This window comes from Paenibacillus curdlanolyticus YK9 (genome assembly GCF_000179615.1).
GTDB lineage: Bacteria > Bacillota > Bacilli > Paenibacillales > Paenibacillaceae > Paenibacillus_T > Paenibacillus_T curdlanolyticus.
This window is the reverse complement of sequence record NZ_AEDD01000007.1, coordinates 230,687-288,357: the sequence shown is the minus strand read 5'-3', so window position 1 is coordinate 288,357 and position 57,671 is coordinate 230,687. Positions and strand designations below refer to the sequence as shown.

Genomic DNA, 57,671 nt, shown 5'->3' with positions numbered 1-57,671 from the left:
GGCGCCGTAGAGAAAGCTTCGCTCCAACGGCAGTTGAGCGATTATAAGCAGGAATCCAAGAAAACGGTCGATACGCTGATTCTGTGCAGCGCGGCAGTTCTTCTCTTTGCCATTTTGATCGGCATGGTCTTATCAAGGCTTATCGTTCGTCCGATGCGGACGATGGTTCGCACGGCAGGCGAGCTTGCTGCGGGCGATCTGACGATTGCATCCGTGGACGTGCGGAATCGGGATGAAATCCGTGATTTGGCTGCGGCGATTAATGGCATGAAGGATAACTGGCATGGCATGATTAGCGAGCTGGGCCAGCATGCCGGGAAAGTAACGGAGTCGTCGGACAAGCTGCGCCAGCAGTCAGACTATATTATGCAGTCGTCGGATCAGATTTCGTCCATTATGGGCGAGATTGCGGTCGGTACTGAGAAACAGGTGCAGGGCGTTGATCGCGGCGTTTCGGCGGTGGGCGCGATGTCGGCTGGCGCGGGCGCCATTGCGGAATTGGCTGTGCGAGCAGATCAGCAATCCGCTTATGCGCTAGAGGCAACCCGTTCGGGCGAAGAAATTGTGCAATCGACCGTTTCGCAGATGCATGCGATCGAGGAGCAGATGAGCAGCCTCGGATCGTTCATCGAGCGTCTGGGCGCCCGCTCGGAGCAGATTAGCGAGACGGCGGTTCTCATTGCGAATATTGCGAAGCAGACGCAAATGCTGGCGCTCAATGCATCGATTGAAGCCTCGCGGGCAGGCGATGCGGGCAAAGGCTTCGCAGTCGTCGCGGATGAAGTGCGCAAGCTGTCTGTGCAGACGGGAAGCGCGGCTTCCGTCGTGACGGAGCTGGTGGAAGGCGTTCGGACGGAAACCTCTTCGGTAATGAAAGCGGCCAATGTCGGCATCCAAGAGGTAACGGCCGGCATGCATCGCGTGAACCAGACCGGGGAAGTATTCGGCGGCATTCGTCAGGCCATGGAGGACGTCGCGAGCCAGATTAGCAAAGTCGCAGAGCGTGCGAGTGCGCTTGTCGCGCAGTCGGACACGGCTGTCCATGCGATCCAGACGATCGAGCATGTCGCGCAGCAGGCGGCAGACGGCTCTCGCGAGGTGTATGCCCATACAGAGGAGCAGAATGCGGGCGTTCAGGAGATGATCGTCGCGATGGACGGGCTGGCGGCGCTGGCAGGGGAGCTTCAGGCGATGATCGGGAAATTTAAAGTTTAGTAGTGTCGTAGAGCTATAATAAAACGCACGCCAAGCAGCCTTTTCCTCAATGGAAAGGCTGTTTTTTTATTTTTGCGACAGTTGTCACAGATGAGCGCCTTCGGTTGTCTTTTTAGATATACCAAACAAACAACCAGGAGGAACCATTCTATGAACAAGTTGCTTGTTATTAATGCACATCCCGAGGTCGACTCAACATCTTCGTTTAGCCTTCACGTCCTTCATCACTTCATGCGGATGTATAAAGAACAGCATTCCCATGATGAAGCCATCGAGCAAATTAATTTATATCATGATGTTGTGCCAATGATAGACCAAACCGTTCTAAGCGCATGGGGAAAATTAAGAAATGGCGAAGAGCTGACAAGTAGTGAGCAAGAAATAGTAGAGCGTTCGAACGAAGTGTTGAACCAATTTAAAAGTGCAAATAAGTACGTCATTGTTTATCCGCTGCATAACTTTAATATTCCATCTAAGCTGAAGGATTATATGGACAATATCATGATTGCAAGGGAGACCTTCAAATACACCGAAACGGGATCAGTGGGCCTTCTTAAAGACGGACGGAGCATGCTCGTGATTCAAAGCAGCGGTGCGATTTATACCAATAATGATTGGTATACCGAGGTTGAGTACTCCCATCACTACTTGAAGGCGATGTTCCATTTCCTTGGAATTGAAGATTATGAAATACTGCGGGTTCAGGGGACTTCTATTTTGGACAGAGATGACGTATTGCAGCTAGCATACAAAGAGGCTGAAGAAGCGGCATCCATATTAGCAGCGAAATAATCAACGAGTTAAATTAAAGACACTTATATTGAGGTGAGATTAAATATAAAGGCCGTGTAACTTTCACAACGTGAAAGGTGCACGGCCTTTATTCATGAGGAGCTGATTATATTCGAATAAAATATTTCTCCAAGTGGTTTACTCGGGTATTGACAGTAAGCCGATATGAATGCTAAGATTAGCCCCAATAAACGGAAACGAAAGTCGCTGTACATAGTGGACGATGATGAATAATCGAGCCGAATCGGCTGCATATAAGGGGTGTTGGGAATGGGAGCGGTGCTTGAAATTCAGGAAGTGAACAAAACGTTTCGCGGAGATAATGGCTCCGGCGTACATGTGCTGGATCGGCTGAGCTTGAATGTCCACGAAGGAGACTTTACGACGATTATCGGGCCAAGCGGCTGCGGCAAGAGCACGCTGCTCAAAATTATCGCAGGCTTGGATACCGATTTCGAAGGCCAGGTTCTGCTGGAGGGCGAGCGGGTTGTTCGCCCCTCACAGGAGAAAGGGTTCATTTTTCAAGAGCATCGTCTCTTCCCATGGCTGACCGTTGAAGGCAATATCGCAGCCGACCTGTCGCTGAAGGACCCGGCAATTCGGCAGCGAGTAGATGAGCTGATTCGCTTAGTGAAGCTCACCGGGTTCGAGAAGGCGTACCCGAGACAGCTGTCCGGCGGAATGTCGCAGCGGGTCGCCATTGCAAGAGCGCTGCTGCGCAAGCCGAAGGTGCTGCTGCTCGACGAGCCGTTCGGCGCATTGGATGCGTTCACGCGCAGTCATATGCAGGAGGCGCTGCTCGATATTTGGGAGACGAATAAGACGTCGATGGTGCTCGTTACGCATGACATTGATGAAGCGGTGTTCCTGTCCACGAGAGTCGTCGTATTGGATGCAAAGCCGGGACGGATTAAAGATATTGTGCCGATCGATTTGCCGTATCCGCGCAAGCGCACGAGCCGGGCGTTTACGGAGCTGCGTACGCATGTGCTCAGCAAGCTGGAGCATACCGAGCAGGAGCAGGAAGCTTACAGCATTTAGACTAGCAATCGAATTTATTGTAGGAAGAGGTTGAGAGAGATGTCGACAACCGTACAGGCGGACGCGCGCAAGCAAGGGGTCGTTTTGAATAAGCCAGCGTCAGTGAAGAAGGGACGATCAGTCAAATGGAAGCTTGCCTATCGGGCGGCGCTGATCCCTGCCATTATTCTAGTGCTGTGGCAAACGTTGAGCACCTATGGCGTAATCTCGCAGCAGCTGTTCTCATCGCCGCTGCTTATATTGAAGCAATACATATCATTAATTGCAGACGGGGATCTGGGGCGCCATCTGCGCATCAGCGTCGTGCGAGCGTCGCTAGGCTTCGTCATCGGCGGGGGAAGCGGCCTGCTGCTCGGCTTGTTCGTCGGGATGTCGCGCCGGGTCGAGGAGTACGTGAATCCGACGGTTCAGATGATTCGTACCGTTCCGCTGCTCGCCATAACGCCGCTCTTCATTATGTGGTTCGGCTTTGGGGAGCTGTCCAAGGTGCTGCTTATCTCGCTCGGCGCTTTCTTCCCGCTCTACGTGAACACGTTCCTGGGCGTTCGCAACGTGGACGCGAAGCTGTTCGAGGTGTCGCGCGTGCTGCAATTCAGCCGATATCGGCAGATCGTGAAGCTGATCATTCCCGCAGCGCTGCCGAACATTTTGCTCGGCGTGCGGCTGTCGCTCAGCATCTCATGGCTCGTGCTCGTCGTAGCGGAGCTGGTGGGAGCGGAATCCGGCGTCGGGTACATGATTCAGGATGCCCGCTCGTTCATGCAGACGGATGTCGTGTTCGTCGGTATTACGATTTTTGCAGCGGTCGGCAAGCTCTCGGACTCCTTGGTCCGCTTGCTGGAGCATCGGCTGCTTCGTTGGCAGGATAGCTTTAAAGGCTGATAGGGAAAAGAATAGTGGCGGACAAAGGCTCTGGAGGGAGCTTTTGTCCGCTTTTTGTTGGTGAAATTTGTACTTCTGTGTAGTACGATGTAGTAAATTAGGTTAAATTTACTACTCGGGCGAGGGGATATTTTGCAAACTACAATCAAGAAACTCGATGTTTTGAATCAACTCATCTACGATAATTTGGAAAAGATACTCAAAAAACTGAACAAACGGATGCATATTAAGCTCTATGCGCTCGTTAATGATAAAAAGCAAGCTCCTACAGTCATTCGAATAAAGAAAACGGTAGCCAACGGTGATAAAGCGCTGTCGACCTCTCAGGACGAGCTGCAATCGCTGGAGAATGTATTTGCCGAGCTCAAAGTAGACCCTGCGCAGGCGGGGGATGCTTACGAGCAGATCAAAAGTTATCTTAATGAAGAGTGGTATAAGCAACATGACTCTGCCGATGCCAGCAATAATGCAGAGGCGGCAACATCCCCGTCTGAAAACGAGGATGGACATGCTGGAAGCACAGGAAGTCAAATGAATGATACAAGACTACTCTACATAAACCGAGTTCCTTTTCAATTTGGCAGGAACACCCATTCCGTTATATACATGCTGGAAATTCGTAATGTGGAGCAGGAGACGCGGCAGCAATTTTTTTTGAAACCAGAACTTTCTTTCTTGAGAATGTTGCTGGACTATTATTTTAATGATTTTTACGCGTATACCAAAAATCATATAAAGATCAATGATGATGACTCCATCACAAGCAAATATAACGAAGACGAAATCCAGTTTAATCGCAGGCTGGCGAGGCTGTTCTTTGGGAAAATGCAGAGCTATCTCCAGTCAAACAAAAAGTTTGAGGAGTTCGGATCGGGATTTGATCATGAGCTGCGGAATGAATATTACGTCAATAGTTTATTGGAAAAAGTCGATGATATTTCGAGCCTGAGCTATGAGAATGCGAGCCCCTTCGGCTCTATTCTCTTTATGAATAAGGATGTAATTACGCAGCAATCCCAGCAATCCATCATTCGGTTTACAGTAACGTTCACCAAAGATGATCGGATCGGATTAGATGATGCCAAACGGATAAGAAAGCTATTAGAGTTAACGAACGTCGATAAGGACTTGTATCTTATTGCGGATGAAAACGAGATCTATGGCCTTGGCGAAGTGAATTGGAATCTTCAAAAAGGTATACTGGCATTCCGGCTTGATTTTACGGGATTGTCCAAATATAATCTCGTCCTCGTGCGAACAGAGCCTGAGTTTGCGAGTGGGGGCAAGTTGTTTGTGGAGGACCAGAAGAAGGTTTACCGCTCGGACTTGAGTTTAATCGAAACGAAGCTTGTAGCCATATCTTTTAAAAATCCTAAGTTAGGTGAAGAAGGATACAGTTCGGAGAAATTCACAGCTCTCTTGCGCAATACGTTCTTAGAAGAGTATGGGGACTACGGTCAAGCAAAGCAAAAGATAGAGAGGCTTGATCTTATAGTACGAAAAGCCCGAGAGCAAAAGCATGGTACTATGGTGGTTATTACGAATAGGACGACGGCTGAGGAAGAAATGGCCTCTCTGCGTAAGCAGTCGACACCCATAGAGCCGGGACTGATCAATCCGGAATACATTAAATTTTTGACTGCGATCGATGGCGCGATTTATTTGGACACGGACGGTAATTGCCATGCAATTGGGGTAATATTGGACGGAATATCTAAAGACGGGGTAGGGGACGCCAGCCGCGGCGCGAGGTACAATTCTGCGCATCGCTATCTGCATAAATTGAAGGATGCTCGACAACAAAAGAAAAGCGATGAACAAGCGGAATGTGTTGAACAGAAGAAATGCGTTATCGTGATTATTTCCGAGGATGGCATGGTAGACCTAATCCCAGAATCGGAACATGAGGATATGCTATTAGCGATGGCAGAAGAGGTTATCGACTTGATCCAAGCGTCATCTCCTGATAGGGAGAAGCTGAAGGAGAAGGAGGATACCCTCCTGCAATCGAAAATTGTAGACAGTGATTGGTTGTTTAAGATTGCAGATGTAATGTATGCCAACGACAACGAGGAAAGGGCAATAGAATTTTATAAATATGGAATAGAGCGAGCGGAGAAAAGCTATGTTAACCCTCGTCATTATAATTACTTTGGAAACTGTTACTATACAATTGGGAAATATCAAGATGCGATTGATGTGTACCTTGAAGCTATTGAGGATTCTTTTGATTATGAAGATCATCATATATATCAGAGGAATATAGGTTATAGTTACTTATCGTTGGCGTTACAGTTGAAGGAAGAAGCTGAAGCTTTTGAAAATGAATTGCATGATGCAATTGAATGGTTGAACTATAGTATTGAGCGGGAGAAAACTCGTTCAAAAAAACCATCAGCAAGAGTTTATAGTAGTAGGGGAAGATGTTATTTAGAATTAAGTGATATCGAAAAGAAAACAGAAGGCAAAGTTCAGCTATTGAAAAACTCTTATGATGATTATAGCCAAGCTATTACGCTGAACTCCCATAATAAGACCTACTATTGGAATAGATATTGTGCAAATAATCGATTAAGAAAATTAAAGGGAACGCAGATAAACATAGAAAAGGAATGTATAGAGGATCTAATTCATGCGGAACACATTCAACATGACGATGCCTATATCAACGCCTTGTCCCCTTTGCTAAAAAAGCGTCTCGATCTTGTTGCAGAAGCGGCAGAATTCTACCGGAACCTGATTGGAGACAAAGAAGGTTCCCCAGAGCTACAAGAATTGCTAGCCAAGCACTCAGCCCAGGCCGAAACAAGCAAACAAGCCGAGGCGGCAGCCGGCAAAGCGCCTGATGCGGACGATAGCAAGGCATAGAGAAAAGAGAAAGGAAGTGCATGATAAATGGCAACTGGCGAGTTATATGGCATTATTATTATCGTCGCGGCACTCGTGCTGTTTCGGACGATGCGCAACTTTTACCGGCCGATGAGCGGGACGGGCGTGCGGCTGCTTATGCCGATTTTGTTCATGCTGCCGGGTGTATATGTGATTATGAATCCCAAGGCGCATGCACCGGCATCGGAGTGGTTGATGGCAGTAGTAGTTGGCGTGTTGCTATCTATTCCGCTTATTTTGACGACCGATTACGAGGTGCGCAGCGATAACCAGATTTATGCGAAGCGCAATAGAGGCCTTATCATTTCATTCTTAGCCGTATTCGTGATCCGTTTTGCACTGCGCAATTATATTGACGGGCTTGAGCCGGAGACGATGAGCGCGTTGTTCGTCTTGGTCGCCTTCTCGTATGTCGTGCCTTGGCGCGTTGCATCCTATCTCAAATTCCGCCGAGTTAGACAAGGGATGTCGTCATTTGGTATAAAAGCATAAGGGAGTAGAGCTTCCCGAGGGGGAGGCTCTTTTTATATGGCTTCGTTGACATCAGGCGGAAGGAGGTCGCGCATCATGAAGGTTTGGCGAGTGTTAATCGCTTATGCCCTGTTAGCAATCATTCTCTATTACTATCGCCATGATCTATCCGCATGGATGGAGAACGGAGAAGCGCCGCTATGGCTGCTGTTTCTTGTGGCGACTGCGTTGGCGTTCGTGCCAATCCTTCCTTACAAAATCGTAATCGGAGCGCTAGGCATTATGTATGGTCCGTGGATGGGGGCGTTGTTGAGCTGGCTTGCGGCTAATTTGGCTTCGGTGCTGCTTTTCATGCTCGTCCAGCGGTATTTTTATCGGCAAGGGCGCGCGTATTTGAAGCGGTATCGGCAGACGGAGCGCTTCTCTACTCTCCTAGAGCGGCGGCCGTTTCTAATCATCTTGGTGGCAAGGCTAATCCCGGTCTTCCCGAGCGTGCTCGTCAATATTGTGCCGGCCGTGCTGTCGATCCGGTTGTCGACATTCGCGATTGCGTCTGCGCTGGGCAAAATCCCGGCTATGCTGACCTTCGCCTTCCTGGGGCATGAGCTGATGTCCGATCCGCAAAGCGCCGTCGTGCTTCTGAGCATTTACGCAGGTTTTCTGCTCGCGATGCTCGCGGCATACTGGCTGTGGCAGAGGCGCGCATAATATTCCATCAGTGGAAAACCCTAATCCCATGACGGGAAAGGGGTTTTTCTTTATGTTCAAAAGCAGCGGGCTTGCCAAAATGAGCCTCTTGCTGGCGCTTGCGCTCGCCATGCTGACGATTGGAGGCTGCGGCGGCGGTCATCGGGCGAATCGCGAAACAGGGACCGGCATGAAGCAGCGAACGGCCAGCCTAATGGTGGCGGGCCGGACGAATGTATACCGCGTGCCGGTCTATGAGGAAGCAGGCGGTCGGGTATGGATACCCATAGCGGAAGCAGTCCGCCCGATGGGGCTGAAGCTGCATGAGGCCAACGGCATTACAGCAATTGGCGATACGGATGTCGCGTATGTCGTTCGAACGGACAGCAGCCAAGCGTTGGCTGGCGACAATCCGATCGTGCTCCCGCAAGCGCCGCGGCAACTGGGAAACAAGCTTTATTTGACCAGACAATCGCTTGCGAGGCTGTTCGGGACGAACGTCGATTGGGACCGCAAGTTGTATCGGTTGAATGTCGAGGCGCTCGATGACCGGGAGATGCTTAATGATGCCAAGGGGAGAGTGACGGCCAAAGGCATGGTCGATGCGAAGTCGGAAACGATGGAGCCATTGGCAGCTCCGCCAGATGTGGATGAGCATGCTATGGTGGAGTACGCGAAGGGCTTTCTCGGCACGCCTTATCAATTCGGTGCGGATGCGTACGAGCAGTCGCGCAGATTCGATTGCTCGTCCTTTACCCGGCATGTATTCGATCACTTCGGCATCGACCTTCCGCGCTCCTCGCGCGCGCAATCCCAGTTGGGTTCGACGGTAGAGGAGAACGATCTGCGGCCGGGCGACCTTATGTTCTTCTATACGCCGAATCGGTACGAGAGCAATAAGATCGTCGGACATGTCGGCTTATACGCGGGCAACGGCAAGTTTATTCAGACGTACGGCGATCCGGGTGTCGTCGTTAGCGATTTTAATGCGTACTGGCAGGGACGGTTTTTGTTTGGGAAGCGCGTTTCGCAATAACGAGGAGTAAAAACATCGTATGAGTGGATAGAGAGCTGCGAATTCTAGCAGCTCTCTTGTTTTTTTATTACTATATGGTATAAAATAGGAGGTCGGTAATAGGAAAATAGTCTCAGATGACAACGGAAGCGAGGATTTTGGAAAATGAATCGAATAAGGTTTAATTGGAAGCGCAGCTTCATCACTTTAACGTTAATGGCAATGATTGCTGCAATAGCGGGTGTCGCGCCTACCGCGGAAGCGGCAGTAGCCAGATACTCGTTCAAGGCGAAGGACACGACGGGCAAAGAGCATGTCGTTGCATTCGCGTCGGACAAAGAAAGCAAGGAGATCGTGACAGAGCCTTCCGCATTCGGGAACGAGGGCGACGCGATTTACAGCGGCAGCTACTATTTGGTCGCAGACGGCAAGAAGCAGAAGACGGCCGTGAACAGCGGCAAGCCGATGGACGTGAATCCGAGCCAGAACCTGATCTATAAAGTAGCGAGCGCGGCGAAAGGAACGCCGGACGTTATCGTGATCGGCCAACGGGATTCCAGCAATTATTATACGTTTGAGGCTTATGCGGTTACGGCAAGCTCGGCGATCAAGAAGCTTGGCTTCGTGGAGAAAGGGAAAGCCAAAGCGTTCTATGCCTTATCGACCTCGTACAAAATGAAAAACTTCACTTCGATCTACTTCCAGACGGTCGCGTATAACAATGCGGATGCGGCAGGCTGGTACTTTACGACATATAAGTGGGATGCGAATGCGTATCTGCTCAAGGAAACAGAGACGCAGTTCTATGGCTACGATTCGCCGTACGGCGGCGCGACGAAGAAGGGCGACTATGATACGGGCTCAAGCCTGATTAAGCGCTACGTTAACGAGCCGAAGTTTGCGGTATCCAGCAGCATGCCGAAGGCACCTGTGGTGAAAGCTTATCAATTCGTGCTGGACGGCAATACGAAGGCTAATTTAGCGGCAGGCAAAATTCCCGGCTTCAACCTCACGATGGGCATGTCCAAAGCGCAGGTTCAGAAGCTGCTGGGCAAGCAGACGGACTCTTATTACAGCGCAGGCGCTGATTTTACGATATTCGAGAAGGCATCCAGCTCCGGCTTTAGCTTCTCGGCAGCAATAGCAACTGAGGGCCCTTTATTCGCAGCGGAGATTGGCGGCGCGCAGCTGCCGGCGAACCTGACGTGGGCGACGTTAGAGAAATATCTAGGCAAGCCGATAAGCCAGGGAGAGAGCGAGGTTGATTTTGACGAGTATTATTATTACTACCGCTTCGGCAAAATCGACGTCTACATCGACGGGAAATCGAAAACGAGCAAGCCTTACTTGATCACCCTCGTCCAAAAGTAAGGGATGCAAGCACCTGAAGTGGCGATTCGCCCCCAAATAAGGTAATCTAGGAGCATTGGAGGGGTGCGCGAATGGCAGGTTCAAAGCATTATGTAGTATGGGTGGGCAGGAAGCCGGGCGTCTATGCGACGTGGGCGGAGTGCCAGAAGCAGACGCATAAGTTCGACGGTGCGAAGTTCAAGTCGTTCGAGTCCAAAGCAGCGGCGGATGCAGCGTACAAGGCAGGCTGGGAAACGAACTGGGGGCAGGGCAAAGCGGCGGCTGGCACGTCAGGCGGCAGCTCGGCAGCCTATCGTTCAACGGCGCGCTCGGCAGCTTCGAAGGCTGCCGCGCCGGAAAGTCTGGAGATCGATTATGACAGCATTTCGGTCGATGTCGGGACAAGCGGCAACCCAGGACCGACCGAGTATAAAGGCGTCGATACGCAGACGGGCGAGGTTGTGTTCGCTTGCGGCCCGATTCGCAAAGGGACGAACAATCTCGGCGAGTTTCTCGCGATCGTGCATGCGCTAAGATACTTGCAGCAGCTCGGCAGCAACAAGACGGTATACAGCGATTCCGTCAACGCGATGAAATGGGTCAATCAGAAGGCGGTTGCCTCCACGCTGGCGAGGGACGCCTCGACGGCCGAGATTTGGCGCCTTGTGGACGATGCGGTGCTGTGGCTGAAGACGAACCGTTACGAGAACAAGGTACTGAAGTGGCAAACCAAGCTATGGGGCGAGATTAAAGCCGATTACGGGCGAAAATAACGCCGTGCGAGAGTAGGGAAGGAGGGACTGCGATGGCGCTTTCTGAGCGGAGCGAACGGGAGCTGCTGGACATTGTGCGAGCTGGCGACGGCGGCAGCGGCGACGGGATGCTGAACAAGCGTACAAGCGATGGCGCGAGAGAAGCCGTCCTGTTCTATACCGCGATGTGCGGCACCTGCCAGGTGGCGGAGCGAATGCTCGAGGTCGTGCAGGCGACGGGCGTGCCCGTTCCGATCCATAAGCTGAATATCAGCTTCGCTCCCGTGCTGCGGGAACGCTGGCAGATCACGAGCGTCCCGTGCCTTGTGCTGCTGGAGGACGGCGAGCCCGTCCTGTTCGAGTACGTGATGCGGTCAGTCGACCATCTCTACCATTTGTTGAAATCATCGTAACAAAAGAGGCGTTTCCCAAGCTGCGTCATGCAGACAGGGGAAGCGCCTTTATTGTTGCTGCGAGCAAAATGGGCGGTTGCCGCTCACTTGCGCGCCGCGCGAACGACCCATTGGATAAGCTCGGCCACGAGGCCGACGGCATAGCCGCCGATAACGGCGAACAAGAACATGAGCAGGCTGGTGAGGTCCTCCCAGCCGGTCATTGCGCGGGAAGCCTGCGCCATAAGGGCAAGCCCGACGGCGTTCCCGAGCATGGCGAACAGCCAGAAGAGCCGAGCGCCGAACCAGCCCAGCAGGCCGGGGATTACGGTAAGGGCAAGCGCTAGCAGCGTGAACCGAAGCGCGTGCGTGAGCGTAAGCTTTTGCTCCAACAGTTCAAAGCGAATGAGGTTTAGCAATACGGCCATCACGATAGCGGAGATATAGGTCGCAACAAACCAATGGCGGCTGCGTGCCGCAGGAATCCAGCGCATGGCGACGCTCCTTTCAATTAATGAGAATGAATTCGAAGGGCAACTAATCGGATTGCAGCAGCGTCTAATGAGAGAGCGAAACCAATTTACAACTTGATAGGAAAGAGGTAGAGGAATGAATCAAGCAAGCGGGCTTGTCGGCAAGGCAAGTCGAAGGATTGCGATGGCAATGGCCCTTATTCTCGTCATGATTATGCTCGGTGAAGGTCTAGGAGGACAAGCGGCGCATGCGCAGGCGAAACAGCTGCAAACGCAAAGCAGCATATCGATCTATCTGGACGGGCGGCAGCTCGTCACGGATTCGCCTCCCTATATTATACCGCAGGTCAATGTCACGATGGTACCGATTCGCGTGATTAGCGAAGGGCTGGGGGCAAGCATCGAGTGGGCGCAGCAGACGAAGACGGCGACGATCCGGCAGGACTACACAACAATCGTGATGACGGCAAATCAGACGTTCGCTCAGGTGAACGAGGCGCGAGTCGACCTGGGCGCATCCGTACAGGTGAAGCAGGGACGGGTCATGGTGCCGCTTCGCTTCGTCAGCGAACAGCTCGGGCTGACCGTCGGCTACAATCAGGCGACGAGGACGATTACGCTGGTTTCGCCGACTGCCCCCGTCGATCCGTCGACGGGCCAGCAGGACGGCATGCTGCATGGAGCTTGGATTTCGACGGTGTTTAATCTGGATTGGCCAAGCACGGGCGCTTACGGCAATGCGGACAAACAGAAGCAGGAGTATGGGAAGCTGCTGGATCAGCTGCAAGGCATGGGCATCAACACGGTGTTCGTTCAGGTCCGCCCATCGGCCGATGCGCTTTATCCGTCGCAGCTGGTGCCGTGGTCCAAGGTGCTTACAGGCGTTCAAGGCAAGGACCCCGGTTATGATCCGCTTGCATATCTGGTTGATGAGACGCATCGAAGAGGGATGGCGTTCCACGCATGGTTTAACCCCTTCCGGGCAAGCACTGATGCTTCGACTGCCAGCCTCGCTGCCAGCCACGTAGCGAAGCAGCATCCCGAATGGATCGTGAATTCCGGCGGGAAGCTGTACATCAACCCGGGCATCCCGGCGGCGCGCCAGCATATTATCGATGCGATCATGGAGGTTGTCGATCAATACGAGGTGGATGGCGTTCATCTGGACGATTACTTCTACCCTTCGAGCGGAACGTTCGACGATTCTGCAGCATTTCAGGCTTATAACAGCAAAGGAATCGCGACGCTAGCTGACTGGCGACGAGATAATATTAACGAATTTGTACGTCAGCTGGGCGAGACGCTTCATGCCTCCAAGAAGGGCATTGCATATGGCATCAGCCCGTTCGGCGTATGGCGGAACCAGTCGGTTGATCCTACGGGCTCAGACACGAAAGCTTCTGTTACGGCCTACGACTCCATGTATGCAGACGTTCGAACGTGGATTAAGCAAGGCTGGATCGATTATGTCGTGCCCCAAATTTATTGGAGCCTGTCGTTCCAAGCCGCGCGTTACGACAAGCTGGTGGATTGGTGGTCGCAAGAGGTGAGCGGTACGCAGGTCAAGCTTTATATCGGCCATTCGCCATACAAGCTGGGGACGGCGGAAGCGGGCTGGCAGTCCGCGCAGGAAATCATTAATCAGCTTTCGTACAACAAGCAGCATCCCGAGGTGAGCGGCGACATTTTCTTCAGCGCGAAGGATTTGCTCCGCAATCCGCTCGGCCTTATCCCTGCGCTGCAGGCGTATTACGGCATCGAGTAGCTTCAGGAGGGGAGAGTGCATGGCAAGCAGGGGCGACGAAGCCTTCACGACCGATAGGGGCGTGAAGGCTTTTTGTCTATCCCGGAGCTCATCGATTGAACAAGGTCTCTTGCCTAAAAACCAAACAAACTTATTTTAAGTTTAAAAATAACTAGACAAATTGATTGTACGTCTATTATTATTTGGAGGTGGTTCAACGCCATCATTTTTGGGAAAAGGAGAGATCATTCATGTTTCGTAATCCGATCGTTCGGACCGTTATGATGTCGCGCGTGCTTCAGCAGCTCGGCGTCTGGGTGCGTAACTTTGCAATCTTGCTGTATGTAACGGAGCAGACGAACAACAATCCAACCTATGTATCGCTTATTTCGATCGCGGAATTCGCGCCAATCTTTTTGTTTGCATTCATTGGGGGAGCATTCGCGGACCGGTGGCGTCCAAGGCGGACGATGGTAGGGAGTGACATACTGTCGGCTGTGTCGGCCGGCATCGTATTAGCGGTTGTTGCCATGGGCTCTTGGCAAGCGCTGTTCGCCGCCACTTTCGTATCCGCGATGTTATCGCAATTCTCGCAGCCATCTGCGATGAAGCTGTTCAAACGCCATATTCCGGAGGATCAGCTGCAAGGCGTCATGGCGATGTTTCAGACGCTGATGGCTGTCTTTATGGTCGTGGGGCCAATCATCGGCGCCTTCGTCTATGGGCAGTTCGGCATTGAGGTCTCAATCGGAGTAATGGGCGTGCTGATGCTGGGTTCGGCGGTATTGCTGCTCGCGCTGCCTGCTGATCCTGTACCGGAGCACGGGGATGCGCCTAAAGGCGATCTGCGCCAGCAGTTGAAGGAGGGCTTCCAGTATGTAAGCAGGAATCGGCTGCTTCGAACGCTCGGGGTCACGTTTACGGTTTCCGGTTTGGCCGCAGGGTTAATCCAGCCGCTTGCGCTGTTCGTTACCATCGATAATCTGGGCAAGGATGCGGACTTTTTGCAATGGCTGCTGATGGTCAACGGGGCTGCGATGTTCATCGGCGGGGGATTGGTCATGGCAATGGCCAAAAAAATACCGCCGCAGCTGCTGCTCGCTTCGGGTTTGTTCGTCAGTGCATTCGGAACGGTGGCGATTGGCGCATCGACGAGCTTGCCGCTTACGATCGGGCTGCAGGTCGTGACAGGCATTTTTTATCCGTGCATCCACATTGGCATTCAAACATTGATTCTAAAAAATACGGAAGGTGCGTATATTGGACGAGTGGGCGGTGTTCTGACCCCGATGTTTATGGGTATGATGGTCATTGGCATGTCGGTTGGCGGACCGCTTATGCATGCCCTCTCGCTGCTGTCCGTATACGAAATTAGCGGTGTCCTGTTCTTGGCGGGCGCTTTGCTCATGATCATGCCGAGGGTTGGCCGACGGCAGCAATTAGGTATTGACAAGTAAGAGCGGTTGTTATTTGCGTTCTGGAACAAACTGTGCTATTATAAGCATACAATTCGGGAACTCACTCGCATGATGGAAAGGGTTATCATTTCGTGCAATGTAACCCTTTCCATCATGTGATTTTTTATTTCGTTTTGAGTAATGAAGATCATGTGAAATTAATTTTGTTGGAGGTAAGATCCATGCAACAAGGTACAGTAAAATGGTTCAACGCAGAAAAAGGTTTCGGTTTCATCGAAGTTGAAGGCGGCAGCGACGTATTCGTTCACTTCAGCGCGATTCAAGGCGAAGGATTCAAAACGTTGGACGAAGGCCAACGCGTTGAGTTCAACGTGGTACAAGGCAACCGTGGACCACAAGCTGAGAACGTTGTAAAGCTGTAAGCTAGTCGGAACTGCCCTTGACGCAAGTTAAGGGCAGTTTTTCTCTCTGTAAACTTAGGAGAAAGGGGCTCGTTCCATGTACTCGAGAAAAAAACCTGTTGAGGAAATTCCAGAGGAAGAAACAGCAGTCTGGCTTTGCACGAACGATGACTGCAACGGATGGATGAGAGATAACTTTGCATTCGAGGCCGTACCAACGTGCTCGCAGTGCTCGTCTCCTATGGTTAACGGAACGAAGAGTCTTCCAGTTCTCGTGAACACGAGCAAACGTTTCGAGAAAATGTAACCCTGCCCTTTTGAAGGCCTGAGCATGGGGATCTTGGGCTGATCAACCTTTTGCTTGAACGCATGGCCTTAGTTAGCCATGAAAAAGCCGACCGCGTGAGGTCGGCTTTTTGTTTTGTCTGAAAATCGGCTAATTCTTCGTTTTATACACGAGCAGAATCGTGCTCCGCTGGGTGGACGAGCCTCCGCGCGTCGGTTTCATAATCGAGCCGTAACAGATGCTGACGAATTGATCTTCATCTAGCCCTGCAAGAAATTCATTCGCTGTTTTCTCCGCGTACACCGTGTCGGTATCCACGAACTCTTTGACTTGTATCATCTTTGACCCTCCATAATCTAATGGTTAACGTTCATTATAAACGAAATCGACGTAGTTTACGCAAATTGTTTTACATAATCTTTAAGAGATGAACATGTCCCGTTTACATGAGGGTGTTATCCTTGCACCGGATAAGGAACAGTGTATGGACTGACCACAACGGGAGGGTAATCACTCATGCTTAAGATGTCGAAGCAAAAAATCGCCATGTCGCTCGCGCTGACGACGGCATTGCTCCAAACGGTACCGTCGCTCGGCGGCGCGCAGACGTTCGCTGCAGCAGGCGTATTGGCGGGAACGCCCTACCAGGCGAACGGCACGTATGATCGCACGGTGCCTCACATTATCATAAATCAGGTGTACGGGGCTGGCTTGAAAGCAGCAACCGATGCGTATTCGACCCATGGTTTCATAGAGCTGTACAATTCTACGAACGCGGATGTTAACTTGGCGGGGTGGTCGCTGCAATATGCGGACCGCGGCACGAATGCAACGACGGGGCCGACGAATGGCTGGGAGACGCTGGCGCTGACAGGGACGATTAAAGCCCATTCCAGCTATTTGATCACAGGCAAGGAAACAGGAACAGCGGCGGCAAACGCGAAGCTTGATTTGACCGGACGCGGGGACCAGACCTGGGATCGCTATATCAATAACAAAGGGATGAAAGTGGCGCTGGTCAGCGATACGGCTGCTCTAGCCGCTGTTAATCCGTTCGATACCGATGGTGCGGGCGCGAAGGTTTCCGGCTATGTCGATATGGTCGGAACGGGCAGCAACGATGCTGGCAGCACGATCGATGGTTATGAAACGGCGTATCCGAGCGGCTCAGTCGAGGGCACATCCAAGAAAAATGCCATCCGCCGCATCGACCGCGCCGATACGGACAACAACAAATCGGATTTCCAGCAGGTTGATTACAGTGCAGCGGATGCAGTGGTTATAGCGGAAAAAGGTCCGCGCAGCAGCGCGTCCGGCGCGTGGGGCGTAGCTGTCAATCCGCTCAGTGTGACGACGCAGGCATTAGCGGCAGCTACGGTGGGTACGCCATACTCGGCAACGGTCGGGGCCACTGGCGGGACGAAGCCTTATGCATTCTCGGCAACAGGGCTGCCGCAGGGGCTTGGCATTGACGCGGGTACAGGCGTGATCTCGGGAACGCCGCTGGCGGCAGGAACGGCGCAAGTCACGCTATCGGTTACAGATGCGGCCTATTCTCCGCAAGTGACGACAAGTACGCTGGCGCTGAATGTGAACCCTGCCGGGTTCCCGAATCAACTGAGCGTGACTAAAATCGGGCAATATTCGGTCGGCGTCACGAATGCGGACGGCGGAGTTGCCGAGATCGTGAAATACAACAAGGACAACGGCAAGTTTTATCTTGTGAACGGCTCCTCGAACCCGCCGAGCCTGGATATTGTAAGCCTTTCGGCGAACCAGACGCTGACGAAGGATGCGACTGTAGCGGTGAAGACGCTCGCGGAAACGGGCGGCTTCGTCTATGGCGACCTGACGAGCGTCGATATTAATACGACGAACAAGCGAATTTATGTGTCTGTTCAAGAGAAGGATGCCGCGAAGAACGGGCGTATTCTTGCGCTGGATTATGACGGCAATCTCGTAGCGTCTTATGAAGCGGGTGTGCAGCCCGATATGATCAAATCGACGCCGGACGGGCATTACGTCATGACGGCGAACGAGGGCGAGCCGCGTGTGGCGGGCGTGGACCCGAAGGGCAGCGTCACGATTTTGGACACGCAGACAGGTGCTGCCGTGAACGCCGAATTCGATAACCCATCGATCATCGATGATGCGGTGCATATTCGCGGAGCAGCTGACCCAGTGACGGGGATGATCGGCGGCAGCGGAACGAAAGCGGTTGCGCTGTACGATCTGGAGCCGGAATATATCACGCTGTCTGGCGATGCGAAGAAAGCCTATATTTCGCTGCAAGAGAACAATGCGATAGCGACGCTGGATTTGACGGCCAAGCAGTTTACGTCGGTTAACGGCTTAGGGCTGAAGGATTTGAACGACCCGCGCAATGCGTTGGACGTCGTGAAGGACGGCAGCATCAAGCTGGAGAACGTGCCGTTCTATGGCATGTATATGCCAGATGGCATTGCCTCCTATACGGTTGGCGGATCCACTTATTTGCTTAGCGCAAACGAGGGCGATGCGACGGAATGGCCGGGACGCACGAATGTGAGCAAGCTCGGGACGATGAAGGGCAGCCTGAATTCCGGTTCGGCGGCTGCGCAGTTTTTGAATGGCAAGGTGGCTTATGACGGATTAGAAGTGATGGGCGACATGGGCCATGACGGCATCTACTTATATGGCGGGCGCTCGTTCTCGATCTGGCACGCGGATACGATGTCGCAGGTGTTCGACAGTGGCAATGATTTCGAGCGGATTACCGCGGAGCGGCTGCCTAGCTACTTTAATGCGAGCCATGCGAAGACGACGATGGATGACCGCAGCGTGAAGAAGGGTCCGGAGCCGGAGGATGTGAAGGTCGGCCAAGTGGGCTCGCGAACGCTTGCGTTCATTGGGTTGGAGCGTATTGGCGGCATTATGACGTACGACGTAACCAACCCGGCACAAGCAACGTTCGTCAACTATACGAATACGCGCGTATTTACGCCGAAGGATAATTTGAACACGGACACGGGGCCAGAAGGCATCGAATTCATCCCGGCATCGATCAGCCCGACCGGACAGCCACTGCTGCTGGTCGCGTATGAGGTGAGCGGCACGGTCGCTGTCTTCCAGCTGGACGTGACGAAAGTGACGCTCGATCAGGCGGCGCTGGTGTTGACGGCTGGCGGAGCTGCAGGGCAGCTGAACGCGGCGGTCGTGCCTGCGAGCGGCGCAGCTTCAACGGTAACATGGACATCCTCGAACCCGGCTGTCGCGACGGTGGATGCGGCAGGCAAAGTGACGCCAATCGCTGCAGGCACGGCGACGATTACGGCGCTTAGCGCTGATCAGTATGGTCAAGCATCGAGTGAAGTGACCGTTACGGCTGCAGCTGGCGGAAACGGCGGTAGTGGTGGCAATAGCGGAAACGGCGGTAATAGTGGCAATAGCGGTAATGGAAACGGCAGCAATGGCGGGAACAACACGGGTGTGGGCGCTGGAGCAGCAGCGGGCGGCAGCGTAACTTCCGAGAAGCGCGAGGGCGTACCTTATGCCGTTATCTCCTTGCCATCCGGCCAGCCTGCTAATGGGGGATCGGAAGCTGTAGTGACAGCGTCACTCGTTGATCAAGCCATTAGCATCATGAATCAAACCGATGGCGGAGCCAAAGGGCTGGAGCTGAGCGCATCGTTCACGACGGGCGGCGGCACGATTAAGCTGTCGCACGAAATCGTGGAGCGGCTGGCGAAAGCGGGTCTTGCCTCCGTCGTGCTGGAGACGAATTTGGGAACGATCAGCTTGGATCGCACGGCTTGGAATGCGCTTGTAATGGAAGCGGGCGATGGCGATCTGACAGTAACGGTGATTGTAACGGAAAGCAAGGGGATGAACCAAGGGAAATCGGTCATCGGCTTCCTTATTCAAGCGGACGGACAGCCGGTCGAGCAGCTGAAAGGCGGCGTGGAAGTCCGCCTGCCATACAAGGCGGCGCAAGGCGAGAATCCGAAGGCGATCGTTCCTTATGCGGTGGGCAGCGGCGGAGCTGCGAAGCCGATCGTACAGAGCGGATATGATGCAAGTGCCGGAGAGGTTTATTTCCGAACGAACCAATTGCAAGCGGGCTACACGGTCGGTCACGCGACGACGTCATTCCAAGATACGAGCAGCAGCTTCGCGCAGGATGCCATTGCTTATTTGACGGCAAGACAAGTCATTACGGGCGTGAGCGCGACCCAATTCGCGCCGAATGCGCCCATGAAGCGCGCGGATCTCGTGCTCCTGCTCGCTCGCATTGCAGGCGTAGAGTCGGGAGGGAATTCGAGTTCCCGTTATGCGGATATTGACGCAAGCGCGTATTATGCAGATGCCGTTGCGTGGGCATCGGATCTGGGCATTGTTGGCGGCACGGGCGGCGGCAACTTCGAGCCGAACGCGGTCGTGACGCGCGAGCAGCTCGTCACGATGCTTGTCCGCTTCGCGGCTAGCATTGGCTATGAGCTGCCTAGCAGCGGAGAGCCTGTATCGTTCGCGGATGCAGGCGACATTGCTGGCTACGCGGCATCCGCGGTGTCGGCTGCGCAGCAGGCTGGCCTTGTAACGGGCCGCCCGGCAGCGAATGGCGGCGGCACGGTGTTTGCGCCGCAAGCGCCGGCGACGCGCGCGGAGACGGTGAAGCTGCTTGCGCTGCTGGTGCAGGGGATTGTGGGGTAAGCCGTAACGCAAGGGAGGAGGCTCCCGCAAGAATAAACTTGGGAGAGCTTTAACGGACCGAGCAGCCCTTATTTGATCAAAATCAGCCATATTTGTGTTTTAACGGACCGAGCGGCCGTTATTTGACCCATTTTGCCTTTATAAGGCGGCTAAGTGGCTAAATAACGGCTGTGTGGTCCGTTACGATTGTTATAGGCACTTTTTGGAGGGTTTAGCGGCTCTGGTGAAGCTAGAATAAAAAGTGGACACGATGCTGAGAGATACAAGATAATAATCGCAGCAAAGTGAGGTGTCTGTAGTGAGCGAGCATCGCAAACGGTTTACGGAAGAGTTCAAGAAACAGACGGTAAAATACGTACAAGAACAAACGAAATCGATAGCGGACATTTGTGAGGAGTTAGGGATCGCTAAAAGTACGGTTCATCAGTGGATGAATCAGTTTAGGCAGTTCGAGAACGAATCGGTCAATTTGCCCGAGAAGATTCGTCAGTTGGAGGCACAGAATAAGTCTAAGGATCGCGAGTTGGCGGATCTGCGCGAAGAGATGGCGATTCTAAAAAAGGCACTGCACATCTTCAGCAAGGAAAGGAACTGAGGTTCCAATTCATCGAAAAGTATCGCTCCGAGTTTCGGGTGGAGAAGATGTGCCAGGTGCTGCGTGTTTCGCGGAGCGGATATTACAAATGGAAAACTAAGAAAATCAGTTCGCAAGCGTACCGTAAAGAGCAGGTGGTCAAGCGCATCTCCTACCACTTCAAGGATAACTCAGGACGTTACGGAGCACTTAAAATTACAGCTAAACTGCGTCTTGAAGGGCTCACAATCTCAGAACGAACGGTAGGCAAATACATGAGGGAGCTGAAGTTGCGAGCCTGTGTTTCTCGGAAGTTTCGGGTCACCACCACCGACTCGAACCATGATCACCCTATCGCGCCTAACCTTTTGAATCAGAACTTTAAGGTTTCCCAGCCGAATAAAGTATGGGTTGCGGACATCACCTACATCCCGTGCAAAGGGCAGAAGCTGTATTTGGCAAGCATCATGGACTTGTGTACACGTGAAATCGTTGGCTGGCGGTTGGACAATCACATGACGACGGAACTGGTCATGGGCGCGTTTGAGGCTGCTTATACGGCCAAGATGCCAAAGGAAGGCCTCATCCACCATTCCGACCGTGGAACACAGTACACCTCTAAAGAGTACCGAGCAAAACTCAAGGCATGCGGAATGATTGCTAGCATGAGCCGCAGGGGAAATTGTTATGATAACGCCTGCATCGAGTCATTCCACAGCATTCTCAAGAAAGAATTGATCTACTGCTCACCAAAATTCAAATCGCAGCAAGAAGCTTATACTGAGCTCTATCGCTACATTGAGTTTTTCTATAACCGAAAGAGGATCCACAGCTCGCTGGGCTATCTGAGTCCAGTTCAATTTGATCTGCAATTTTATAAGAAGGCTTCATAAATTTTCACAAGAATACGGTGTCTACTTTCTTGACTGCGGTCCATGGTGTCCGTTAGCTGGGATCCCTCACGAGATGCTGTGAAACAATCTGAATCTTGATCACGTCTATCCAGTAAAAGGGAGGCGTGTAACAATGAAGAAATTTGTTTTGGCAGCAACAGCCGCAAGCCTGCTGCTTGTATCCGCAACGGCCTATGCAGGTACGCCTGATCAGAGCAACGTGAGAGGGAAGCAGATCGAATTAGGCGCGGCAGCGATCAATGATCATGGCCGATTATTAGTCCCGGTTCGCTTGATTGCAGAAACGATTGGCGCGACCGTCACATGGAATCCGAAGTCCCGGACTGCTGCTATGCATAAATGGACAGAAACAGTGAAGTTCACCGAGGGGAAGGACACCGCATATTTTGCAAAACGGTATGAATCTGGCTTATTTGCGCTTCATGCGCCGGTTAGGGTCGTTAATGACCAAGTTTATGTCCCGGTTCGCTTTCTCTCGGACTTCTATGGCTATCAAATTACGGCTAAGGATGGCATGTTAACGATCAACTCGCCGTTCAGCCAGTATGAGCAGCAGCTTCTATCGACAGGTGAGCTTGCTAGCGTTCGGAGATTAGTGATGGACAAGGCTTCGCGAAAACTACATTTTGCAAACGCGCCTATTCCATACTTGCCGAAACAACGGGAAGGCTATTCTACCACCTACCTCTTCCCGGTCGGAGAGGCGAACCGTTTCTTCCTCCTTTTTGAGGATACGGTTTGGTTCTGCGAACGCCAAGGCGATTTCTTCGTCGTTACATGGGAAGCGAATATTCCAGTCGGTACGGATGATATGGCGCACTTGCTTCTGAACGGTGAAGTCACGGACGCTACAGGCCCTCGGCCTGTTACGGGCAAAGATTTTTTCTATTACCGAATTGGCGGATTGATGACGACGACGATCATTACGGCGGGCAAGCTTGCCCATGACGGCACGGTCACAGAGTCGGGCATGAAACGAATGGTGGATGGGGAAGCAGCTGTCCAAACCGGAACATTGGAATTGAAGCTGCCGGAGGAGAAGCGGAAAGAGGCATAGCAGCGGAAATAAGCGGCAGTAGGCCAAAGCCAGAAAAGGCGGTGCGGGGACAACCTTCCCAGCACCGCCATTTTTGAAACGGGAGAGGCACACCCAGAACCGAAAGCGAATCCGGCCTGGTACCGCAGGACATTGATTGCTATCTCTCCACATGGCGCTTGTCCAGCAGCACCGCTTCGGCGTGGCTCCATGTCGGCAGCCCTTCCCAATCCCCCTCGGCTTGGACGACGAGCGAGCCGATCAGGTTGCCGAGCCTGACAGCCTCCGCTGTCGAATGTCCCTTCAGCAGGCCGGCGATAAAGCCGGCGCAGAAGCCGTCGCCAGCACCGACAGCGTCAGTGACGCGTTCAACCGGAAAGCAGGGAATGCGTTGGAGTTGCCCGTTTTCCAGCAAAAGCGTCTCGGTCCGGCTGCCCTTCACGACGCTTACCGCGTCCAATTGACGGAGCCGATCCATAATTTGTTCGGCATCCTCCATTTCATACAGCAGCATGAGCTCGTCCATGCCTGGGAGGAAGTAGTCGGCCTGCTGGGCAAGCGCGAGCAGCGTTTCTCTTGCATCACTCAAACTCCACAGCTTCAGCCGCAAATTAGGGTCAAAGCATACTTTTACGCCGTTCCGGCGGGCGATCCTAACCGCTTCGAATACGGTTTCCTTGCAGGAATCGCTCAAGGCGGGCATAATGCCCGTCACATGCAGCATGCTGGCACCAGCGATATAAGCCTCGTCCAGCTCGGACGGCTGCATGGCGCTCATCGCGGATAGCTTGCGGTAATAGTAGACAGACGTCCTGCCGGACGTCTGCTCCCGCAGCATCAGTCCGGTCGGCCGCTCGCCATCCTGCGCGGCACGCGAAACGTCGACGCCTTCTCCTCGCACGCGGGTTAGAATCGACCGACCGATCGGATCGCTGCCGAGCCTGCCGAACCAGCCGACGCGGATGCCGAGCCGGGCAAGGCCGATCGCGACGTTCGTCTCCGCTCCGCCGAATGACAGCTCCAGCCCATGGGCATATTCGATGCCTTTGGCGGAAGGGGCGGTGAGCAGCCCCATCGATTCTCCGAACGTAACGACGTACGGCTGCTTCGGCTGCTCCGGTTGTTGCGGGCTCATCGAACCATCCAACCGCCGTCGACGCATAAGACATGCCCGTTCACATAGTCGGAGGCGCGGGAGGCGAGGAAGACGATTGCCCCCTTGAGATCGTCGTTCGATCCCCAGCGCCCGGCGGGGATGCGGTCGAGAATTTGCTGGTTGCGCGCTTCGTCCGCGCGCAGCGCCGCCGTATTATCGGTGGCCATGTAGCCGGGGGCAATCGCATTCACTTGCACGCCGCGCGAAGCCCACTCGTTCGCGAGCGCTTTGGTCAGCCCGGCTACGGCATGCTTGCTCGCCGTGTAGCCCGGAACGTTGACGCCGCCTTGGAACGAGAGCATGGAGGCGATGTTGATGATTTTGCCGGACCCTTGCGCTAGCATTTCGTTGCCTGCCAGCTGGCATAAGGTGAAGACGGAGTCGAGATTCGTCCCCAGTACGGCCTGCCAATCGGCGTAAGCATGCTCGGCGGCCGGGGCGCGGCGAATAATGCCGGCATTATTGACGAGAATATCGATTCGGCCGAAAGCGGCTTTGGCGCTATCGATAATGCCGCGGAGCGACGCTTGATCGCTAACGTCGGCCTTCACGACGATAGCGCGGCGTCCGATTCGCTCAATCGCCTGCTTCGTTTCGTCGGCCGGCGAGCTGTTCGTCACGAGCGTAAGATCGGCGCCGGCCTCGGCCAGTGCGATGGCGAGCGCTTGGCCCAAGCCTCGCGCAGCACCGGTCACGATTGCGGATTGGCCGCTGAAATTGAACATTTCCATGCTTCGCGTGCTCCTTTCCTGCATTTTTATTTCAAATCGCTCATCGCGACGATATCCATATCCTTGAACGTATAATTCTCGCCCGCCATCGACCAGACGAACGCATAGTTGCTTGTGCCTGCGCCGGAATGAATCGACCAGTTCGGCGAGATGACGGCCTGCTCGTTCGCAACGACCAAATGACGTGTTTCGGACGGCTGGCCCATGAGATGGAATACCCGTGCGTCCTGATGAAGGTCGAAATACAAATAGGCTTCCATACGACGGTCATGGAGATGGGCTGGCATCGTGTTCCAGATGCTGCCTTCCTTCAGAATCGTAACGCCGAGCATAAGCTGGCAGCTTTGCACCGCTCCGGCATGAATGTATTGATACAGCGTGCGTTCGTTGCAGGCCTGCATCGTGCCGAGGTGGTTCGGCGTTGCGTTTTCCAGCGCGATTTTGACGGTTGGATAGACGGCATGTGCCAGCGTGGAGCAGAAATACAGCTTGGCCGGATTAGCGGAATCGGCGCTGGATACGCGCACGCTCTCCGTGCCTTTTCCGACGTACAGCGCGTCCAGCTTCGTTAGCTCGTAACGCACGCCGTCAGCCTCGATCACCGCCGCTCCGCCGCCGACATGAATAAAGCCGATCTCGCGCCGTTCCAGAAAATAATCGGTTTTCAACGTATCGGGATCGGCGATTTCCAGCGGTTCGGATGTTGGGAAGGCGCCTCCGATAACCATCCGGTCGTAGTGGCTGTAGACCATCGTTACTTGGCCAGCTTGAAATAAGTTTTCAATCAAGAACCGCTCGCGCAGCTCCTCGGTTGTCAAATGCCGCGCTTCCTGCGGGCTGGTCGCTTGTCTAATTTCCATGATTGGTCACCTCTAAGTGGATTTAGTTAACGAGTTAAAAAATACGCTGCTTCCAGCCGTTCAGCTTGGCAAAGGCTTCGATGTAATAGTAGTCGCCGTAAATGATCGAGACGTTGACATTTTCGCCAGCCGGCTTGTGCCCGGTGCCCTCCAGCAGGATCGCCTGATGCTCCGGCTTATCCCACGTTGCGTACCGCTCTGTCAGCGACTCCAAAATGCGCTCTGCAGCGCCTTGGTAAATACGCTTCTGCGCTTGCGGCACATGCTCCGCGATTTCGATCAGGCCGGATGCGGCAATCGCCGCAGCGGAGGTGTCTCGCGGCTCGGACTCGGGCTGGTCGACGCGGAAATCCCATAGCGGAACGGCATCCTCAGGCAAGCAAGCGATAAAGTGATGCGCGGTCCGCTTGGCAGCGTCGAGATAACGCTGCTCACCTGTGTAGCGGTAGGCCATGGCGAAGCCGTACAGCGCCCAAGCATTGCCGCGGCTCCATGCCGAGTCCGGTCCATACCCTTGGCCGCCGAGCGGCTCGATAAATTCGCCCGTCTCCGCATTGAAGGAGAGAATGTGAATGACGGAGCCGTCCGGGCGCACGCCATGGGCGAGAATCGTATCGGCATGGCGCATGGCGATATGCTTGTATCGCGGGTCGCCGGATTCGCGGCTGGCCCAGAACAGCAGGGGAAGGTTCATCATGCAGTCGATGATCGCCCATCCGCTCAAGTCGCCGTTCCATGCGCGAATGAAGCTGCCGACCGGATTGAATCTTCCGGCCATATAGTCGGCTGCCCGCAGTCCGATGCGCAGCGCCTCTTGGTCTCCCGTCAGTTGATGCTTGATAACGGCGGTCGGCAGAAACTGAAAGCCGACATCGTGATGCAGCTCCATCGGGTATTGCGAGAAGCATTGCTCAAGCTTCGCGTCCCATTCCCAAGCGGCTTGCTTGAAAGCGTCGTTGCCCGTCCAGTCGTGCATCAGCCACAGCATGCCCGGCCAGAAGCCGGAGGTCCACCACCAGTGCGGCATATCGTCATAAAGCCCGTCCGCTCTTGCTACATGGGGCGATTTGTCCCCGATTTGGGCGAGCATGCTTTCCGCTTTGCGTTCAATTCGTTCCATAACCATTGCCTTATAGGCAGTGTCCATTGCAATTCCTCCTTCTCGTTGTTACGGAAGATTATAGAGGTTGGAGGGGAGAGGAAGTTGCAGTACAATGATTAAAAATACCGTTCTGTTGTCCTAATGAGGGGGAAGCTATGAACCGGCTGTTCGAGTTGCTGCAATTTCAGGGAAGGCCGTATTTATGGGCGCACGCGACGCGTTCGACCGAGCACTTCAAAGGCTACTACCACTGGCATCAGGGATGCGAGCTGCTGCTCGTTCACGAAGGCGCCGGCAAGGTCATCGTTAATCAGCAATCCTACGATATTCGCAGGGGGATGCTGTTTTTCTTTCAGCCGTTTCAATTGCACCACGTATTCGTCGAGGCGGATGCAGCAACGCCGTATGTGCGAACGGTGTTTCATTTTGATCCCGCCCCGCTTGAGTCGGGACTGGCCCCTTTTCCGCGCCTGCAGCATTTATATATGAAGCTGAAGCAAGGGACGATGGCGGAGCAGGCGTTTGATTTGGCGGAGGAACTCGACGTTCTGCTGCCCGCATGCGAAGCGTTCACCCGGACGCAATCGCAGGAGGCGCAAGGGAAGCAGCGGGTGAATGACGAGGAGGAAGCGGGGCTGCTTCTGCTGCAGTTTTTATCTGCCGTGAACCGCCGATTGGCGGTGGTGCAGCCGGATAACGCGAGTGCTAGGACGCCTCGTTATTCGGAAGTGATCATGCAATGGGTCGAGGCGCATTATGGCGAAGCCTTCGAGCTGGAGCGACTGTCCGAGGAGCTGCATTTGTCCAAGGCGTACGTTTCCCGCGTGTTTCAAAGAGAGACCGGCAGCAGCTTGACCGACTATATTGCAGCGAGGCGGATGAAGGAAGCGTGCAGGCTGCTGCAAACGACGGATTTGCCAATCCGCATCATTGGCGAATGCGTAGGCTTGTCCAATACGTCCTATTTCATTAGTGCATTCAAAAAGGTGATTGGCTCAACGCCTTACAAATACAAACGAAACGCCTCTCAAACCTAGCGATTGTATCGCGGGTTTATTTTTTTACTCCAACAACAACAACAAGTAAGAAAATTTTCAAATCAGTCAGAGTTGTTTCTTAAATCGCCGTCGTTTGCTCCCTACTATAGAAAGCAAGCGGCCGGATTGCCGGCATGTACGTCTAAAGGAGCGAGCAGATGACGAAGACGATCGAGGCGAACGAATTACGGACGAAAAGGGATGCACAGCAAGCGCTACTGCGGCTATGCGAGCCGCTGCGTCCTTATTACAGCGAAGGCAGGGCAGAACTCCACCTTGCGGATACCGGCGCGAAGTACGAGGAAAGCATTGCGCGGATGGAGGCATTCGCAAGGCCGTTATGGGGATTGGTCCCACTTGCGGCGGGAGGCGGCGAGACGGACCTGTGGGATAGATATGCCGAGGGCTTTCGCAATGGCGCGAACCCTGCGCATGCGGAGTACTGGGGGACAACGACGGATACCGATCAGCGATTCGTCGAGATGGCTGCGATCGGGCTGGCATTGCTGTTAACGCCGGACCGCATCTGGGCGCCGCTGGACGAGCAGGAGCGTGCGCGGCTTGCGGCGTGGCTGGATCAGATCAACCGCCATGACATGCCGCAAAACAATTGGCGTTTCTTTATTGTCCTTGTGAATCTTGGATTAAAAAAGGTCGGCGCGCCTTACGACGAGGCGGCGATGAACGAGGCGCTGGCATTTATTGACGAATGTTATTTGGGCGATGGATGGTATGCGGACGGCAAGACCGAGCAGCGCGACTATTATATCGCTTTCGCGATGCATTACTATGCATTGGTCTATGCCGGGGTGATGGCTGACGAGGAGCCCGCACGCTGCGAGCGGTTTAAAGAGCGGGCGCGGTTATTTGCGCAGGATTTCATCTACTGGTTTGCCGAGGACGGTTCAGCGCTGCCCTTCGGCAGAAGCTTGACGTATCGGTTTGCGCAATCGGCGTTTTGGGGCGCGCTTGCTTTTGCCGGCGTGGAGGCGTTCGAATGGGGCGTACTCAAAGGGCTGGCGCTTCGCAATCTGGACTGGTGGCTGAAGCAGCCGATTTATACGAAGGAAGGGCTGCTCACGATCGGGTACGCCTATCCGAACATGCACATGGCGGAAGAGTACAACGCGCAGGGCTCGCCGTATTGGGCTTTGAAAGCGTTTCTCCCGCTGGCGCTGGACGACAGGCATCCGTTCTGGACGGCGGAGGCGAAGCCGCTGCCGAAGCTGAACGACCGCGCCGTGCAGCCGCACCCGCATATGGTCGTTTGCCGGAGGGAGGGGCATATAGCCGCCTTCACAGCCGGGCAATATGCGGCGTTCGAGCCGGTTGGGGCTGCGGCTAAATACGAGAAGTTTGCGTATTCCAACGTATTCGGATTCAGCGTCAGCAACGGCGGGCTTGGGCTGGCGCAGGGGGCCTTCGACTCGATGCTGGCATTTAGCGAAGAGGACGACTACTACAGAGGACGCCGCAAATGCGAGGAATACCGCGTGGAGGAGCAAGCCGTCTACGCAAGGTGGCAGGCATGGCGGGATGTCGAGGTGGAGACGTGGCTGCTCCCGGGGCTGCCGTGGCATGTCCGGGTGCATCGCGTACGGACGGGCCGAGGGCTGTTCGCGGCCGAGGGCGGCTTTGCGATTCCGCGCGCAGAGCTGCGCCCGGCGGTCGAGGGAGAGGGAGCAGAGCTGGAGAGCGATCGCATCGTGCTGAAGCAAGCGGGCCTGGCCAGCGGCATCGTCAACCTGCTGGGCGAGCGGGAGCCACTGAGCATTGAGGCGATGCCGAATACGAATCTGCTGCATCGCCGGACGAGCATCCCGACGCTGAAGGGCTATCTTCCGCCCGGCGAGCATTGGCTGGCGGCAGCTGTATTCGGCGGGCATATGGCCGAGGTGGCGGAAGGTTGCCGGGCGAGCATGCCAAGCGTTGAAGTGACGGCTGACCGGATTGTCGTACAGAATGGCGACGACGGCAGCGGCATAAGCAGAAGCTGGTCGATTGCGATTGGCGCCAAGCAATAGCTGGCAACGGACAGGCCCTAAGCGGTCTGTTCCTTTTAAAACGAAAATTGAATGCGCTTACAATTTCTGGTTGCGACAAGGCAAGGAGGTGACCAGCGTCAGCAACCGAACGGTTAACGGCAATATTGACGATTACCATGGCATCTTATATCGAACGAGAGGATGAGCAATATGTTCAGAAAATATAAAACGTTTCTCGCTTTCCTGCTGACGGCGCTTCTGGCGCTGCAGCCGTTGTACGCGTTGCAAGCGCAAGCGATGACGGTCGACCAGCTTCCGCCCGGTGAAGTCATTTTGTCGCAGGCGAATATCGATGAGGGCATTTTGAATCCGGAGGCTCCTGCATATGGCAGCATCGGAAAGTCCGCCGTGCAGGGCGAGCCGTTCACGGAGGCGCTGCGACTGACGACAACGGCGGAGCCGTCTGCGGACTATTTGCTGCAGCTCGCAATGCCAATTCATGCGGCGATTGAGAAGGACGACGTCATTCTCGCGAGCTTCTATGCACGGACGATCAGCTCGACGCATGAGACGGCGGAGGGCAAAGTGACGCTCGTCATGGAGCGCGAAGGCACGTGGGAAAAATCGATTAAGGAAACGATGTCGGTTCCACCGCAGTGGAAGCAGTTTTTCGTGCCGATCAAGGCAGCGCTATTGATGGAGGCGGATCAGTCGCAGGTGACGCTGCGATTCGGCTATAAGCCGCAGATTATTGAGGTCGCTGGTTTGCAGGCGGTCAATTACAAGAAGGCGGTAACGATCGACGATTTGCCGAGCACGCCGGTTTATTATGAGGGGATGGAGCCGGACGCGCCATGGCGCGCGGAAGCCGATCAGCGTATCGAGCAGTACCGCAAGGGCGACCTTGAGGTTGTCGTGCTGGACAAGGACGGCAAGCCGGTTCAAGGCGCTGATGTGCATGTTGCGATGACCAAGCACGATTTTCATTTCGGTACCGCGGTGAACAGCAGCATGATTTTCGGAACAGGCGCGGATGCGGAAATGTACCGAAACAAGCTGAAGGAAAATTTCAACGCGGTTGTCATGGAGAACGAGCAGAAATGGCCGTGGTGGGAGAGTGATAAGGCGCGCGCGGTTCGGCTGTACAATTGGCTGGGCGAGAACGGCTTCGACGTGCGCGGGCATACGCTCATTTGGGATGGACAGACCCGCGTGCCGGGCGATATTCCCGGAATGGTCGGCGATAAAGAAGCGTTGAACAAACGCATTCGGGATCATATGGACGAAGTGGCGGGCTACTTCAAAGGGCGTCTCTTCGATTGGGACGTCATTAATGAACCGACTGCCAATTCCATGATTCGCGGCGTTTACGGCGATGCGATCGCTGCCGATTGGCTGAAATTTGCCAAGGAGGCCGAACCGAACGCCAAGCTTTACATTAACGAGACGCAAATTCTGGGGCTGGACGCGCCTGTCATCGGGAAGTTTTCCAATTTCCTTCAGGCGATGAAGGATCAAGGCGCGCCGCTGGACGGCGTTGGCATTCAAGCGCATTTCGGCAGCACGCCGGTGAGCCCGATGAAATTTTACGACCAGCTTACGCATTTCACCCAATATGCGAATGAAATCGCCATTACCGAATTTGACATGAACTCGCCGCGCGAGGACATTCAAGCGCAGTTTACGCGGGACATTCTGATTGCTGCGTTCAGCCACCCGAACGTGCAATCCTTTATGATGTGGGGCTTCTGGGATGGTGCGCACTGGCAAAATAACGCGCCGCTGTTCCGAGCCGATTGGACGCTGAAGCCGTCAGGCGAAGAATGGCGCAGGCTCATCTATGATGAGTGGTGGACGGATGTGCAGGGCGCTACTGATGCGAACGGCGCGTATAAGACGCGCGGCTTCTATGGCGAATATGACGTGACGGCGAGCTATGGCGGAGAGGTGCAGACGCTGCATGCATCGCTGGCGAAAGGGGAAGCGAACAAAGTTACCATTACGCTCGGCGAGCAGGCGAACAACGAGCTCAAGCCGTTCGTGCCGCTCCCTATCCCGAGTGCGGGCGCGGACATCACCGCTCCGGTATGGCCGTATGGCAGTGCCTTTGCGGCATCGGAAGCATCGCCCACTTCCGTATCGCTGGCATGGCCGGAAGCCTACGATAACAAGGGAGTCGATCATTACCTTATTTATCAAAACGGCAGCTTGGCGAAGCAGGTTCCTTCCGATGTGACCGCATACGACGTAACGAACCTGACGAAAGGTCAAGCTTACACGTTCACAATTGTGGCAGTTGACGCCGATGGCAATCCATCGGCAGCGAGCCAGCCGATTCGCGCCAATACGGCTGCCGGAGACGACGATACGAAGCCGGGCTGGAAGAAAGGCTCGTATTTGACGGTAACCGAGCTAGGACAGCATGAAGCGACGATTACGTGGCCGCGCGCTGTTGATAACGTAGCGGCAGCAAGCTACCGACTCTATGTGAATGGCAAATACGCCGGGGAAACGAACGAGCTCAGCTATAAGCTGACGGGATTAACGGCATATGCGCCGTATACGGTTCGTGTCGAGGTGAAGGATCAGAGCGGCAATATTTCCGTGGGCGGGCCGCTTGCCGCATTCCGGACGTTAGGGGCAAGCGATACGGCAAGCCCAACGTGGAACGCGCCTGCTTTAACGGCATCCGAGCTATCCCCGGACGGGCTGACGCTCGCTTGGACATCCGCGCAGGACGCCCGCGGCGTCACGGCCTACCGGCTGTTTGAGGGAAATGAAGAGATCGTGACGCTGCCTGCGGATACGACAAGGTTCCGCGTCGAAGGACTGAAACCTAATACGTCTTATACGTTCCGGGTCGAGGCGGGCGACGCCGGAAACAACTGGTCAGACAGCGGCCCGAGCGTAGCAGCCACGACATTGACGGGTAGTGATGCCGAAGCGCCAACGTGGCCGGATACGAGACGCTTGCAGTATGCTGCGCTGACGGATCGCGGCGTCACGTTGAATTGGTCTGCGGCGCAAGACAACACGGGCGTTGCCCAGTACCGCATTTATCAGGACGGCGCGCTGCTTGGCACGGCTGCTGCTGACGCTTCTTCGTACGCTGTTGCAAATTTGGCGGCCGACCACGCCTATACGTTCCGCATCGAGGCGGTGGACGCGAGCGGCAACGCTTCCTCTGACGGGCCCGCTTTGACCGTGCGGACATCGCAGGGCCTTGTGCGGGAAACGCATAAGGTGTATCCGAGCGACGATGCCTTCGCGCAAGCGCCTGCCGTATTCGGCGGGGCGGGCACGACGAACAACTTGAATTATCTTCGCTATAAGAACGCGGCGGGCGTGTCCGGCAGCGAGCAGAACAAAAACACGGGCAACAACAGAAGGGTGTACATGAAATTCCCGCTATCCGCCGTAACGGGCAATATTTATGAGGCGTCGCTCAATATGTACGTGTCAGCCGTCCAAACGGCGAACATGGACATTGCCATGGATGTGTACGCTACAGGAGATCAATGGACGGAGACGTCCATCAACTGGGCGAATAAACCGGCGCAGGGCACGAAGCTCGGCAATTCGATCATTCGCAATCAAGGCTTTTGGAAAAGCGTCCCGGTCACCGACTACGTCGTTTCGGAAGCAAATGGGGACCAATACGTCAGCTTCCTGGTGCAAGACGACGCATGGAGCGACCAGAACGTCGATTTCCCATCCAAGGAAGCCGCGAATGCGGCGCAATGGCCTTATTTGTCCGTAAGCACCGAGGCGCCTGCTATCGATACCGTCGCTCCGGCATGGACGGGCGGCAGCTTGACCGCGTTGGATGCGCAGCCGGACAGCGTTAAGCTGAGCTGGTCAGGCGCTTCCGATCAGCGAGGCATTAATGGCTACCGCATTTACCGGGATGGTGCGCTCATTGGAACGGTTGGGGCCGACAGGACGGCCTTCACGGCAACTGGTTTGACGCCGTCCTCTTCGTACGACTTCCGGGTAGAGGCGTTCGATGCGGTGCAGGAAAGCACGGGCGGCCCTTCGGTGCAAGCGACGACGCCAGGCGCGGATGCCATAGCTCCGACATGGCCGCAAGGCGCCGAGGTCATCGTGACGGCTGAGAGCCGAGATGGCGCTTCGCTTCATTGGACGGCTGCCGAGGATAACTATGGCGTCGCTCAATATCGCATTTATGCAGGCAGTGAGCTGGCGGCGACAATTGCGGGGAATGTGACGTCCTACGCGATTCAGGGCCTTTCGGCAGGAGCCGTTACGGCGCTCAAGCTGGCCGCACTAGACAAGGCGGGGAATGAGTCGGCGGCGATCGACTTCCATGTCACAACGGCCGCGCCGGACGCTGAGGCTCCGGCATGGGCGGCCGATAGCGCGCTAACCGTCTCTCATGTGAGCGATACGGGGGCGCTGCTGCAATGGCCTGCGGCGACCGACAACACGGGGATAACCGCTTATCGGATCTATCGCGGCGATTCGCTGGCGGCAGAATTGAGAGGCACCGCTACGCGCTACTACATCCAAGGGCTCGAAGCGAATACGACGTACACATTCTCGGTCGTTGCCGTCGATGCGGCAGGCAACACGTCGACGCCGTTGGCAAGCGAGCCGACGCGAACATTGGCGTATGACAGCATCGCACCCGTCTGGCCGACGGGCTCCCGCATGACGGCGTCGCCGGATGCAGACCGCACTTTGCTGCAATGGGACGAGGCGGTGGACAATGCGGGCGTCAGCCGCTATGACATTTACAGCGCCAGTGGTTGGATCGCATCGGTCAGCGGCGATAAGACGAGCTATACGATCAGCGGTGCGCCGGACAGTACGGCCGTCTACCGCGTTGAGGCAGTAGATGCGATCGGCAACCGGACGCCGGGCAGCCTACGCACGAACGACCCGGACATTCCGATTCCGGTCGATACGACACCTCCGTCCTGGTATGGCAACAGCGTGCTGACGGCGAGCGGCATCACGTCGACGTCGATGACGTTAACGTGGACAGGGGCTTCCGATCCGCTGGGCATTGGCTTGTACAATGTGTACATGAACGGCCAGTTGATCGGTTCGCCTTCGGCAGCGACTTGGTTTGTCGACGGGCTACAGCCGAACATGGAGTACGTTTTTAAGGTGGAAGCGGCTGATCCTCTGAACAACTGGACGAGCGGCGGTCCGTCGTTGACTGTGAAGACGCTGAAGGCGTCGACAACGCCTGTAACGCCTCCGACCGGTGGAGCGGGATGGCCGATTACGCTGTCGGACGATGGGCAAGCGACGATTCACGTATCCGGCGTTAAGCCGGTAAACGGGAAGGCTGCGGTGATTGTCGGCAGGGACACGATCGCGCAAGCTTTCGCCCAAACGAGCGAAGATGCGGATGGCGGTCGGACCATCGCGATTGCGCTGCCCGCCCCGGCGGAAGCTGCTGTGAAGGGGTATGCGTTCGAGCTGCCGACTGACGTTCTAAGCCGCAGTGGCAAAGATAAGCGGATCACGCTGGTCACGCCGATCGGAAGCTTCGTGCTTCCGGGAAATATGCTTGCGAACAACGCGGCGGCGATGCAGCGAGATTCGGTTACGATCAGCATTGCGGAAGCGGGGCTGCCGCAGCAGGCCAACGTGAAAGGAACCGCCGGTCCTGCGCTGGAGCTGCAGGTGATATCCGGCGGAGAAGCTTTAGCATATAGCAATAAGGGCGCAGCTGTGCAGGTGCGGATTCCGTACCAGCTGACCGATAAGCAGGACGTTGAAGCGGTTTCCGTCTGGCGCATCGACGAGCTCGGCCGCGCTGTGCTGGTGCCAAGCGGTTTCTATGATGCGGCAACCAGCCAAGTGACGTTCGAGACGAGCCAGTTCGGACGGTTCGTCGTTGCGTATTACGCCGCAGCGTTCGAAGATTTAGGCTCGGTCGCTTGGGCGAAGCAAGCGATCCAGGCGCTCGCTGCGAGGGGCATCGTTAACGGCGTATCGCCGAGTGCGTTCCAGCCGAAAGCGAACGTCAGCCGCGCCGACTTCACGAAGCTTGTGATCGAAGCGCTTGGTCTCATTGGGGCATCGAAAGGGGCGCATGACGCCGTATTCCAAGACGTGTCCGAACGTGCCTACTACTACGATGCGGTGTCAACCGCTTATGCGCTCGGCATCGTCAGCGGCGGGGGAGACGGGCAATTCCGCCCGACCGCGCCGATCACAAGGCAGGAGATGCTAGTCATCGCAGCCAACGCCTTGAAGCATACAGGCCGGAGTCTGCCTGCAGCATCCGGGCTGGAGCTGTCGCCATACGGCGATCGCGGACAAGTGTCGCCGTATGCTTCCAGCGCAGTTGCGGCAATGGTGAAGGCCGGATTGGCGCAAGGCAGCGATAGTCGCATCGAGCCGAAGCGCACGACGACGCGGGCGGAAGCTGCTGTCCTAGTCTATCGCCTATTCAACTACGTCTATCGTTAAATATAAGCCTAAGCGCCGTGCCGATGATTTTACGTTGGCACGGCGCTTTTGTTAGGGGAGACCGAAGCGATGAACGATCGAATCGTGCTTGTCGATGGGGATGAAACGAATTTGATACGGATAACGGAGACGCTGGCGGCAATAGATGGGGTTTCGATTGACGCCTTCATAGCCGACAGTGAACAAGCCCAGCCGTGGCTGCGCCAGCATTATGCGGATATTTGTATGATCAGCACCTCGGTTGCGGGATGGCAGCGATTGCTGAACGACATCCATCTCTATTACCCAGAGATGTGCGGCATCGCACTAATACACGGGGATGCTGTGCATAGTCTCTCCCAGCCGACTGGGCAGCAGGGCGTGAGGGGCCTGTCCAATCCGGTGGCGCTCGGCGATTTGGCGGAAGCTGTCCGTCAGGTACGCGGGCAAATCGCCGTCGCTCGCAGGCATGAAGCTAATCAGCTCATGCTGGCCCATTTGTCTCACCATCGGAGCATGCTGGAGCGATGGCTGGAGGCGGTTGCGTCGGTGCACGCGCATGTGCTGCCCGTCATCATCGTCGACACGCTGGCGATGCTGGAGGCGTGGACGGGTGAGCGATTTGAGCCGCTCGGCGAGCTCGCGCAAGCATGGACGCGTTTTGCGGCTAACGAGCTGAAGAAGCAGGGTGTCGCGGTCACGGATGCAGCAGCGTCCGCTGCTTCCGTGAAGCCGCAGCGCCCTCAGCCTCAGTCGCGGGCACCAGCGGAGCCGCCGCAACCCGCTGCTCAGCCGCTGAAGCGCGAGGATGCGAGGCGGCATTACCGCCTGCAGGCTGTGGAATGGCTGGAGCATGCGGCCAATGGCATGATTGCGGAGGCGGCGCAAGCCTACATGCAGACGAAGGATGACCCCGTCAGCGGAATCAAGTCGTACATTGAGGCGAATTACGCGCGCCGTGTTACCTTGGACGAGCTGGCCGCCCGTGTCGCGGTCAGCCGGGGGCATATGGCAAAGCTGTTCAAATCGCATACGGGCATGACGATTTGGGCTTATTGCATCGATATTCGGATGCGGGCGGCAAGAGAGCTGCTGCTGTCTACCTCCTTGAAGAGCTACGAGATTGCGCTGCGCGTCGGCTACGAGAACAGCATTCATTTTTCGAGAGTGTTCAAGAAGATTCACGGCATGAATCCGATCGTCTATCGGAGAAAGTTCGCAGGCAAGCGGTGACGGACGGCGGCCAATACTCCCAAACGAATTGTCCACACGGTTCGAGTCTCGATCAAGGCGCCGCAGCCGCCTGCAATTGCATACGATCCATGCAGTAAATCGGCTTTTCGCCACAGTTACTTGTAAACGATTCCAATTTAATATAAGAGGCAAGAACGGAATAGGGAGGTTAACAGTAATGAAGGCTCGAATTGCGAGAAAGAGGTGGCTTGCGGCGCCCCTCGCCCTGGCACTGCTGCTGCAGTCGCCTATTATGCCCAAGGCACATGCGGCCACCAGCACGGTAACGATCTACAAGAGCACGACCTATCAGGCGATATGGGGCTTCGGGGCGTCGGCGAATCACCCGGTCAACGAGCTGAAAACGAACTACAGTGCGGGCGTGCAGGCCGAAATTTTGGATAAGCTGTTCCGAAGCGACGATACGAATGCCGGCTTGTCGATCGTCAGGCTTGAGATTAACCCGTATACGTCGGCTCAGGACGCAGTCCAGCGAACGTTCATGCCTGCGGACGGCGTCTATGACTGGAATACCGACGGACATCAGCGATGGTTCGCGCAGGAGGCTGAAAACCGCGGCATGAACCAGTTCTACGCCGTTCCGTGGAGCCCGCCCGGATGGATGAAGGACAACGGCTCGCCGAATAACGGCGGACATCTGCTGCCCGGCAACTACGACAAATTCGCGAATTACTTGAAGTCGTACGTCGACTACTATCGCAATACGTTAGGCTTCAATATCAAATGGGTCAGCGTCCAGAACGAGCCGGATTTGGCGACACCGTATGCATCGGCGCAATATACGAATCAGGAGATGGACACCGTGCTGGCCAAAGCGGCGGACGCCATTCATAGCCTCAATCAAGGAGTGCTGGTCGGTGCGCCGGAGGGCTCGAACCGAACCGCCTCGAACAATTACATGGTGAACCTGAGCGAGGCTACGCGAAACAAGCTGGACTTCGTATCGGTGCACGATTACGGAGCCTATACGGATGTGAACCATTTCGGCAAGCCGACGCTAAGCACGGAGGTATGCGATTTTCAAAATCCGAACGATCCGACGATTACGGACGGCTTGAAGTGGGCGAATATGATCGCTGCCGATTTGAAGCGGGGCGAGCGGGGCTGGCTGTATTGGTGGGCGGTCAATCCGGCGTCCAATACGACCGGAGAAGGGCTGATCAATCTGCAGCCGAATGATACGTATGCCGTCAATAAGCGGCTCTACGCTTTGGGGCAATTCAGCCGATACTTGCGTCCGGGCGATACGCGGGTGCTGGCCTCCTCAAGCGACAGCAATCTTATATCCGTTGCCGGGACGAATGCAACGGGAAGGGCGTCGGTCGTCATCATCAACAACAGCAGCAGCGCGATTACGACGACTTTATCCGGTCTGACGATGGCAAAGCTGTCAGGCAGACGCACGAGCGCGACGGAAAGCTTGGCGAAGCTGGCGGATTTGACTGTCACGAGCGGCTCGGTGCAGGTTACGCTGCCGGGCAAATCGATTACGAGCTTCTCCGAATTTTAACGACAAATCGACGCAAGCTTGCTGCCCTGAGCCGGGCGGCAAGCTTTTTTTAATGAAGTAAATTATTTTTCGAATGAGTAACAATTGTTGATGCCGTCCATAGCTCCGAAAATTATATCATGATGAAAACGAACAGAAAGAGGTGCGAGCGTGGAGGCTGGTGTTGTAGTCGAAAAACCGCAGAAGGTGAAGCGGACACAGAACTATCGGGAAAATCTGACGGGATGGATCTTCGTCGGCCCGATGCTGCTGGGAACATTGTTTATTACCTTGATTCCGATTATCGCTTCGGTGCTGATCAGCTTCACGGACTGGAGCTTTATAAGAGGCGTCGGAGACATTCGGTTTGTCGGGCTCGGTAATTTTCAGAAGCTGTCAACCGACGAAACGTTTCTAACGTCGATGAAAAACAATTTTATTCTGATGCTCGCCATTCCGGTGGCGATGGCCGTTTCTCTGCTGCTTGCGATTCTGATCAACGGCAAGGTGTATTTCAAGGATTTGTTCAAAATCGTTTATTTCATGCCTTACATTTCGAGCGTTGTCGGAGTGGCCGTCGTCTTTCAGGTGCTGTTTCATCCGTCGCTCGGCCCAATCAATCAGTTTCTTACGATGCTTGGCGTGGACAACCCGCCAAAATGGCTGGCCGATATTCATTTCTCGCTGCCGTCCGTCATGCTGATACTGATCTGGGTTCAGATTGGCTTCAACATGATCATCTACATGGCTGGCTTGCAAAACATTCCGAAGGATTTGTACGAGGCGGCGAGCATTGACGGCGCGACGTCCTGGCAGCAATTCAAGCGCATTACGCTGCCGATGATCTCCTCGACGACCTTCTTCCTGCTCGTGACTGGCGTCGTCTACTCGTTTAAAGTGTTCGACTTGATCGCTGTACTGACCAAGGGCGGACCGGCGAACTCCAGCTCGGTCATGGTCTACTACTTATACGAGGTGGCGTTTACGAGCTTGAAGACGGGCTATGCCTCGGCGATTGCGATGGTGCTGTTCGTATGCGTGCTCGCGATTACGCTCATTCAATGGCTCGGCCAACGCAAATGGGTCAACTACTAGGAGGAGGAGTCACGCGTGAACATTTCTAAAATCATCCTGACGGCTGTTATGCTAGTCTTCGGAATTCTCTTCTTCTTGCCGTTTATATGGATGATCAGCACATCATTCAAATTCGAGCAGGATGTGTTCAACTATCCGATCGAATGGATTCCGAGCCGATTTAATTTTGACAACTACAAGGAAGTATGGGGGGGCAAGTACCCGTTCTACCTGTATTATTGGAATACGATTAAAGTGACCGTACTGACGACCTTTACGTCGGTGCTCGTGTCCTGCATGGCTGCGTACGGTTTCACGAAGGTGCAGTTCCGCGGACGCGAAGCCATGTTCCTGGTCGTGCTGGCAACCTATATGGTGCCTTATCAGAGCATTATCGTGCCGCAGTTTTTGCTGATGAGAGAGCTGAAGCTGTTCGACACGCACTTGGGATTGATTTTGCTGGGCAGCTTTAGCGTATTGGGCACGTTTATGCTCCGGCAGTTTTTCCTCGGCATTAACAAGGAGTTTATGGAGGCTGCCAAAATCGATGGTGCCGGGCATGCGAGAATATTTCTGAATGTCGCGCTGCCGCTGATGCGGCCTGCAATTGCGACCTATGCGATTTTGCGGTTTATCTGGACTTGGAACGACTACCAGAATCCATTGATTTTTCTGCGGTCGGACCGTTTATATACGCTGCAGCTCGCCATGAACAAGTTCTCGGACATCTACGGTCAGTTCTACTCGCTGACGATGGCAGCCGCCGTATCGGCCATCATCCCGCTGCTTATTATTTTCTTGTTCGGCCAGAAGCAGGTCATTGAAGGCATCGCCTTGGGGGGCGTCAAAGGGTAAGTCATTTTTGTTTCGATTTAGTAACAAAAGTAGATTATAACGCGGTCGGAAAACAGGCAGAATTGAGAAGGGTCAACCGAATTCATAACAAAAAGGGGAATGGACATGAGAAAATGGTTAGCGGTGTTGGTGGCGCTTGTTGTCGTCATCGCGGGTTGTTCTTCGAATGGCGGCGATAAAGGCGGGACGGAGACGAAAACGGAGCCGGCCAAAGCATCGGAAAGTGCAGCAACTGCGGAAAATCCGGTTACAATCAATTTCCACAGCTGGCACATTCTTGAGAACGAGAACCTGAAGGGCACGATCGAGCAGTTTGAGAAAACACATCCTGGCATCAAAATCAATTATGTGCCGCTCGTTGACAACGGCGACGCGACCGAGAGCATCAAGAAGCTGGACTTGCTCGTCTCCTCCGACGAGAATCTGGACATCGTCGTATTCCCGGATACGCCGAAATACAACCAGCACGCTGCAATGGGCATCCTCGCCTCGATGGACGACCTGCTGAAGGAGCAGAACATCTCGGTGAAGGACGATTATAAGATTGATACGACCTTCAACGGCCATGTGTATGCGCTTCCAGGAAAGTATGTCGAATATATGGTATTGTTGAACAAAAACCATCTCGATGAAGCGGGACTGCCAGTTCCGACAGATTGGACATGGGACGATTTTAATGCATACGCGAAAAAGCTGACGAAGGGTGAAGGCGCGACGAAGCGTTACGGCGCTTACTTCCATACATGGCCGGTATTCTTCCAACAGGCGGTCGTTAACCAGCCGACAGACAACGGCTTCCTTAAGGCGGACGGCAGCTCGAATATGGACAACCCGGGCTTCGCGAAGTCGCTCGAAATTTTGAACCAAGCCATGAACATCGACAAGTCGGCGTACTCGTACGCGGATGTCACATCGCAAAAAATGCATTACCGCAACGTCTACTCGGCTCAGACGGCCAGCATGATTCCGATCGGCAACTGGATGATCGTCGAGGCGGGCGGCAATGACAAATTTACTTACAATCACACGACGGTATTCGCGCCGTATCCGAAGAACAGCAAGGATGATCCTTCCGGCTATACGAGCGCAAGCGCAGACTACTACGGCATCGCGGCGAACTCGAAGCATAAGAAAGAAGCGTTCACGTTCATTCGCTGGCTGACGACGGAGGGCATCGTGTTCCAAGGCTCGCAATTCCCGTCCTGGACGAAAGCCGATATGAACCAAGTGGTGGATAATATGATGAAGTTTGCGAAGCGTCCGGAACTTATTGATAAAACATCGCTGATGTACGTCTTGAATCATTCCAAAGCGGGCGTGCCGAACGTACCGTCGTACCAATCTGAGCTGGAAACCGCGTTCATCAAGGAAGCGGAAAAATATTTGCTGGGCGCGCAGGATATCGACACGACGATGAAGGCAGCCAAAGAAACGATTCAGAGCATCATCGATGCGAATAAGCCTTAACTCGGCCGGCTGTATAGCCCATTTGCCAAAATCAGAGGAGAAGACCTTCAGGTCTTCTCTTTTCTAACATCACGCTCGGAAGGCGGAGGTATCATGATCATCAAGCGGCCCCTAATCAAACCTACCATTCGAACAAAGCTGGTGCTCGCGGCATTGGTCTGCATGCTTGTGCCCATGCTGATTACGATGACCTCCTCCGAGCTGTTAACGAAAGACATGCTGCGGAAAAATGCGGAAGAGAACGCGAGGCAGTCTCTTCGCATTGTGAACGAGTCCGTACGCACCATATTCAGCAACATGATGTACGTCGCGAACTTTATTCAATTCGACAGCGAGCTGAATACTTTGCTGCGGGAAGAGCTGCAGGACGATAAAAAGACGCAAGCCTATGACCGGTACTTGCGGCAGATTCGTCTCATGCGAACGCTGGAGACGCTGTCTTTCTCGGGCGAGAAGCTGTATATCAGCATTTTGCTGCCGAATGGCAAAGCTTACAGCAACTACCCCGTCAGCAGCGATAAATTGATCGCGATGCAGAGCGAGCCTTGGTTTCGCGACGTGCGGAGCGCGCTGACAACAACGCGGGCTTGGGTCGGCGTACACGAGAACAGTATGGACAGCCGCTCCAAATCGCGCTATTTAATTACAACGGTGCGGGCGCTCAAATTAACGACCTCCAGCCCGTCCGCTTATGTTGTCGTGAGCATGGAGGAAAGCCGTCTTCATAAGGTGTGGGAGCAGAAAGCCGCCGATCAGCAAATTATTTTGACCGACCGGGAAGGACGCGTCGTCTCCCATCTGGATGTTTCGCAGATCGGCAAGCCTTCGAAAGCCTATGACGGTCAGGCCGACCCGTCCGCAACGTCGCTCGTTCGCATCGATCGTCAAGACTATCTGGTGACGCGGATGGATATGTCGTTCTATAACTGGAGTCTCACGAGCTTGATGCCATACAAAGAAACGATCGGCAAATTTACCGACATCAGCCGAAATATGTTGCTCGTGCTCATCTTCTTTTTCTCGTTCTTTCTCGTCGTGTTGATTTTGCTTATTCGCCAAGTGACGAAGCCGATCCATTACTTATCGAGCATCGTCCGGAAAATTAACGAGGGCAATCTGGAGATTCGCTCCAACGTGCGTGGCGTGGATGAAATCGGCGCGCTGGGGCGTGCGATCGACCATATGCTGGACCGGATCAAGGATATGATTCAGAAAATCAAGCTGGAGCAGCAGCTGAAGCGCAAAGCCGAAATCGCCATGCTGCAAGCGCAGATCAATCCGCATTTTCTGTTTAACATTCTCAATTCGATTCGGATGCGCGTCCTGCTCAAGGGCGACGATGAGAACGCCGACATTATCGAGTCGCTCAGCACGGTGCTGCGGATGACCATCGACCGCAACAACGCGTTCGTGACGCTGCGGGAAGAGGTGGAGGTTGTGCGCCATTATTTGGAGCTGCTCAACTTCCGTCGGAGCCAGCCGATTCACCTGCTGATCGAGCTTGCGCAGGAGACGCTGCTCTGGGAAATTCCTCGGTTGATTATTCAGCCGCTTATCGAGAACGCCTGCCAGCACGGCATCAAGCAGAACAGCGGAACGATTACGATCGTATCCCGAATTGTGGAGGATCAGCTCATTATCGTCGTATCGGATGACGGGGAGGGCATGGATCAAGAGACGCTGGATGCGCTGAAGCGGCGGCTGGACGGCATCGTGCCGAATGTCCGCAAGAACGGCAATAAGCTGAACGGCATCGGCTTAACGAATGTCGCTGAACGCGTTCGAATCATATACGGCGACCGTTCGGGCATCGAAGTGAAGAGCCGTGTCGGCGCGGGGACCGAAATTACGATCACGATTGCGAATTTGGCGGAAGAGGCGATGGACGATGTTTAAGGCGATGCTGGTCGACGACGATGTGCCGGTGCTCAATTATTTGGCTAAGCGGGTAAATTGGAGCGAGCTGGGGCTCGATTTGACGGGGACGTACGAGAAATCCAAGGAGGCGCTGGAGGCGGGGCTCGCTTCGATGCCGGACATTCTGATTACCGATATCGGCATGCCGGAAATGAACGGGCTGGAGCTGGTCAAGGCGTTGAAGGCGAAGGCGCCGAACCTGAAGGTCATCGTCATTTCCTGCCACAATGAGTTCGAGTACGCCAAGCAAGCGCTGCAGCTCGGGGTCAAAGACTATTTGCTCAAGGAGACGCTGAGCGCCGGGGCGCTCGGCGAGATGCTTGAGGCGCTTGTGCAGGAGATGCGGGCCCAGCGGACGATGGATCAGGAGAACGAGCGGCTGAAACGGTTTGAAGGACGCCATCGCTCCGTCATTAAAGAGCGTCTGCTGCGAGAGCTGCTGTATCAGCCGATCTGGGATTATCGCGCCTGGGCGCAGCAATGCGGCCAGCAGGGACTGCATTTTATACAGGAGCCGGTCATTCCGGTGCTATGCCGGGTGGACCGATGCGAGGAGACGATTCGCCAGCTGCGGCTGGACGATGAGACGTACAAATTCGCATTCGACAACATTGCGTCTGAATATTTGCGTGAGCAGGGCGTCGGCATGTTCATGCCGCTGGACAGCCATCGCGCGTTTCTGTTTTTTCCGGCTGCCGCTTCGATTCACGTCAACGCGTTCGATAAGGTGAAGGAGCAGCTTGCAGGCGTCCAGTCAGCCGTAAAGCGGCATTTGAAATCGTCAACGTCGTACTTTATTGGAGACAAGCAGCCGCTTGCCCAATTGCGGAGCGGGGCTGCGGAGATGCTCTTGCATATGGACCGGCATTTTTACGAGAAAGAAGGGGTCATTCGGCCGATCAGTCGAGAGCCGTTTGCGGAGGATGATATTTTCCAGCATTACGCCGAGGCGGAGCAAGAGCTGAAGCGGTCCCTGATCCATGACAACATCGAGGAGCTGCAGGAGGTCGTTGCCAAGTGGCTTGCTTTCATCGCAAGCAAAAAATATCCTCCGGCGCTCGTGAAGGAGTGGGTGCTGAAGCTAGTGCTGGATTTGCAAATGAAATTGCGATCCTTAAAGCATTTTATGTCCTCCTATTCCGACGAGGTTGTGCATAGCAAAATTTTGCGAATGGAAACGATCTTTCATCTGGAGGAGTGGCTGCTTGTATATATTGAACGGCTGACAGCTCCGGCAGACCTTGGCCATATGCAGGATTCGATTATCGTGAAGGCGCAAAACTACGTCGAGCAGCATATGAACGAAAAAATTTCGACGGAACTGGTAGCCGCGCATTTGCACTTGAATCCGAGCTATTTCAGCCGAATCTACAAGCAAGGGACGAAGGAAGGGTTCATTAAGTATGTGACCCGGATGAAAATGCAGGAGGCGTGCAAGCTGCTGGACGCGACCAATCTGACGATTGAGGACATTTCGAGCCGACTCGGGTATGAGCATAAAAGCTATTTCAACAAATGTTTTAAAACCGTGATGTGCGTATCCCCGGTGGAGTACCGCGGGCAGAAGTAACCGTTGTGCATTTATGGAGAGACAGGGGAAGAGACGGATGGCATTAGGCAGCTTTCAGGAAAACGGGTCGCAATATCGCATCGCAACGCCGCGCACGCCGGCCCGATGGTTCAATTATTTATTCAATGATTCCTATTATGTCGAGGTGTCGCAAACCGGTCAGGGCAAAAGCATGGTGTTCCAGCCCAAGCATCGGACGTTTAACCGCGAGGGCTACAAATATTTTTACTTGCGGGACGGCGATACCGGCGAGGTCTGGTGTCCGGCGTACCAGCCGCTCAAGACGCAGCCGGAGCAGTATGAATGTGTCCACGCCTTGGGCTGGAGCGAGATTCGATCGTTCCACAACGGCATTCGCGCCGCGATCAAGGTGTTCGTGCCCGTGGATGAAATGTGCGAGGTGTGGCGCATTACGGTCACGAACGAGACGGACAGCCGCCGCAGGCTTTCCCTATTCTCCGCCTTTTCACTAGAAAATGGCGGGGTGATGGGGAGCGTATGCGATTTTGATGTGAACGCACAAGTTCTATCAAGCTACTCCTATCCCTATCATGTGTTCTATGAAGAGAAGGAGAAATGCGACAACCATTCCAATCGGGTGTACGTATTCGCCGATCGTGCGATAGAGAGTTTCGAATGCAGCGAAAATCGTTTCTTCGGGGGCGAGGACACTGGCGAGCTTCCGCCGCAAGTCGCAGCAGGAAGATGCTCGAACGGCAAAGCGGAAGGAGAAACTCCGATCGGCGTGCTTCAGCATGCGCTGAGCATCGAGCCTGGCGGCAGCGAAACGATTCATCTCGTTATGGGCTGCGCGCGGACGCCGGAGGAAGCGGCGGAGACGAGGGTCCGCTTGCTGGAGAGCGGCTTCGATGGGATGCTGGAGGCTGTTGATCGCTACTGGAACACCATTTCCAACACGTTTACGGTGGAGACGCCAGATCGCGATTTGAATGCGTTTATGAATCATTGGCTGAAAAAGCAAATCGATTTGCAAACACGCACCAATCGGATGTCCACGTACTGCCCGATCCGCAATCAGCTGCAGGATGCGATGGGCTTCTCGATGATTGATCCCGACGGCGCGCTCGCGGCGATGGAGGCGGTCCTGTCGGGGCAATCGCGAAGCGGGTTTATCCAGCAATGGATTATGACGGACGGTTCGCCGCCTTCGAAGCTATGCCTGCTGACGCATAAGGACGGGCCGGTCTGGCTAGTCATCTGTTTAACGGCGCTGGTTAACCAGTCGGGCCGCCCAAGTCTATTGGATCGGCAGGTCGGCTTTAAGGATGGCGGCACGGCCTCCATTTATGAGCATTTGCTGCTGGCTGTCGATTATATGGCGCAGGATACCGGAAGCCACGGATTGTGCCGGATGGGAGACGGGGATTGGAATGACCCCATCAACGGTCCGGGCAGACGGGGCAGAGGCGAATCGGTGTGGAGCACGATGGCGCTTAAATACGCTATTCTCACGCTCCTGCCGCTGTGTCGATTGCGGGGCGACGATGCTGCTGCTATGCGCTTGGAAGCAATCGCCGACAGGCTCGACCATGCGGTCAACGAGAAGGCTTGGGACGGGGCGTGGTACTTGGCGGGCTTCGATGACGAGGGTGAAGCGTTCGGAACGGCGAAGGATGCCGAAGGCCGGTTGTTCCTGAACACGCAGACGTGGGCGATTATGAGCCAATGCGCTAGAGGGGAGCGGCTGGATCAGTGCCTGGCAGCCATCGACAGTCTGGACACGCCAGCGGGGCCGCTGCTGTTAAAGCCGGCGTTCAGCGATTGGAATGCCAAGTGGGGCCGAATCAGCGTGAAGCTGGCGGGCACGACGGAGAACGGCTCGGTGTACTGCCATGCCTCGATGTTCAAAGCGTTCGCCGATTGCCAAGCGGGACGGGGCGGTCAGGCGTATGAGACGATCCGCAGGACGCTGCCGACCAATCCGGACAATCCGCCTTCGCGTAATTTGCAGGTGCCGATTTTCATTCCGAATTATTACTTCGGGCTGATGGCATCGCCGAACTTCGGAAAGTCGAGCCATCATAATCAAACGGGAACGGTCGGTTGGATGCTGTGGACCGTCATGGATTATGTACTGGGTGTTCGAGCGACGGCAGAGGGCTTGACGATTTCCCCATGCATACCGGCGGAGTGGCCCTTCTATAAGGTAACGAGAACGTTCGGGGGCGCCACTTACGTGATCAACATCTCCAATCCCGAAGGCGTAGAGACGGGTGAGGCAGACGTGATCGTGAACGGAAGAGCGCATCGCGGCACGCTGCTGCCATGCGAGCCGGGGGCGACTTATCAGGTGGAAGTAACGCTGCGTAAACGGAGATAGTGGGTTGAATGACGCAGGGGAATAACGCGCGGCGGCACCCGAGCTGGGCAAGGGGGTGACCTTGGCCCGGCAATGGTGCTGCCGCGCTCCTTGGCGTGCACTCATTTTATCTGGTGCGGAAAACAAAACATGCGAGGACGAATACGTAAATTATTTTATATAGTCATATTGACAATATAGAGATGGGAGCATATACTAAGAAACAAGAAGGAGGTGCTCGGATGACAAACGAAGCTCCCAAGTACCGGACGCCGGATGGGCTGCCAGTCGATATCGCGATTTTCACCATTACTTCGCACGCAAAGCCCAGCAATTACAAAATGCTGGCAGACAGACGCTTGGACGTCCTGCTCATCAGACGGAGTACCTCATCAGAGGCGTACCCAGGCTATTGGGCGCTGCCAGGCGGGTTCTCAGGCGAAGAGGAAACGCTGCTGGAAGCGGCTTACCGTGAGCTGAAGGAAGAGACGAATGTCGACCGGGACGTCGTGATCGAGCAGATCAAGACGGTGTACGATCCCGGACGCGACCCGCGCGGCTGGATGCCGTCGGTGCTCTACTGCGCATTGGTGAAGGAAGAGTACCTGCTGGATCTCGCAGCCGATACGGATGCCGACGAGGTTCGGTTGTTCCCGATCGAAGAGGCGCTCCAGCTGAAGCTGGCGTTCGATCATAACGTTTTGCTGCAAGACGCATTGGCTTACGTAAGGTCCAAAATGATGATGACGACGCTTGCCAAACAGTTTCTGCCGACCGAATTTACGATTCGCGAGCTGTACCAAGTGATCCAGACCGTCGTTCCGACGTTCGAGGAGGACATCCCGAACTTCAAGCGCAATCTGCTTACGACGAAGACGCGCCAAGGGCTCATCAAGGAGGCGCTCGATCGAGACGGCAAGCCGAAGACGACGGACCGCAATTCGAATCGGCCAGCGCAGCTGTACGTGTACGCGGATTATGAACCGAATATATCGATTTACAACTCCGGACTTTTCTAATAGGAAGGTTCGGCAAGCTTTTCATCATTTATATAGTCTATACGACTTATAATATCAATATATTGGAGGAATTTCGTATGATCAAATCGATCCGCAACAACCCACTGCTTCTGACGGACAGCTACAATCTCTCGCATCCGCGTTTGAAATGCAATATGGATTGGGAAGTCAGCCATCTCTATAACCGCAGGGAAGGGATGATTCTATATGGCTTCCGCGAGATCGTAGGCGATCTGCTGTCGATTCAGATTACGGAGACTCATGTAACGGAAGCGGAGCAATGCGCGGCGATGCAGGGGCTTCGGTTCCCAAGCGAGCTGTTCCTCCGCGTCGTTCGGGAATGCAATGGTTATGCGCCGATCGCGGTAGAATCGCTGCCGGAAGGCACGTGGTGCCCGGCGGGAACGCCTTTTGCCCAAGTATTCAATACGGTTGAAGGGTTCGGGGAGCTCGTTACTTGGTGGGAAGGGATGTTCATGCATGCGTACTTCCCAAGCGGCTGCGCGACGGAAGCGTTCCACCTGCGCCGTTATCTGGAAGCCAAGCAGGCGGAGCACGGCTATGACGAATCGTTCCTGTGGCGGATACACAGTTTCGGGTTCCGGGGCCACCGCAGCCTGGAGGATGCTTATTGGGCGGGGACGGCATGGAACCTGTCGCTGCAAGGGACGGACGATTTCCACACGACCCTGCATACGCCCCATGCGGTAATCGGCAGCATTGCAGCGCTTGCGCACAAAGTCACGCAGCAATTCGACGATGAGAAGGAATGCTTCGAGCGCGCGATCGACGAAACGGCCGCAGCAGGCGAGCGGATGGTCGCACTCGTTATCGATACGTATGATGCGAACCGCGTCATTCAGCAGTATTTGCCGGAGCTGGGCCTCCGCGCGCGCGAACGCGGCGTTCGAATTGTCCTTCGTCCAGACAGCGGCGATGTGCTGCAGCAGGCAATCGATATTTATGAGGTGGCGAAAGCGCACGAGCTCCTTGACGTTGTTGGCGTCATCATTGGGGAAGGCATGAATGCGGCGCAAGTGAAACGTTATGACGCGAAGCTGGAGGAGAAAGGATTCCGCTGCCATTCGTCGCTTACGGGGTAGGCTCGGGCTTCTACAACCATATTGACCGCGATACGTACGGCTGGGCAATGAAGACGGCCTACAGCAATGGCAAGGATCGGATGAAATTTTCGATGATTCCGCTCAAACGGAGCATTCCCGGCAAGGTGAAGTTGGTTCGGGTTGGAGGCGAGCTCGTCGTAGAAGCGGCGGATGAGACGAATCGCGATGGTCTGTACGAGACGATCTACCGTCATGACGGTGCGGGCGAGCCGGCATTGCTTGCGGCGGGACCGCAGTTCTGGAATGAGGTACGGGAGCGCGTGCAGCAGCAGGACGCCGCACAACCGAATATTCAGCTCTCGGCAAATATTCAGTTCAAAATCGACGCATTCGTTGTACAATATTTGTAATAAGCTGGGCGATGAAGGGGAGGAATCACAATGGGGCAGCCGTTTCGCTTCGGATTCATATTAGGCCGGTTCCAGCCGGTGCATGCCGGTCATGAGCGCATGATTGATGCGGCGCTGGGCGTATGCGAGCGGTTGCTCGTTGTGGTAGGCTCCGCTCAACAGAGCGGGACGGCGCGTAATCCATTTTCAGCTGAGTACCGGATGTCGCTGCTGCGTGCCGTTTACGGGGATCGGATCGAGCTGATGGCGTTAAACGATTATACGCATGAGGGCGATCATAGCCATGCATGGGGCAATTACCTGCTTGATGCGGTCGAGCGTTATGGACGGGAGCGGGAGTGGCCGGAGCTGGATCTGATGATTGCCGGCAGCGACGAGGAACGGGAGCATTGGTTCCCGGAAGAGCGGATGGCGCATATCGGGCGGCTGGTCATACCCCGCATGTCGCTGCCGATTAGCGCAACGAAGCTGCGCGATGCGGTTGTCGCTGGCGATGAAACCTTCTGGCAGGCGAATACGAATGCGGCCATTCACGGCGAGTATGCGCATATCCGGAAGACGCTTCTTTCACAATACGATCACAAAAATAAGCAGGGATAACAGATATAGACAGCGAATATATCTACCACAGATAAATAAGGTGGTGGATAGGATGAGTACAGCTATACTTCCGGCTGTCGCCGCCATCATTATTGTGGGTGCGACGCTGGGCATCAGGCAGTACATCACGAAACAAATGCGGCGACGGAGAAGGCATTATTAAACGTGGTTTGTCTATCCTGCGTATATGAGCTTCCCTTAAGCGGAGCGAGTATACGCTTTTTTTTGCGCAAGCTTCGGATGGATGTGGTTCAGATGGTCTAGTAAGGATTTGGATTTCATGCTACCATCATACCGATATACCTAGATAATGACTGTATATGAGGGGAGAACGATTGTTTGGAACCGATACAACCGGGCAAAAGCACCTATGAATCTGTTGCATTCTCGCCAGTTTCTGAATTAGAAAACGATCGCTATCCATCTAGCGGGCCGCTAGACGCAGAGGCGATCGTCCGTACTTATGACAGCGGCTCCGTCTTCTTCAGACGCTGGGGCGCTGTCGTTATTGATAATTTGCTAGTCATGATGATTTTCTTCGGGCTGTTTGCGTGGAGCATAGCTGCATCTGTGAATGATGACAGCGTATGGAATACGATCGCTCCCTTTCTGTTGGTTGGTTGTTATTTCATTCTAAGCCCGATTTATTATTGGCTGCTGGAAACGTTCTTCGGCACAACGGTTGGCAAATGGGCGCTGCGCGTACGCGTCGTGAATGCGAGCGGCGAGCTGCCGGGAATCGGCAAAGCTGCCATTCGCAATCTTATGCGCATTTTGGAGTTTTGTCCGCTGATGTTCTATGGCATTATCGCTGGCATTATCGTGCTTATCCAGCAGAAGAAGCAGCGGCTCGGTGACATGGCGGCGAAAACATTCGTGTTGAAGGCGCGGGATCTTCCGCCATTGGAACGGAGCAGGCTGGTAGGAATGCGCATCACGCATATCCTCGTGATCGTGGTTGCGCTAGGTTGTTTGATCGGGGGAATCAGCTCGGTCAGTTCGCAGATTACGGTGGACCATGCGGTGGAGACGGCGGATGGGCGTTACGAAATGACGGTCCCGTGGAGCTGGTCCGCCGATGCGTCGACGGAAAGCGAGCTAGCGGTGAGCAGCGGGCTTTCCACGTATAATGTTGTGGTAGGATCGGATAACGAGGAGACGCTGGAAGAAAAGGTGTCGCTCGAAGACTATCATGAGATTATCCGGAACTGGCTGCCGGGAGCGATACACGCCGAGCTTGCAGACGGGGAGACGGAGCAGACCTCCTTGAACGGCAGAACGGCTTATCGCTTCGAGATGAATGGCGAGGAAGATGGCGAGACGCAAGCGTATACGATTACGGTGACGGGCGATGAGGATAAGTTCTATTATATTATCGCTTGGCTATCTGATGACGGGAAAGCGGGAGAGAGCTACCATAGCTTCCGCGAACGGTATAGCGGCAAGCTGAATAAGCTGGAGCGTATTGTAGCCACCTTCAAGCCGATAAACGGGGGCGTAAGCATTTAAGGTCAGCCCCTTTGCCAAATAGAAAGAAGCAAATCAGATAATATGAAGCAAAAAAGGAGCATTCCCCGCTGAACCGGGGGACGCTCCTTTTTGTTGTACGTATTCACGATGCTTTAGGCAAGCTAGCCGTTCCAATCACGCCGCAGCGTAAACAGCTCTTTCAGCTCATTGGTGGACAGCTCCGTAATCCAGCCTTCGGAGCTTGTGATGACGTCGTCGCTCAGCCGCTGCTTGCTTTCCAGCATCTCGTCGATTTTCTCCTCCAGCGTGCCGAGCGCGATGAACTTGTGCACCTGCACATCGCGGGTCTGGCCCATGCGATACGCGCGGTCCGTCGCTTGGTTCTCCACTGCAGGATTCCACCACCGGTCGAAGTGGAACACGTGGTTCGCAGCGGTCAGGTTGAGGCCGACGCCGCCTGCCTTGATGGAGAGGATGAACACGTTCGGCTGCTCGTCGGCGGGTAGTGTCTGGGATTGGAACTGCTCGATCATCCGGTCGCGCGCCGTTTTGGACGTGCTGCCGTTCAGGTAGAGCACCTGCTCCTGCAATTGGTTTTGCAGCACCTGCTGGAGCATGTTCCCCATGCCGATGTATTGGGTGAAAATGAGGCAGCGGTCGCCCTCTTCCCGCAGCTCCTTGACCATTGCCAGCAGCCGCTCCAGCTTGGATGAGCGCGAGATGACCATCTCGGCAGCCTCGGACATTCCCGGGTTGTCCTCGATTGCCGGAGGAGCAGCCGAGCCCGAAGCAGGGGCGGGCAGCTCGGGCATTGCTTCCTTCGTCAGCAGCATCGGATGGTCGCACAACTGCTTGAGCTGCGTGAGGGCGGACAGAATGGCGCCTTTGCGCTCGATGCCTTCGAGCATCTTCATTTTGTCCATTAATGCGTTGACGGTCTGGTCATATAATGCGCCTTGCTCGGCCGTCAGATGAACGTAGGTTTTCATCTCGTTCTTGTCCGGCAGGTCGAGCTGGATATTCGGGTCCTTCTTCTTGCGGCGCAGCATGAATGGCTTCACAAGCCGCTGCAAATCTTGGGTGCGCTGCTCGTCGCGCTCCTTCTCGATGGCGTTGGCGAATCGCTGCTGGAATCCGTTAGAGCTCCCCAGATAGCCCGGATTGATAAAATCGTAGATCGACCAGAGCTCGGACAGCCGATTCTCAATCGGCGTACCCGTTAGCGCAATTCGGTGATCGGCGGAGAAGCTGCGAATCGCTGATGATTGTTTCGTTTGCGCATTTTTAATGTTTTGCGCCTCATCTAAGCAAATGGCGGACCACTTGTAAGTCTGCAACAGCTCTTGGTCGAGCGTTGCGGTCGAGTAGGAGGTCAGAATGACGTCTGCTTGGCTCGCTTGCTCGTAGAATGCTTCGCCGCTTCGGCGTTTGCTGCCATAATGCAGCATAACGCCAAGGGAAGGACCGAAGCGGCTTAGCTCCTTCTGCCAGTTGCCAAGGACGGAGGTCGGGCAGATGACGAGCGCAGGCATCCGAGCAGGGCCGGAGGAAGCGGCGGCTGCCGCGGCCTCGGCGAGTTCGGGAGTCCCGCTGGGTGCCGCAGTCCCGTTGGATTCCGCATTTGCTGCTGAATCCATGGCGACGTTTGCGACAGACTGAGCGGCTACCGTCTCCTTCACATGCAGCAAGTAGGCGATCAGCTGCACGGTTTTGCCAAGGCCCATATCGTCCGCCAGACAGCCGCCGAGCCCGAATTGCCGCAGAAACGCCAGCCAAGCAAAGCCCTCGCGCTGGTAGGTGCGCAGCTCTGCGCGAAGCCCGGCAGGCGGATCAAGCGGCGGCCAATCGGATTGCTGCCCAAGCTGCGTGATCAGGCCGATCAGATGCGCGTTTAATTCGACCTCCAGCTTGATCCGCTCGTCGCGGGAAGCTTGCGCTTCTGGCGAAGCGGCGTTTGCAGCCGAGGCAGGCTCATCCTGTCCGCCTAGCAGATGAAGCTGTAGGACGTCCTGGAAGGACAGGCCTTCGGACTGGTCCATGCTCTCCATTGCGCGCCGGATCTGCGCGAGCAGATGAGGATCAAGCGAAATCCACTGGCCGCGGAAGCGGACGAGCCGCTCGTTGCGGGCGGCAAGCTCCAGGAATTCGGCCTCGGACAAGTCCGCTTCGCCAATGGCAATGCGCCAGTCAAAGTTGACGATGGCGTTCAAGCCGAACAGCGACTGGCCAGCGCCGCTCGCGCCTGCCTCGGCGCGTACCTTGGCACGGAGCCGAGGCTTCTTCCGGCTGGCGGCTTCCCACCAGGCCGGGAGCAGCACTTGCCAGCCAGCCTCGAGCAGGCGCTGGCTGTCCGCCGTTAGGAATTGCCAAGCGGCGGCGTCAGTCATCGGCGCGCTTAGGCAATCGTCGCGGCTGCCGGCGAAGCGCTCCCGCGGCAAGCAGGCGCGCAGCCGATCCAGCCAGCCGGCGGAGCGCTCTTGCACGACCGGCGTCCATGCCGCCGGCCATGAGCCGAAAGCATCGCCATCGGCTGCCAGCCGAATTGGCACAAGCAGCGCGGGATCTTGCTTGTCCTGGAGCACGACCTTCATGCGCCAGTCCGGGTCGGTCTCGTCCGGCTCCAGCAATTGCAGAAGCGGGCGGAAAGGGGCTTCGTCCGCTTTCCAGCCGGCAGCGATGAGCCATGACGGCTCGTCCAAGCCATTGGCTGCGGCTTGATCCGCCGCGCCAAACAAGAGCGGAAACTCGCGCTTCAGGTCCGCTGCCGCCGTTTCATCCGCGTAATACCGTTCATAGACAGCAGCGGAAAATGCAGCATGAAGCCCTTCGACATAGCTATACCGCGTTTCCGTCAATCGTGCGAGCAAAGCTTGCTCGTCTTCGCCAAGCGCTTCCTCGTCCCATGTCCACTGCAGCGGCTTGCCCGCCTTCAGCGCGGCGAAGCTCGGCTTGAACCGCCGCTGCTCCATGCAGTCGGCGAGCAGCGGGGCAAGCTCCGCGAGCCGCGATGCGTCGCCTTCCCAAATCCATTCGACATGCGTCAGCAAGCGCTGCTCTGCCAAGAATGGAATGACCTGCTCCGCGGGGAGGACGATGAGCTCGACGTCCTGTACTGACTTGGTCGCAAGCTCAGTGCCGTAGAAGGAAGCTTCATGCAAGGCGAAAAGCCGCTGCTTGATGAACATCCCTGACACCATATACGAATCGTTCGCCAGATTGCCGTAAATCAGCGCGTCCCCGTAGTCGGTCAGGCTGATTTGAATATGAATCGTTTCGATGAAATGTTGTTGCTTCATTCCAGCAGCTTTCCTTTCCGAAGCTCCTCTTGCAAGGCGCGCAGCCGGCTGTGCCGGTCGGAGAAGGCTGTGATGAATTGCTCCCAGCGCGTCTCCTGCTTTAGCTTCTTATATAACTTGGCGAGGCGCTTCAGCAGCTTGACCGCTGATTTGTAGCCGTCGCGATTTTTGTGCAGCACGTAGCGTTCGACCGCCTGATGATAGAAGGGCAGCAGCGCCTCCGGCGCGTTCTTCTCAATCGGCTGAAGGACGGCTACGCGGTACGAGAGCGGCTCTTCGCCCATGCTTATTTGGTAATCAATCCATTGCTGCCATTTGCCGCGGGCGAGCATCGCTTCCTCATAGATCGCTTTCGAGGAGGGGAGCATGCCGACCAGCGTCTGCCACATGGCGGGCTCTGCTTCCGGGTCCTGTTCGATGACCGATTCCCAATGGGCTACGTAAACGGGCAGCTCGCGAAAACGATGCGTGCTCAGCAAATCGCCGAGCGCAATGAGCCAGCGCAGCATGCGCGGCCCATCCGGCTCCTCCAGCGACAAGTCCTGCAGGAAGCCCATCAGGTCATGCGGGCGGATGGAGGAAGCCTTGTTCGCTTCCCGCAGAAACGCCAACGCCTTCTCATCCTGCGCGAGATAGTAGTGCATCCAGCTCTTCGCCAGTTGGCCTGGCAGCCGGGAACGCGCGGCGTCGGCGGTTGTTTCTGCTTCCTGCAGCTGCTCCAGCTCGATAAGGAAGCGGTTGGAATCGCCCGAAACGGCAGGCTTCAGCCAGGTTGACCACAGCAGCAGGTACACGTTCAGAAAAGCGCGAGCGCTCCCAGGCTCGCCCAGCATCTGGCGGCGGACATAGGCAAGCGTATCCACAAGGCGCTGCTTTATATCAGGGCCAGGCTTCGCCGCGATGTCGGAAGAGGCGTTCAACTGGCCCGCGATCGCCTGCGTTAAAGCGGGAATCGTCTCCTGCGATTGGTAGCCGGAAGAATAATAGCTGACGGTCTGCCATTGCTGGTGGCTCGCCACGAGCAGCTTCTCAAGCGCAAACAGGTGCGCATGCACCTCGAACAGCGCCTCCAGCTCAGAGGAAAGCGCAGGCTTGATGCGCGCGAGAGCGGCAAGCACCGCCTGCGGATTCGTTACGCTGCGCGCTTCGGGCAGCAGCTTCATGCCCTGCTCGAACAAAGCATGCCACTCGGACATGGGCTGCTCGGCAAGCTGCTTCGCTTGCTCTTGAAGCTGCTCCAGCGGGCCGATGCGGGAGGAGTGGCTTAATTGGGAGAGGTCGGCGGCGGATTTGGCGTTCACAACCGAAGCGACAGGCCGGCCGTGCTGATGCACATATTGAAGCAAAGTGGCGGCAATATGCTTGCATTTGCTGCCGATCGGGCACTCGCATCGGCTGGAAGCGATCGCTTCCGGGTTCAGCTTAACGTTATATAGCTCCGTGCCGGAGACAAGCGCGATGACGAGCCGCTCGTGCAGTTCGGTGTACGATTGCACGCGCTTTTGCTTGTAATATTGAAAACCTCGCGACAGCGTCACGTCGCTG

The 57,671-nt window shown here is 55.1% G+C and carries 43 protein-coding genes (2 of these 43 running past the window's edge); 35 read left to right on the top strand and 8 right to left on the bottom strand.

Annotation, left to right across the window (positions count from 1 at the left end):
* The 11 genes from PAECUDRAFT_RS14830 to PAECUDRAFT_RS14780 all read left to right on the top strand — a co-directional run.
* On the top strand, positions 1 to 1,215 hold the 3' portion of the coding sequence (locus PAECUDRAFT_RS14830) for a methyl-accepting chemotaxis protein (RefSeq protein WP_006038920.1). It extends 489 nt beyond the left edge of the window; the window shows 1,215 of its 1,704 coding nt (coding positions 490-1,704); the start codon falls outside the window, past its left edge; the stop codon is at positions 1,213 to 1,215.
* Between the two features lie 150 nt (positions 1,216 to 1,365).
* Complete coding sequence (locus PAECUDRAFT_RS14825) at positions 1,366 to 2,007, top strand: FMN-dependent NADH-azoreductase (RefSeq protein ID WP_006038919.1); 642 nt, start codon at positions 1,366 to 1,368, stop codon at positions 2,005 to 2,007.
* Between the two features lie 270 nt (positions 2,008 to 2,277).
* Positions 2,278 to 3,048 carry an ABC transporter ATP-binding protein gene (locus PAECUDRAFT_RS14820; protein ID WP_006038918.1) on the top strand — a complete coding sequence of 257 codons (771 nt, stop codon included), beginning with the start codon at positions 2,278 to 2,280 and terminating at the stop codon, positions 3,046 to 3,048.
* A 39-nt stretch (positions 3,049 to 3,087) separates the two neighbouring features.
* Positions 3,088 to 3,930 (top strand): ABC transporter permease, encoded by an 843-nt coding sequence (locus PAECUDRAFT_RS14815; RefSeq protein WP_006038917.1) that lies wholly within the window; start codon positions 3,088 to 3,090, stop codon positions 3,928 to 3,930.
* A gap of 132 nt (positions 3,931 to 4,062) precedes the next feature.
* Entirely contained in the window at positions 4,063 to 6,798 is a 2,736-nt protein-coding gene (locus PAECUDRAFT_RS14810; protein ID WP_006038916.1) for a tetratricopeptide repeat protein, read from the top strand.
* 27 nt (positions 6,799 to 6,825) lie between these two features.
* Positions 6,826 to 7,311: a CcdC family protein gene (locus PAECUDRAFT_RS14805; protein WP_006038915.1), complete on the top strand. Its 486-nt coding sequence runs from the start codon at positions 6,826 to 6,828 to the stop codon at positions 7,309 to 7,311.
* A gap of 75 nt (positions 7,312 to 7,386) precedes the next feature.
* Positions 7,387 to 7,998 carry a TVP38/TMEM64 family protein gene (locus tag PAECUDRAFT_RS14800; RefSeq protein ID WP_006038914.1) on the top strand — a complete coding sequence of 204 codons (612 nt, stop codon included), beginning with the start codon at positions 7,387 to 7,389 and terminating at the stop codon, positions 7,996 to 7,998.
* Between the two features lie 52 nt (positions 7,999 to 8,050).
* Positions 8,051 to 9,013 carry a C40 family peptidase gene (locus PAECUDRAFT_RS24770; RefSeq protein WP_006038913.1) on the top strand — a complete coding sequence of 321 codons (963 nt, stop codon included), beginning with the start codon at positions 8,051 to 8,053 and terminating at the stop codon, positions 9,011 to 9,013.
* Between the two features lie 144 nt (positions 9,014 to 9,157).
* Entirely contained in the window at positions 9,158 to 10,363 is a 1,206-nt protein-coding gene (locus PAECUDRAFT_RS14790; protein WP_006038912.1) for a hypothetical protein, read from the top strand.
* Between the two features lie 71 nt (positions 10,364 to 10,434).
* Positions 10,435 to 11,115 (top strand): ribonuclease H, encoded by a 681-nt coding sequence (rnhA, locus tag PAECUDRAFT_RS14785; RefSeq protein ID WP_006038911.1) that lies wholly within the window; start codon positions 10,435 to 10,437, stop codon positions 11,113 to 11,115.
* A 32-nt stretch (positions 11,116 to 11,147) separates the two neighbouring features.
* Entirely contained in the window at positions 11,148 to 11,507 is a 360-nt protein-coding gene (locus PAECUDRAFT_RS14780) for a thioredoxin family protein (RefSeq protein ID WP_006038910.1), read from the top strand.
* Positions 11,508 to 11,590: 83 nt separating this feature from the next.
* Here PAECUDRAFT_RS14780 and PAECUDRAFT_RS14775 read toward each other — a convergent pair whose 3' ends face one another.
* Positions 11,591 to 11,980 (bottom strand): hypothetical protein, encoded by a 390-nt coding sequence (locus PAECUDRAFT_RS14775; protein WP_006038909.1) that lies wholly within the window; start codon positions 11,978 to 11,980, stop codon positions 11,591 to 11,593.
* Positions 11,981 to 12,143: 163 nt separating this feature from the next.
* Between PAECUDRAFT_RS14775 and PAECUDRAFT_RS14770 the strand changes: the two genes are divergently transcribed.
* The 4 genes from PAECUDRAFT_RS14770 to PAECUDRAFT_RS14755 all read left to right on the top strand — a co-directional run bounded on the left by PAECUDRAFT_RS14770 (position 12,144) and on the right by PAECUDRAFT_RS14755 (position 15,829).
* A complete protein-coding gene (locus PAECUDRAFT_RS14770; protein WP_040712803.1) occupies positions 12,144 to 13,724 on the top strand; it encodes a family 10 glycosylhydrolase in 1,581 nt (526 codons plus the stop codon).
* A gap of 230 nt (positions 13,725 to 13,954) precedes the next feature.
* Positions 13,955 to 15,160, top strand: coding sequence for an MFS transporter (locus PAECUDRAFT_RS14765; protein WP_006038907.1), 1,206 nt, complete (start codon positions 13,955 to 13,957; stop codon positions 15,158 to 15,160).
* A 182-nt stretch (positions 15,161 to 15,342) separates the two neighbouring features.
* On the top strand, positions 15,343 to 15,543 hold the full coding sequence (locus PAECUDRAFT_RS14760) for a cold-shock protein (protein ID WP_006038906.1): 201 nt from the start codon (positions 15,343 to 15,345) through the stop codon (positions 15,541 to 15,543).
* Positions 15,544 to 15,619: 76 nt separating this feature from the next.
* On the top strand, positions 15,620 to 15,829 hold the full coding sequence (locus PAECUDRAFT_RS14755) for a cold-shock protein (RefSeq protein ID WP_006038905.1): 210 nt from the start codon (positions 15,620 to 15,622) through the stop codon (positions 15,827 to 15,829).
* Positions 15,830 to 15,958: 129 nt separating this feature from the next.
* Here the strand turns inward: PAECUDRAFT_RS14755 and PAECUDRAFT_RS14750 are convergent, their stop codons facing one another.
* Complete coding sequence (locus PAECUDRAFT_RS14750; protein WP_006038904.1) at positions 15,959 to 16,147, bottom strand: sporulation protein Cse60; 189 nt, start codon at positions 16,145 to 16,147, stop codon at positions 15,959 to 15,961.
* A 177-nt stretch (positions 16,148 to 16,324) separates the two neighbouring features.
* Between PAECUDRAFT_RS14750 and PAECUDRAFT_RS14745 the strand changes: the two genes are divergently transcribed.
* The 4 genes from PAECUDRAFT_RS14745 to PAECUDRAFT_RS14730 all read left to right on the top strand — a co-directional run bounded on the left by PAECUDRAFT_RS14745 (position 16,325) and on the right by PAECUDRAFT_RS14730 (position 23,042).
* On the top strand, positions 16,325 to 20,497 hold the full coding sequence (locus PAECUDRAFT_RS14745; protein ID WP_006038903.1) for a choice-of-anchor I family protein: 4,173 nt from the start codon (positions 16,325 to 16,327) through the stop codon (positions 20,495 to 20,497).
* A gap of 298 nt (positions 20,498 to 20,795) precedes the next feature.
* A complete protein-coding gene (locus PAECUDRAFT_RS14740) occupies positions 20,796 to 21,092 on the top strand; it encodes a transposase (RefSeq protein WP_006038594.1) in 297 nt (98 codons plus the stop codon).
* Positions 21,089 to 21,964 (top strand): IS3 family transposase, encoded by an 876-nt coding sequence (locus PAECUDRAFT_RS14735; protein ID WP_144266536.1) that lies wholly within the window; start codon positions 21,089 to 21,091, stop codon positions 21,962 to 21,964. The genes PAECUDRAFT_RS14740 and PAECUDRAFT_RS14735 overlap by 4 nt, the downstream gene beginning before the upstream one ends.
* 133 nt (positions 21,965 to 22,097) lie before the next feature.
* Positions 22,098 to 23,042 (top strand): copper amine oxidase N-terminal domain-containing protein, encoded by a 945-nt coding sequence (locus tag PAECUDRAFT_RS14730; protein WP_006038902.1) that lies wholly within the window; start codon positions 22,098 to 22,100, stop codon positions 23,040 to 23,042.
* A gap of 139 nt (positions 23,043 to 23,181) precedes the next feature.
* On the opposite strand, the gene PAECUDRAFT_RS14725 is transcribed toward PAECUDRAFT_RS14730, so the two are convergent.
* From PAECUDRAFT_RS14725 to PAECUDRAFT_RS14710, 4 genes are read right to left on the bottom strand one after another with little or no spacing between them, the layout of a single operon-like run.
* Positions 23,182 to 24,156, bottom strand: a complete 975-nt coding sequence (locus tag PAECUDRAFT_RS14725; RefSeq protein WP_006038901.1) for a sugar kinase — start codon at positions 24,154 to 24,156, stop codon at positions 23,182 to 23,184.
* Entirely contained in the window at positions 24,153 to 24,908 is a 756-nt protein-coding gene (kduD, locus tag PAECUDRAFT_RS14720) for a 2-dehydro-3-deoxy-D-gluconate 5-dehydrogenase KduD (RefSeq protein WP_006038900.1), read from the bottom strand. Before kduD ends, PAECUDRAFT_RS14725 begins: the two co-directional genes overlap by 4 nt.
* Positions 24,909 to 24,934: 26 nt before the next feature.
* Positions 24,935 to 25,768, bottom strand: coding sequence for a 5-dehydro-4-deoxy-D-glucuronate isomerase (kduI, locus tag PAECUDRAFT_RS14715; protein WP_006038899.1), 834 nt, complete (start codon positions 25,766 to 25,768; stop codon positions 24,935 to 24,937).
* A 34-nt stretch (positions 25,769 to 25,802) separates the two neighbouring features.
* Positions 25,803 to 26,915, bottom strand: coding sequence for a glycoside hydrolase family 88 protein (locus PAECUDRAFT_RS14710; protein ID WP_006038898.1), 1,113 nt, complete (start codon positions 26,913 to 26,915; stop codon positions 25,803 to 25,805).
* A 110-nt stretch (positions 26,916 to 27,025) separates the two neighbouring features.
* Between PAECUDRAFT_RS14710 and PAECUDRAFT_RS14705 the strand changes: the two genes are divergently transcribed.
* The 16 genes from PAECUDRAFT_RS14705 to PAECUDRAFT_RS14630 all read left to right on the top strand — a co-directional run bounded on the left by PAECUDRAFT_RS14705 (position 27,026) and on the right by PAECUDRAFT_RS14630 (position 52,869).
* Positions 27,026 to 27,907, top strand: a complete 882-nt coding sequence (locus PAECUDRAFT_RS14705; RefSeq protein ID WP_006038897.1) for a helix-turn-helix transcriptional regulator — start codon at positions 27,026 to 27,028, stop codon at positions 27,905 to 27,907.
* Between the two features lie 158 nt (positions 27,908 to 28,065).
* Positions 28,066 to 29,931 carry a DUF2264 domain-containing protein gene (locus PAECUDRAFT_RS14700; protein ID WP_006038896.1) on the top strand — a complete coding sequence of 622 codons (1,866 nt, stop codon included), beginning with the start codon at positions 28,066 to 28,068 and terminating at the stop codon, positions 29,929 to 29,931.
* A gap of 171 nt (positions 29,932 to 30,102) precedes the next feature.
* Complete coding sequence (locus PAECUDRAFT_RS14690; RefSeq protein WP_006038895.1) at positions 30,103 to 36,342, top strand: fibronectin type III domain-containing protein; 6,240 nt, start codon at positions 30,103 to 30,105, stop codon at positions 36,340 to 36,342.
* A gap of 69 nt (positions 36,343 to 36,411) precedes the next feature.
* Positions 36,412 to 37,554 (top strand): response regulator transcription factor, encoded by a 1,143-nt coding sequence (locus tag PAECUDRAFT_RS24765; RefSeq protein WP_006038894.1) that lies wholly within the window; start codon positions 36,412 to 36,414, stop codon positions 37,552 to 37,554.
* Positions 37,555 to 37,732: 178 nt separating this feature from the next.
* Positions 37,733 to 39,085 carry a glycoside hydrolase gene (locus PAECUDRAFT_RS14680; RefSeq protein ID WP_006038893.1) on the top strand — a complete coding sequence of 451 codons (1,353 nt, stop codon included), beginning with the start codon at positions 37,733 to 37,735 and terminating at the stop codon, positions 39,083 to 39,085.
* A 150-nt stretch (positions 39,086 to 39,235) separates the two neighbouring features.
* The gene (locus PAECUDRAFT_RS14675; protein WP_006038892.1) at positions 39,236 to 40,159 is read left to right on the top strand and encodes a carbohydrate ABC transporter permease; all 924 of its coding nucleotides are present in this window, start codon (positions 39,236 to 39,238) and stop codon (positions 40,157 to 40,159) included.
* 48 nt (positions 40,160 to 40,207) lie between these two features.
* Positions 40,208 to 40,993, top strand: coding sequence for a carbohydrate ABC transporter permease (locus PAECUDRAFT_RS14670; protein WP_050794365.1), 786 nt, complete (start codon positions 40,208 to 40,210; stop codon positions 40,991 to 40,993).
* Between the two features lie 105 nt (positions 40,994 to 41,098).
* The gene (locus tag PAECUDRAFT_RS14665) at positions 41,099 to 42,460 is read left to right on the top strand and encodes an extracellular solute-binding protein (protein ID WP_006038890.1); all 1,362 of its coding nucleotides are present in this window, start codon (positions 41,099 to 41,101) and stop codon (positions 42,458 to 42,460) included.
* 93 nt (positions 42,461 to 42,553) lie between these two features.
* Positions 42,554 to 44,356: a cache domain-containing sensor histidine kinase gene (locus PAECUDRAFT_RS14660; RefSeq protein WP_006038889.1), complete on the top strand. Its 1,803-nt coding sequence runs from the start codon at positions 42,554 to 42,556 to the stop codon at positions 44,354 to 44,356.
* Positions 44,349 to 45,947, top strand: a complete 1,599-nt coding sequence (locus PAECUDRAFT_RS14655; protein WP_006038888.1) for a response regulator transcription factor — start codon at positions 44,349 to 44,351, stop codon at positions 45,945 to 45,947. Before PAECUDRAFT_RS14660 ends, PAECUDRAFT_RS14655 begins: the two co-directional genes overlap by 8 nt.
* 37 nt (positions 45,948 to 45,984) lie before the next feature.
* A complete protein-coding gene (locus tag PAECUDRAFT_RS14650) occupies positions 45,985 to 48,288 on the top strand; it encodes a GH36-type glycosyl hydrolase domain-containing protein (protein ID WP_006038887.1) in 2,304 nt (767 codons plus the stop codon).
* A gap of 221 nt (positions 48,289 to 48,509) precedes the next feature.
* Entirely contained in the window at positions 48,510 to 49,286 is a 777-nt protein-coding gene (locus PAECUDRAFT_RS14645; protein WP_006038886.1) for an NUDIX domain-containing protein, read from the top strand.
* Between the two features lie 77 nt (positions 49,287 to 49,363).
* Positions 49,364 to 50,389 carry a nicotinamide phosphoribosyltransferase domain-containing protein gene (locus tag PAECUDRAFT_RS14640; RefSeq protein WP_006038885.1) on the top strand — a complete coding sequence of 342 codons (1,026 nt, stop codon included), beginning with the start codon at positions 49,364 to 49,366 and terminating at the stop codon, positions 50,387 to 50,389.
* Between the two features lie 47 nt (positions 50,390 to 50,436).
* Positions 50,437 to 50,760: a hypothetical protein gene (locus tag PAECUDRAFT_RS26405; protein WP_006038884.1), complete on the top strand. Its 324-nt coding sequence runs from the start codon at positions 50,437 to 50,439 to the stop codon at positions 50,758 to 50,760.
* Positions 50,761 to 50,790: 30 nt separating this feature from the next.
* Positions 50,791 to 51,360: an adenylyltransferase/cytidyltransferase family protein gene (locus PAECUDRAFT_RS14635; RefSeq protein WP_006038883.1), complete on the top strand. Its 570-nt coding sequence runs from the start codon at positions 50,791 to 50,793 to the stop codon at positions 51,358 to 51,360.
* A 339-nt stretch (positions 51,361 to 51,699) separates the two neighbouring features.
* Entirely contained in the window at positions 51,700 to 52,869 is a 1,170-nt protein-coding gene (locus tag PAECUDRAFT_RS14630) for an RDD family protein (RefSeq protein ID WP_006038882.1), read from the top strand.
* Positions 52,870 to 52,991: 122 nt separating this feature from the next.
* Here the strand turns inward: PAECUDRAFT_RS14630 and PAECUDRAFT_RS14625 are convergent, their stop codons facing one another.
* Positions 52,992 to 56,126 (bottom strand): DEAD/DEAH box helicase, encoded by a 3,135-nt coding sequence (locus tag PAECUDRAFT_RS14625; RefSeq protein ID WP_006038881.1) that lies wholly within the window; start codon positions 56,124 to 56,126, stop codon positions 52,992 to 52,994.
* A protein-coding gene (locus PAECUDRAFT_RS14620; RefSeq protein ID WP_006038880.1) for an SWIM zinc finger family protein crosses the window boundary here: on the bottom strand, positions 56,123 to 57,671 show its 3' portion. It continues 71 nt past the right edge of the window; 1,549 of the gene's 1,620 nt are visible here — the last part of the coding sequence; its start codon lies off the right edge, out of view; its stop codon occupies positions 56,123 to 56,125. Before PAECUDRAFT_RS14620 ends, PAECUDRAFT_RS14625 begins: the two co-directional genes overlap by 4 nt.

Bases quoted from the DNA above. Each gene is read 5' to 3' on its own strand.
- PAECUDRAFT_RS14825 (WP_006038919.1), top strand. From the start codon at position 1,366: ATGAACAAGTTGCTTGTTATTAATGCACATCCCGAGGTCGACTCAACA.
- PAECUDRAFT_RS14820 (WP_006038918.1), top strand. From the start codon at position 2,278: ATGGGAGCGGTGCTTGAAATTCAGGAAGTGAACAAAACGTTTCGCGGA.
- PAECUDRAFT_RS14815 (WP_006038917.1), top strand. From the start codon at position 3,088: ATGTCGACAACCGTACAGGCGGACGCGCGCAAGCAAGGGGTCGTTTTG.
- PAECUDRAFT_RS14805 (WP_006038915.1), top strand. From the start codon at position 6,826: ATGGCAACTGGCGAGTTATATGGCATTATTATTATCGTCGCGGCACTC.
- PAECUDRAFT_RS14800 (WP_006038914.1), top strand. From the start codon at position 7,387: ATGAAGGTTTGGCGAGTGTTAATCGCTTATGCCCTGTTAGCAATCATT.
- PAECUDRAFT_RS24770 (WP_006038913.1), top strand. From the start codon at position 8,051: ATGTTCAAAAGCAGCGGGCTTGCCAAAATGAGCCTCTTGCTGGCGCTT.
- PAECUDRAFT_RS14790 (WP_006038912.1), top strand. From the start codon at position 9,158: ATGAATCGAATAAGGTTTAATTGGAAGCGCAGCTTCATCACTTTAACG.
- rnhA (WP_006038911.1), top strand. From the start codon at position 10,435: ATGGCAGGTTCAAAGCATTATGTAGTATGGGTGGGCAGGAAGCCGGGC.
- PAECUDRAFT_RS14780 (WP_006038910.1), top strand. From the start codon at position 11,148: ATGGCGCTTTCTGAGCGGAGCGAACGGGAGCTGCTGGACATTGTGCGA.
- PAECUDRAFT_RS14775 (WP_006038909.1), bottom strand. From the start codon at position 11,980: ATGCGCTGGATTCCTGCGGCACGCAGCCGCCATTGGTTTGTTGCGACC.
- PAECUDRAFT_RS14770 (WP_040712803.1), top strand. From the start codon at position 12,144: ATGGCAATGGCCCTTATTCTCGTCATGATTATGCTCGGTGAAGGTCTA.
- PAECUDRAFT_RS14765 (WP_006038907.1), top strand. From the start codon at position 13,955: ATGTTTCGTAATCCGATCGTTCGGACCGTTATGATGTCGCGCGTGCTT.
- PAECUDRAFT_RS14760 (WP_006038906.1), top strand. From the start codon at position 15,343: ATGCAACAAGGTACAGTAAAATGGTTCAACGCAGAAAAAGGTTTCGGT.
- PAECUDRAFT_RS14755 (WP_006038905.1), top strand. From the start codon at position 15,620: ATGTACTCGAGAAAAAAACCTGTTGAGGAAATTCCAGAGGAAGAAACA.
- PAECUDRAFT_RS14750 (WP_006038904.1), bottom strand. From the start codon at position 16,147: ATGATACAAGTCAAAGAGTTCGTGGATACCGACACGGTGTACGCGGAG.
- PAECUDRAFT_RS14745 (WP_006038903.1), top strand. From the start codon at position 16,325: ATGCTTAAGATGTCGAAGCAAAAAATCGCCATGTCGCTCGCGCTGACG.
- PAECUDRAFT_RS14730 (WP_006038902.1), top strand. From the start codon at position 22,098: ATGAAGAAATTTGTTTTGGCAGCAACAGCCGCAAGCCTGCTGCTTGTA.
- PAECUDRAFT_RS14725 (WP_006038901.1), bottom strand. From the start codon at position 24,156: ATGAGCCCGCAACAACCGGAGCAGCCGAAGCAGCCGTACGTCGTTACG.
- kduD (WP_006038900.1), bottom strand. From the start codon at position 24,908: ATGGAAATGTTCAATTTCAGCGGCCAATCCGCAATCGTGACCGGTGCT.
- kduI (WP_006038899.1), bottom strand. From the start codon at position 25,768: ATGGAAATTAGACAAGCGACCAGCCCGCAGGAAGCGCGGCATTTGACA.
- PAECUDRAFT_RS14710 (WP_006038898.1), bottom strand. From the start codon at position 26,915: ATGGACACTGCCTATAAGGCAATGGTTATGGAACGAATTGAACGCAAA.
- PAECUDRAFT_RS14705 (WP_006038897.1), top strand. From the start codon at position 27,026: ATGAACCGGCTGTTCGAGTTGCTGCAATTTCAGGGAAGGCCGTATTTA.
- PAECUDRAFT_RS14700 (WP_006038896.1), top strand. From the start codon at position 28,066: ATGACGAAGACGATCGAGGCGAACGAATTACGGACGAAAAGGGATGCA.
- PAECUDRAFT_RS14690 (WP_006038895.1), top strand. From the start codon at position 30,103: ATGTTCAGAAAATATAAAACGTTTCTCGCTTTCCTGCTGACGGCGCTT.
- PAECUDRAFT_RS24765 (WP_006038894.1), top strand. From the start codon at position 36,412: ATGAACGATCGAATCGTGCTTGTCGATGGGGATGAAACGAATTTGATA.
- PAECUDRAFT_RS14680 (WP_006038893.1), top strand. From the start codon at position 37,733: ATGAAGGCTCGAATTGCGAGAAAGAGGTGGCTTGCGGCGCCCCTCGCC.
- PAECUDRAFT_RS14670 (WP_050794365.1), top strand. From the start codon at position 40,208: ATGCTAGTCTTCGGAATTCTCTTCTTCTTGCCGTTTATATGGATGATC.
- PAECUDRAFT_RS14665 (WP_006038890.1), top strand. From the start codon at position 41,099: ATGAGAAAATGGTTAGCGGTGTTGGTGGCGCTTGTTGTCGTCATCGCG.
- PAECUDRAFT_RS14660 (WP_006038889.1), top strand. From the start codon at position 42,554: ATGATCATCAAGCGGCCCCTAATCAAACCTACCATTCGAACAAAGCTG.
- PAECUDRAFT_RS14655 (WP_006038888.1), top strand. From the start codon at position 44,349: ATGTTTAAGGCGATGCTGGTCGACGACGATGTGCCGGTGCTCAATTAT.
- PAECUDRAFT_RS14650 (WP_006038887.1), top strand. From the start codon at position 45,985: ATGGCATTAGGCAGCTTTCAGGAAAACGGGTCGCAATATCGCATCGCA.
- PAECUDRAFT_RS14645 (WP_006038886.1), top strand. From the start codon at position 48,510: ATGACAAACGAAGCTCCCAAGTACCGGACGCCGGATGGGCTGCCAGTC.
- PAECUDRAFT_RS14640 (WP_006038885.1), top strand. From the start codon at position 49,364: ATGATCAAATCGATCCGCAACAACCCACTGCTTCTGACGGACAGCTAC.
- PAECUDRAFT_RS26405 (WP_006038884.1), top strand. From the start codon at position 50,437: ATGAAGACGGCCTACAGCAATGGCAAGGATCGGATGAAATTTTCGATG.
- PAECUDRAFT_RS14635 (WP_006038883.1), top strand. From the start codon at position 50,791: ATGGGGCAGCCGTTTCGCTTCGGATTCATATTAGGCCGGTTCCAGCCG.
- PAECUDRAFT_RS14625 (WP_006038881.1), bottom strand. From the start codon at position 56,126: ATGAAGCAACAACATTTCATCGAAACGATTCATATTCAAATCAGCCTG.